The organism is Acidovorax sp. LjRoot66 (assembly GCF_964253305.1).
Lineage (GTDB): Bacteria > Pseudomonadota > Gammaproteobacteria > Burkholderiales > Burkholderiaceae_C > Acidovorax.
This window is the reverse complement of the sequence record NZ_CAXUQU020000001.1, coordinates 496,853-551,314: the sequence shown is the minus strand read 5'-3', so window position 1 is coordinate 551,314 and position 54,462 is coordinate 496,853. Positions and strand designations below refer to the sequence as shown.

Sequence of the window (54,462 nt, the reverse complement as noted above, 5' to 3'; positions counted from 1 at the left end):
GCATGCTCGCGCCCATCGTCGGCCACGTGGGCGACGGCAACTTCCATGTGCAGATGCTGGTGGATGCAGACAACCATGCCGAGGTGGAGCAGGCCGAGGCGCTCAATGCGCGCCTGGTGCGGCGCGCGCTCGCCATGGATGGCACCTGCACCGGCGAGCACGGCGTGGGCCTGCACAAGCAGGGCTTCCTTCTCGACGAATTGGGCGCAGCCCCGGTGGAGCTGATGCGCCAGATCAAGCACGCCATGGACCCGCACAACCTCATGAACCCCGGCAAGATCTTCGCGTTCTGACGCGGCCTGTCCACCCTTTCCCCCCACTTTCCATGAAGCAACTCATCCACTGGTATTTCAAGGCGCTGGAGGGGGTCGTCGTGCTGTGCCTGGCCGCCATGTGCGTCATGGTGTTCGGCAACGTGGTGCTGCGCCACCTGTTCGACTCGGGCATCAACATCTCCGAAGAGCTGTCGCGCTTCATGTTCATCTGGCTGATCTTCCTGGGCGCGATCCTCGCCATGCGCGAGGGCGGCCACCTGGGCATGGACATGCTGGTGCACCGCCTCTCGGGCAAGGCGCTGTTCGCGGCCGTGCTGCTGGCGCAGTGCACCACGCTGGCCTGCTGCGCGGTGCTGCTGTGGGGCCTGCTGCGCCAGCACGCACTCAACATGGCCAACACCGGCCTGGTGACCGGCATTTCGCTGGGCGTGGTGTATTCGGTGGCCTACCTGTGTGCGGCGTCCATCGGGGTGATGACGGTGGTCAACATCGCGCGGCTGCTGAGCGGGCGGGTGAGCCCCGCGTCGCTGGTCGCCGTCAGCGAAGAAGGGGCCTGACACCATGGTCGTCGCCGTCTTCGTGCTCTCGCTGCTGGCCGCCATGGCCCTGGGCGTGCCCATCGCCTTCTCGCTCATGGCCTGCGGCATGGCCATGATGTTCTACATGGACATGTTCGACGCGCAGATCATCGCGCAGAACATGCTCTCCGGGGCCGACAGCTTTCCGCTGATGGCGATTCCCTTCTTCGTGCTCGCGGGCGAGCTCATGAATGCCGGCGGCATCTCGCGGCGCATCGTCGACGTGGCCGGTGCCTGGGTGGGGCACTTCAAGGGCGGCCTGGGCTACGTGGCCATCTTCGCCTGTGTGGTCATGGCCTCGCTGTCGGGCTCGGCCATCGCCGACACGGCCGCTGTCGCCGCACTGCTGATCCCGATGATGCGCAAGGCTGGCTACGACATTCCGCGCGCCTCGGGGCTGATCGCCTCGGGCGGCATCATCGCGCCGGTGATACCGCCCTCCATCGGCTTCGTGATGCTGGGCGTGGTGGGCAACATCTCCATCACCCAGCTGTTCATCGCCGGCATCGTGCCGGGCCTGATGATGGCGCTGGCACTGGTGGTCACCTGGATCTACCAGTCCCACCGCGACGACATGCCGCGTGGCGAGCGCATGCCCCTGCGCCAGCGAATCTCGGCCACCGTGGCGGGCTTCTGGGCACTGCTGCTGCCGCTGCTCATCGTGGGCGGGCTCAAGGCGGGCTACTTCACCCCCACCGAGGCGGCCGTGGTGGCGGTTTTCTACGCGCTGTTCGTGGGCTTCGTGGTGTACCGCGAGCTGCGCTGGTCGCAGCTCTACGGGCTGCTGCTGGCCAGCGCCAAGACCTCTGCCGTGGTGATGTTCCTGGTGGCGGCGGCGCAGGTCTCGGCCTGGCTCATCGCGGCCGCCAACATTCCGATGGTGGTGGCCGACATGCTGCAGCCCCTGGCGGGCAGCCCGGTGCTGCTGATGCTGGTGATCATGGCGCTGATCTTCGCGGTGGGCACGGCGCTCGATTTCGCGCCCACCATCCTGATCCTGGTACCCGTGCTGATGCCGGTGGTGCGCATGGCCGGCATCGATCCGGTGTACTTCGGCGTGCTGTTCATCATGAACAACGCCATCGGCCTGATCACGCCACCAGTGGGCACAGTGCTCAATGTCGTCTGCGGGGTGGCCCGCGAGCGCATGGAGCCGGTGATCCGCGCCGTCATCCCCTACCTGCTGGCGCAGACGGCGGTGCTTCTGCTGCTCACGCTGTTCCCGCAACTGGTGATGGTGCCGCTGCGCTTCTTCACGCGCTGAGGGCGCTTGCTGGCGGGCAATGGCGTGCATGAAAAGGCAGCGCCGCCATCCCACAAAGGGCCCCCGGCGCGCCACAATGGCGGCCATGCTGACCCTCCAAGACATCCACGCCGCCGCTGCCCGCGTCCAGGGCCATGTGCTCGACACGCCCTGTGTCGAATCCAAGACCCTCTCGCAGATCGTGGGGGCGCAGGTGTTTCTCAAGTTCGAGAACCTGCAGTTCACCGCCTCGTTCAAGGAGCGCGGCGCCTGCAACAAGCTGGTGCAGCTGAGCGCGCAGGAGCAGGCCAGCGGCGTGGTCGCCATGAGCGCCGGCAACCATGCCCAGGGCGTGGCCTACCATGCGCAGCGCCTGGGCCTGCACGCGGTGATCGTGATGCCGCGCTTCACCCCGGGCGTGAAGGTGCAGCGCACGCGCGGCTTCGGTGCCGAGGTGGTGCTGCACGGCGACACCCTTGAAGAGGCGCGGTCCCATGCCTACCAGTTGGCCGAGCAGCGCGGGCTGACTTTCGTACACCCCTACGACGACGAGGCCGTGGCCGCCGGTCAGGGAACGCTGGCCCTGGAGATGCTGGCCGCCGTGCCCGACCTCGACACCCTGGTGGTCGCCGTGGGTGGCGGGGGCATGATTGCAGGCGTGGCCACGGCGGCCAAGGCGATCCGCCCGGACATCGAGATCGTGGGCGTGCAGACCATGCGCTTTCCGGCCATGGTCAATGCCATCCAGGGCACACAGCACCCGCAAGGCACATCGACCATCGCCGAAGGCATTGCCGTGGGCACGCCCGGCAAGATCACGCAGGAGATCATCCAGCGCCTGGTGGACGATCTGGTGCTGGTGGACGAGGGCGACATCGAGCAGGCGGTGCTGATGCTGCTGGAGATCGAAAAGACCCTGGTGGAGGGCGCCGGCGCCGCCGGCCTGGCGGCACTGGTGCGCTACCCCGAGCGCTTCAAGGGCAAGAAGGTGGGACTGGTGCTGTGCGGAGGCAATATCGACCCGCTGCTGCTGGCGGCCATCATCGAGCGCGGCATGGTGCGCTCGGGCCGGCTGGCACGCGTCAAGGTCAGTGCGCGCGACATCCCGGGGGTGCTGGCACGCATCACGGCCATGGTGGCCGACACGGGCGCCAACATCGAGGAGGTGCACCACCAGCGCGCCTTCACCATGCTGGCCGCACAGAATGTGGAGATCGAACTGGTGCTGCAGACGCGGGGCAAGGCCCATATCGAAGAGGTGCTGCAACACCTGCACGATGGGGGCATGGAAGCCGTGCTGATCTGATACGGATTTGCCTTCAACCGTATAACGTCGTTGGTTCGCCTTGCCGTGCTACAGCACTGTCTGCGGCTCCCGCCTAGTTGTACGATCAAATGCAAATCCGTATGAGGGAGTTGGTCCTGCCTCCCACTCCGGCTAGAATTGCGCAAGTTTTAAGCATCTGGAGCCCCGCATGTCCGACCACAATACCCCCCACGCCCCTGAAGAGCATCCGGCCGACGCCGTGGAAAACGTGGTGCCGCTGATGCCCATCGTGCTGCCCGTGGTGGGCGGCATCATGATGTTTTTGCTGGCGTTCATCGCCGTGAACATGGCCTGATCGCCACGGAGCGCCCCACACGCTTCCATGGTAGCCCCGCGCAGCGGGGCTTTTTTTCGTCCTTTTTTCTTCAACCCCCAGGAGCCGCCCCATGAGACCCGGAAGCGCATTGGTTCTTTTCTCCGGTGGACAGGATTCCACCACCTGCCTGGCCTGGGCGCTCACGCACTTCGCCCATGTCGAGACCGTCGGCTTCGACTATGGCCAGCGCCACCACATCGAGCTCACGGCCCGCCAGACCGTCCTCGCGGCCGTGCGCGAGCGCTTTCCGCAATGGGCTGGCCGGCTCGGCGAGGACCACATGCTCGACCTCGCCGTGCTGGGCCGCATCAGCGACACAGCACTGACCAGCGAGACCGAGATCCAGATGACCGCCGCCGGCCTGCCCAACACCTTCGTGCCCGGGCGCAACCTGCTGTTCTTCAACCTGGCGGCCGCCGTGGGCTACCGGCGCGGGCTGCACACCCTGGTGGGCGGCATGTGCGAGACGGACTTCTCAGGCTACCCGGACTGCCGCGACGACACGCTGAAGGCGCTGCAGGTGGCCGTGTCGCTGGGCATGGGCCAGCGCTTCACCTTCGAGACCCCGCTGATGTGGCTGGACAAGGCCGACAGCTGGCAACTGGCGAAGGACCTGGGCGGCCAGGCGCTGGTGGACGTGGTCCTGGAGGAGTCCCACACCTGCTACCACGGTGTGCGCGGTGAGCGCCATGCCTGGGGCTATGGCTGCGGCACCTGCCCCGCCTGCGCCCTGCGCAAGGCCGGCTACGAGCGTTGGGTCGGCTCGGCACCTGCCTGAGGCACACCTCCCCAGCACATAACCCCATGCATCTTTTGCATGGATTTAGACCCTGTCTGACAGACAAGCGGGCGGTAGATTCATAAAATCGACATCCCAGCCGACCCGCGGAATCCGTGGAAGCCGTCCTCCACCCCGTGGGGATGACCCGCGCCCCGCCCGCCGACTGAGCCAGAAAGCCGTTTTTTCAAAGGCAGCGCTCAGCATCCGCACCTGCGCCAGGCCCCTCGCCCCGCCACGGGTCGCTTCCTTTGAAAAGACTGTTTTTCAACTTAGGAAGCTCCCGATGAACGCACCCACCATGCAGGGCCTGAATCTCAACGCCCCCTCGCACGTCAAGAATGCCCGGCTGATTGCCTGGGTGGCCGACATGGCCGCCCTGTGCAAGCCCGACAGCATCTACTGGTGCGACGGCAACCAGGAAGAGTACGACCGCCTGTGCCAGCAGCTGGTGGACGCCGGCACCTTCAAGAAGCTCAACCCCGCCAAGCGCCCCGGCAGCTACCTGGCCTGGTCCGACCCGTCGGACGTGGCGCGCGTGGAAGACCGCACCTACATCTGCTCGGCCGCCAAGGAAGATGCCGGCCCTACCAACAACTGGATGGCCCCGGCCGAGATGCGCACCACGCTGCAGCCCCTGTTCGACGGCTGCATGAAGGGCCGCACCATGTACGTGGTGCCCTTCAGCATGGGCCCGCTGGGCTCGCCCATCGCCCACATCGGCATCGAGCTGTCCGACAGCCCCTACGTGGCCGTGAACATGAAGATCATGACCCGCATGGGCAAGGCGGTGTACGACGTGCTCGGCGTGGACGGCGAGTTCGTGCCCTGCGTGCACACCGTGGGTGCGCCCCTGGCCGCCGGCCAGGCCGACGTGAAGTGGCCCTGCAACAAGACCAAGTACATCGTGCACTACCCCGAGACGCGCGAGATCTGGAGCTACGGCTCGGGCTACGGCGGCAATGCGCTGCTGGGCAAGAAGTGCTTCGCTCTGCGCATCGCCTCCACCATGGGCCGTGACCAGGGTTGGCTGGCCGAGCACATGCTGATCCTGGGCGTGAGCAACCCCGAAGGCCAGAAGTACCACGTGGCCGCCGCCTTCCCCAGCGCCTGCGGCAAGACCAATTTCTCGATGCTGGTGCCGCCGGATGCCTTCGACGGCTGGAAGGTCACCACCATCGGCGACGACATCGCCTGGATCAAGCCCCAGGCCGATGGCAGCCTGCGTGCCATCAACCCCGAGGCTGGCTACTTCGGCGTGGCTCCCGGCACCAACACACTGACCAACCCCAACTGCATGGCCAGCCTGGACAAGGACGTGATCTTCACCAACGTCGCCCTGACCGATGACGGCGACGTCTGGTGGGAAGGCATGGAAAAGGACACCGGCGGCCTGCCCGCCCACCTGATCGACTGGCAAGGCAACGACTGGACACCCGAGATCGCCAAACAGACCGGCGCCAAGGCCGCCCACCCCAACGCCCGCTTCACCGTGGCCGCCACCAACAACCCCGCGCTCGACCCCGCCTGGGACGACCCCAAGGGCGTGAAGATCGACGCCTTCATCTTCGGTGGCCGCCGTTCGACCACGGTGCCGCTGGTGACCGAGGCACGCAACTGGACCGAAGGCGTCTACATGGCCGCCACCATGGGCTCCGAAACCACGGCTGCCGCCGCCGGCCAGCAGGGCGTGGTGCGCCGCGACCCGTTCGCGATGCTGCCCTTCATGGGCTACAACATGAGCGACTACTTCCAGCACTGGCTGACGCTGGGCGAGAAGCTGGCCGCGTCGGGCGCCACCCTGCCCCGCATCTACACCACCAACTGGTTCCGCAAGGACGAGGCCGGCAAGTTCGTCTGGCCCGGCTACGGCGAAAACATGCGCGTGCTCAAGTGGATGATCGACCGCCTGGAAGGCAAGGCCACGGGCGAGCAGACCATGTTCGGCGTGGCCCCGGCCTACGCCGAGATCAACTGGACCGGCCTGGATTTCAGCGCCGCCCAGTTCAACACCGTGACCAGCATCGACAAGGCCGCCTGGGCCGAAGAGCTCAAGCTCCACACGACGCACTTCGAGCAGTTGGCCTACCACCTGCCACAGGCCCTGCTGGACACCAAGGCTGCCATCGAAAAGCGCCTGGCTGCCTGATGGCATTTCTGGTGCCTGGCTTGCCGGCACCATAAAAAAGCCGCCCCGACTGCAAGGTCCGGGCGGCTTTTTCACGGCAGGCGCTTTGGCGAAGTGTTGGCACGGTGGTTGGTGAGAAGCCCAGAAGCAACAAAAAAGCCGTGGCACAGGCCACGGCTTGAATGTATTGCGAGGGTAGCCAGACCGGTCGCGCGCGGCGACCGGCGGGCTGACCGCTCAGTTGTACCCGCGGATGTCGTTCAACGTGGGCACACCCATGGCATGGTTCAGCTCGGCCATGATGCGCGGGTCGCGGATGGCGACTTGCCAGGTGCGCTGGTCTTCGGCCGCCCGGCGATTGCTTTCGACCCAGCGGGCGAAGCCGGCACGCAGCGAAGCGGCGGCACGGCGGGCAGGTACGGACAGCAGGGCCAGCGCGGCGAATGCCACCAGCCACAGCACCATCCAGGCGGCCAGCAAGTGGCCTTCGCTCCAGGTGTCGATCACCTGGTTGGCGACCACCAGCAGGGCGGAGACGACGGCTGCCAGCAGCAGGGAGGACGCGCCACGGGCGCTGTCGAAGCTGGCTGCGATGCCCTTGATGGCAGCGGCAGCGTTTTGGGCGCGGATCACGCCAGAGTGTTCGGTAGGATAGTCAACGTGTGCAAAATTGGTCATTTCGGTTCCCTTTATCAGCGCTTTTGGCGACATTGCCGGGCGAGTGAGTGAATCTTAGGGTTTACCCCATGTGTTATCAAGTTTATATCTTGAATCACTGCCATTCACGGCAGTGATGTACTGTAGGTGCAGCCCCGCCAGCAACAAAAAAGCCGTGGCATGCCACGGCTTTGCAGCGCAAAAGCTAACCGACTCAGTAGTACTTGCGGATGTCGCTCATCCCATAGTTCAGTTCGGCCATGATGCGCGGATCGCGCAGAGCGACCTGCCAAGTGCGGCTGTCTTCGGCGGCGTGGCGGCGGCTTTCGGCCCAGCTGGAAGCAGCGGCGCGCAGGGCCAGACCGGCACGGCGGGCCGGTGCGGACAGCAGGGCGAGGGCAGCGAACGCCACCAGCCAGAGCACGACCCAGGCCGACAGCAGGTGGCCGTCGGTCCAGCGATCGACCACCTGGTTGGCCAGCACCAGCAAGGCGGAGACCACGGCGGCCAGCACCAGGGAGGCAGCGCCACGGGCACTGTCGAAGCCTGCGGCGATGCCCTTGAGGGCAGCCGCAGCCTTTTCGGCGCGGATCACGCCAGGGTGTTCGGTTGGATAGTCCACGTGTACAAAATTGGTCATTTCGGTTCCCCTATCGAGCGCTTTTGGCGACATTGCCGGGCGATGTCGCAATACTAGGGTTTACCCTTTAGTCTTTCAAATTTATATGTTGAATCATTGGTATTCACATTGGTGATGATTTGAAACCATGTCCAGCCGCCTGAACTTCCGCTCCCTCGACCTGAACCTGCTCAGGGTCTTTGACGAGGTCATGGCCGAGCGCAGCCTGACCAAGGCGGCGCACAAGCTGTCGCTGACCCAGCCAGCCGTGAGCAACGCCATGCGCCGCCTGCGCGAGGTGCTCGGCGACGACTTGGTGGTGCGCAGCGGCCAGGGGGTGGAGCCCACGCCCCGGGCACTGGCCCTGTGGCCCCCCATTCGCGATGCGCTCACGCAGTTGCAGGAATCGCTGGCACCCGGCCGCTTCGACCCGGCCACGGCCGAATCCACCTTCGTGCTGGCCATGGCCGATGCCACGGGTGCGACCCTGGTGCCCGGCCTGGTGGAGATTCTGGAGAGCGAGGCGCCCGGTGTCGCGGTGCGGGTGGTGCCCTTGACGACGCGCGACCCGCGCCGGCTGCTGGAGGAAGAGGCAGCCGACATGGCCGTGGGCTACTTCCCCGCCGTGCTGGCCGACCTCACTGCACGCGAGCAGTCGGGCGGCATGGTGTCGTTCGAGAGCCGGCGGCTGTACGACAGCGAATACATGTGCGTGATGCGCCAGGGCCACCCGCTGGCCGATGCGCCCCTCACGCTGGATGCCTACTGCGAGGCACGCCACATGCTGGTGAGCTTTTCGGGCCGGCCCTTCGGCTTCATCGACGAGGCGCTGGCATCGCTCGGGCGGCGCCGGCGGGTGGTGCTCACGGTGAACCAGTTCTTCACAGCGGGCCGCGTGGTCTCGGGTTCGGACATGCTGACCGTTCTGCCGCGCCACTTCGTACCGGTGACCGGTATCGCGGATGCCCTGGTGCAGCGCAACCTGCCCTTCGACGTGCCGCCCGTGCACGTGGACGCACTGTGGCGCCGCAACAGCACGCAGGAGGCGGCCATGGGCTGGCTGCTGTCGGCATTGGCGCGCGCGGCACGGCGCGCCTTTCCCCAAGGGGAGCCCGGCCATTCGGCCGGCGCGACCCCTTAGACTGCACAGCCCATGAAAATCCAGATCCTGTCCGACCTGCACCTCGAAGCCAACCCCGATTTCCTGCCCGAGCCCGCACCGGGCGCCGACCTGCTGGTTCTGGCGGGCGACATCGGCTCCTACCAGGAGGGGGGGCGCATGCAGGACGAGGACTTCGGCCTGGCGCGTTTTTCGCCGCTGCCGCAGTTCGCCGGCTGGCCTACGCCGGTGCTGTTCGTCCCGGGCAACCATGAGTACGACGCGCTCGACTTCGATACCGCCCACGCGCGCCTGCGCGCCACCTGTGAGCGCCTGGGCATCCGCATGCTGGAGCGCGAGACGCTGGTGATGGACAGCGTGCGCTTCGTGGCCACCACCCTGTGGGCCGACTACGACGCGCTGGCGGACGATGCGCAAGTGACCGACCTCGCCCGGCGCCTGAAGCTGCGCGAGAAGGCCTTCCGCGCGGCCAACCACTACCTGCGCAAGACCGGCGGCACCAAGGACGGGGAGCCCTTCCTGGCCGAGCCCATGCGCGAGCTGGCGCTGCTGTGCACAGAGTGGCTGCGCGAAGCACTGGCCACGCCCTTCGACGGCACCACGGTGGCCATCACCCACTTTGCGCCGAGCCTGCGCAGCGCCGACCCGCGCTACGGCGTGGTGCCGGGTACGGCCGGCTTTTGCAATGTGCTCGATGAGCTGCTGCCCCATGCGCAGGTATGGATCCACGGTCACCTGCATGCGCCGAGCGACTACACGGTGCAGGGCACGCGGGCCGATGGCAGCCCCTTTGCATGCCGGGTGGTGGCCAACCCGCTGGGTTATGCCCGCAATGGAGAACAGGAAACCTTCCGGCCCCGTTACTGTGTAACCGTATGATGGCCTGCACGGGCCACCCACCCGTGCAGCGCAGGAAGAAAACCTGACACAGGTCAAGACAACAATCGCCGGCGCCCCTTACCCTGGCCACTCTGGTCTTGCCATTCCAACAAGGAGAACTTGCATGAACATCCTGCTCGCTGTCGACGGCAGCGCCTTTACCAAGAAAATGCTCGCCTACCTGGCTGCGCACGAGGAACTGCTGGGCCCCAAGCACAACTACACGGTGCTCACCGTGCAGGCGCCCCTGCCCGCCCGCGCCCGTTCGGCCCTGGGCAAGGAAGCCGTGGACACCTACCACGCCGAGGAAGCCGACAAGATCCTGGCCCCGGTGCTCAAGTTCATCTCCCGCCAGGGCGTGCAGGCCAAGACCATCGTCAAGGTCGGTCAGGTCGGTGAAACCATTGCCAAGGTGGCGGACTCCGGCCGATACGACCTGTTGGTGATGGGCTCGCACGGCCATGGTGCGCTCGCCACCCTGGTCATGGGCTCCGTCACGACGCAGGTGCTGGCGCACTGCAAGGTGCCGGTGTTGCTGGTGCGCTGAGTTGGCGGCGGCATGCGCCGCCCCCTCATGCAAAACGCCCGGAATGCCGGGCGTTTTCGCGTGCGGTCACCATCAATTCACCTCGATACCAGCCCATCGAAGCAGGTGCGCAGCACCAGGTCCACGATCTCGGCGTCGGAGTACTGGCCGCCTTCCTTGAGGAAGGTCACCACTGGATCGCAGGCGCGTGCGTACAGGGTGTACAGCACCACCAGCGGGGGCAGCGTGGGGTTGATCACGCCCTGTGCCTGGGCTTGCACGATCCACTCGCCAATCTGGTCGCTCACGGTGACCAGGCCGTCGAGGTAATCCTTGTCGGCCATGAGCACGGCGCGCAGCGAGGAGTTGCGGCTGGGCAGCAGCGGCATTTCGTTGGTCAGCAGGCGCTCCAGCGACCAGCGCACCAGGGCGCGCAGTTTCTCGTGCGCCGGCAGCTCGGCCGGAAGCGCGCTCAAGTAGGTACGCACCCGCGCGAGGATCTGCACCATGGCGGCACTGCACAGCTCTTCCTTGCTGCAGAAGTGCTTGTACAGGCTGGCCTTGGCGATGCCCACCGCATTGGCGACATCGTCCATGGTCATGGCGTCGAAGGCCTTTTCACCCAGCAGGCGACAGGCCGACTGGAGGATCGCGCCCTCCCGAGCCTGGTGCATCTGCTCCTTGAAGGACACTTTGGGTTGTAGCGTGGTGGTGGACATGGACCCCATCTTATACATTGCAGTAAAAAAATAAATGACAAAGTTGCAATACAACTACGCCGTTCACGTTTTAGTCTGCAGGAATCGTGCCGCCCCACTGCGGGGAGTGCCATTTCGTGCGGGTTACCCCCTGTTGACTGCTTTTACAGCCCCGGGCTTGTAGTTCACGGCTGGGTCAGCGTTTTTGCAGCCGTGGCCGTGAGCGCGGCGGTCAGGGCATCGAGCACCACCGACTCCAGGTTCCAGCAGTGCCAGTACAGCTGGATGGGCAGGGCATGGCCGGGAGCGAGGTCGACCATGCTGCCGTCGGCGATGGGCCCGCGCGCCAGCAGCTCGGGCACCACACCCACGGCCCAGCCAGCGGCGACGGCGCGCATCTGGCCTTCTGTGCTGGGCACGAACAGGTGATTGAGCGCCACGCGCTTGAGCCCGAAAGTGCGCGCCACGAACTCGGCCGCCATGTCGTCCTTGCGGTTGAACGACAGAAAGGACACCTCACGGAAGTTGTGCGGCGTAAGCCCATGGGGCAGGTGCTTCTCGGCAAACGCGGCGGACGCCACGGCCACGTAGCGCATGGCACCCAGCGGCACCATCTTGCAGCCGCGCAGCGCCTGCTTGAGGGTGGTGACGCAGCCCAGCACCTGGCCCGAGCGCAGCCACTCCTGCGTGAAGTCCTGGTCGTCGACGATGATTTCCAGCGGCAGGCGCTGGCCCACCAGCTCGTGCAGCGCGCCCATGGCCCAGGTGGCAATGCTGTCGGCATTGATGGCGATCGAGATGCGCTCGTCCTCGCGCGTGGCGCCGGGGGCGCTGGGGGCTAGCTCCTGCAGGTCGCGCTCCAGGTCGGCGCGCAAGAGGCGCATCTGCTTGGTGTGCTTGAGCAGCAACTGCCCCGCCGAGGTCGGCCGCAGCGGCCGGCTGCGCACGATGAGCACCGAGCCCACCTGGGCCTCCAGCGCACGCAGGCGCTGGGAGACAGCCGACTGCGTGACGTTCAGGCGCTGGGCGGCGCGCTCGAAGCCGCCTTCTTCGACGATGGCGGCAAGACATTCCAGGGCGGCGGGGTCGTAGGTGCTCATGGCGAGGATCTCGGCAAACGGGTGCAAGGGTGGCCTTGTGGGCACTGCTTGCATTAGACAGACTGATGCGTTTGGATTGAGTTTAATTTTGCTTTTAGTAGAACGCAATGTGGATCACACTGCCATCCATGAAAACCATCATCCTGGGCGCCGGCATCATCGGCATCAGCACCGCGTGGCACCTATTGGAGCGCGGCCACGAGGTCGTCGTGGTCGACCGCCAGCCCGATGCCGCGCTGGAAACGAGTTTTGCCAATGCCGCGCAGATCTCGGTGAGCTACTGCGAGCCCTGGGCCAACCGGGAGGCGCCGCTCAAGGCGCTCAAGTGGATGTTCGACAAGGAGGCGCCGCTGCTGTTCCGCCCCCAGCTCGACTGGGAGCAATGGCGCTGGAGCCTGAAGTTCCTGGCCCAGTGCAATGACAGGGCCTTCGAGCGCAATGTGCAGCAGATCGTGGCCCTGGGCGCCTACAGCCATGCCGCGCTCAAGGACCTGGTGGCCACCACCGGCATCGACTACAACCGGCTCGAACGCGGCATTGCCCACTTCTACACCGACCAGAAATCCTTCGACGATGCCGGCCACGCGGTGGAGCTGATGCGCAAGCATGGCGTGCAGCGTCGCCTGGTAAGCAAGGAAGAGCTGCTGCAGATCGAGCCGGCCTTCAAGGCCTATGGCGATCACATCACCGGCGGAACCTACACCAGCACCGATGAGAGCGGCGACGCCCGCGTGTTCACCCAGGCCCTGGCGCGCCGCTGCGCGGAGCGTGGCGTGCAATTCCTGTACGGCCACGACGTGCTGCGCCTGAACAAGATCGGCGACACCATCGATTCGGTGGCCGTCATGGCGCGCAGTGGCGCCAACGGCCTCAAGAAGGATTTCCTGCTCCAGGCCGATGCGGTCGTGGTGGCCTGCGGCTCCTACAGTGCGCCGCTGCTGCGCACGGTGGGCGTGGACCTGCCGATCTACCCCGGCAAGGGCTACAGCGCGACCTTCCCGCTGCTGCGCCCCGAGGCGGCGCCCTCGGTTTCCACCATCGACGACGGCCGCAAGATCGCCATGAGCCGCCTGGGCAATGTGCTGCGCGTGGCCGGCACCATCGAGCTGGGCGGCTACGACCTGTCGCTCGACTCGCCGGTCGCCAAGGCACGCTGCCACATGCTGTCGCGCCGCATCGAGGAAATCTTGCCCGGCGTGTGCGACACGCGCACGCCCGAGCAGGGCGGCAACCCGCAGTACTGGACGGGCCTGCGCCCCGCCACCCCGACCAACATCCCCTTCATCGGCCGCACCCGCGTGGGCAAGCTCTGGGTCAACGCCGGCCACGGCACCCTGGGCTGGACGCATGGCGCGGGCTCGGGCAAGGCGCTGGCCGAGCTGATCAGCGGCGAGCAGCCGGCAATGCACTTCGGCTTCCTGGGCGAGCGGGCCGCACGGCCCCGCAGAGCGACCCTCGCCACCTCCTGAACGCAGCGGGACCGGCCGCAGCAGCAGCGGCCGGCTTACTCACGGTCTGGGCTCGGGAGCCTGGGCCTCAGTCCAGTGCTCGCCCATCCAGCGCAGCAGGTCCTGCCACATGGAGCGCACTTCGGCATCCGCCGGCATGTTCAACGCATGCGGCAGCTCGATGGTGACCACCGGCATGCCCCGGTGCACGCCGCCGTAGTTGCCCAGCGAGCCCGGGAAGATGCCCACCTGGTCCAGCCACAGGCGGCCCAGCCGCTCGGGCGGCGACAGCGGGCCGTCGAAATCGAGCACGCCATAGGGCGCATGGATGCTCACGATCAGCTGCGGCCGGAAGGCCGCCATCTGCGCGTGCAGAAACTGCGACTCGGGTTCGGACAGCGGTGACTTGCCGGGGAAGCGCCGAGGGTCGCGCTTGGTGCGCTTGTCCCAGTAGAGGGGCGCATCCTTCTCCCAGCCGGGGGTGGGGAAGTTGCGGTTCAGGTCCACGCCACGGCCATTGGTGCGCGTGGCCGGCTTGGCCAGCAGGCCATCGGGGTTGAGTACCGGGATGAAGCGCCAGTGCACAGGCCGCTCGCTCTGCTCGGCCAGGGCGATCCAGCGCAGGGCCAGCGCCGCAGCCGTGAGTTCATCGCCATGGATGGCGCCGGCAATCAGCACGCGCAGCGGTGCATCGGCAGCACCCCGCACCACCGGCGCAGGCACGTCGCGCCAGAACAGGGGCACGCCATGGGCCGACACGGAGCCGCTGGGCGTGAGCCGTGCCTCCTCGCACTGCGTGCGCGATACCGAAGGCAGGCGCTGCAGGAACAGCGCGCAGGCCCCGGGTCCACTGGGTTCTGCCACGGGGGCAGCCGCCACCACGGGCGCTGGCACCAAGGCATCTGCCGCCGGCAGGCTGGCGGCATTCAGTGCTGCGGTGACCAGGGTCGTCTGTGCGGGCGTGGGCCGCTGGGCGCTCGCGCCACGCTCCACCCCGCTGCGTGGCGCCATCCACAGACCCCCCGCAGCCAGGGCCACCAGCAAGGTGCCCGCCAGCGCCGGGCCCCACCAGCCCGGTGCCTGCGACGCAACGGAAGAACCCGAACGGCCTTGTGTCAATGCAGAACCCGCGAGGAAGCCAGGAAATCCGCCAGCGCGCCATCAAAACCGTCGGGGTCTTCGAGTTGCGGCCAGTGGCCCGCATGCGGCAGGCTCAGGTGGCGCGCATCGGGCAGCACATGGGCCAGGGCCTGCAGGGCAGCGGGCGGCGTGCAGCGGTCCTGCGCGCCGCCGATGATCAGCGCCGGCATGTGCAGCCGGCCCAGCACGCCGGCACTGCGGTCGAAGGTGGAGAGCGCCTGCAGCGCGCGCCGGTAGGAACCTCTGTACACCTGTGACAGGGCATGGGTGGCCAGGCGCACGCCTTCGGGCAGCGCGCCGCTGCCGATGAACTGTGGAACCACGGCCTGGGCCAGCGATTCCATGCTGTCCTGTGCGGCATCGAGGGCCTTCAGCCGGGGCTCCACCCAGTCCGCCATCGCCTGCGCATCCAGCGCGGGGCCACCGGCGCACAGCACCATGCGGCGCACCAGGGCGCTCTGGCGCACGGCCACCTCCAGCGCCACCATGGCGCCCATGCCGTGGCCGACCAAGGTGACGGGGCCGCACTGCAACGCATCGATCAGCGCCATGCAGGCTTCGGCCAGACCCTTGAAGCCATAGGGTTCGATGGGGGCGCTGTTGCCATAGCCGGGCATGTCCCAGGCCACGGCCCGGTAGCCCAGGCTGGCCAGGGCTTCGACCTGGGGCGCAAAGGTCAGGTGGCCACCATCGGCGTCGTGCAGCATGAGCACGGTATGCCCGCTGCCCAGGGTGGAGAAATGGGGGAGAAGTGCCATGGGTATCCTGCGCAATCCCTGCCATGGCAAGGGTCGGTTCATGATAGCCGAGGTGTTTTTAACCCCGGACGGCGGTCAGGACATCCACGCCCCAGGCCCCGCATGCGCGACACCTGCAGCGCCCCCGGCCGCAACAGGGCCGTGGCATGCAGCCCATAATGGCCCCCTGCCCTTTTTCGGCCCCTGCGCCTGCCCTTTGTGAACCGCCCCCTGCCCCGCCCTGCCCTTGCCCGGCCCCCGAGCTTCTCCGCCCGCGAGTTCCGCGATGCGCTGGGCATGTTTGCCACCGGCGTCACCATCGTCACGGCGCGCAACGAGGACGGCACGCTGGTGGGGCTCACGGCCAGCTCGTTCAACTCTGTCTCGCTGGACCCGCCGCTGGTGCTGTGGAGCCTGTCGCGCGGCGCCAGCACCATGCCCACCTTTGCCAACGGCGCGCACTACGCGATCAACGTGCTGGCCGCAGACCAGAAGTCGCTGGCCGAGCGCTTTGCCACACGCGGCATCGACCGCTGGGCGGGCGTGGAACACCATGCCGGCATCAACGGCGCCCCGGTGCTCGATGGCGCGGCCGCCAGCTTCGAGTGCTTCAACCGCAGCCGCTATGAAGAGGGCGACCACCTGATCTTCGTGGGCGAGGTCGAGCGCTGCAGCCACCGTGCCGGTGTGCCCCCGCTGCTGTACCACGGCGGGCGCTTTTACACCGAGCATCCGCTGTAGACCGCTGGTGTGCCACAAGCCCACGCATCCCGCTGCGGCATGCGCCGGGGTTTTGACATGCACGGCGAAGCTGGAAGAATGGCCGGATCGCTTCCGGCCGCACCAGGCACCAACCCATGCCTGAGGGCGCTGCCGGGCCCGCCCTGCCTGCACTGGAGCCCCATGTCACTGCCCCGTCGCCTTCTCGCCTCCTGTCTCATCGGCCTGGTCCTGGCCACATCCGCCCAGGCGGCTCCACCGCGCAACATGGTCAGCGTGGCCAAGCCCGAGATCAACCTGCGCGCTGGTGCCGGGACCCGGCATCCAGCGTTGTTCACGCTGGGACGGGGCTTTCCACTGGAAGTCATCGGGCGCAGCGGCAACTGGCTGAAGGTGCGCGATTTCGAAAGAGACACCGGCTGGGTCCACCGCCCTCTGGTGGGCAAGACGCCCCACCACATCGTCAAGAGCCCCCGTGCCAACATCCGCAGTGCCCCGAGCACGCGCAGCCGGGTGCTGGGGACGGCGGAGAACGGCGAGGTGCTGCGCACCCTGGAGCGGCGCAGCGAGTGGGTCAAGGTCCAGCAGGACGGCGGCCCCAGGGGTTGGGTGGCCGGCCGCCTACTGTGGGGCTGGTGAGCGCCGAATGCAGGTGCGCAGCATCAACACGGGCAGTGCCCGGCGCCTGAAGGTGGGAGAGCGCAGCGTGCTCACCGCCATCGGCAAGCACCCGGTCGAGGGCCCCGTGGCCGTGCACCGCCTGGGCCTTGAGGGCGACGAGCAGGCCGACCCGAGCGTGCATGGCGGCCTGGACAAGGCCGTGTATGCCTACCCCGCCGCACACTACGCGTTCTGGCAGGCGCAGCGCCGCGAGCATGGTGTGAGCCTGTTCGATGAAGTGTTGCCTGCGGGCTTCGCGGGCGAGAACCTGACCGTGGACGGGCCGCTGGAGCACGAGATCTTCGTGGGCGACACCCTGCACTTCCCCGATTGCGTGCTGCGCGTGACCGCACCGCGCGAGCCCTGCTTCAAGTTCAACGCGGTGATGGGCTTTGCCCAGGCCAGCCGCGCGATGGCGCTGGCGGGCTGCTGCGGCTACTACCTGGCGGTGGACGAACCCGGCAGCATCGCCGCCGGCCAGCGCGCCACACTGGTGCCCGGCCGGCGCTCGCTGGGCATTGCGCAGGCCTTCGCGGCCAAGTTCGCAAAGCATTCGCGCTGACGCTGCAAGGCGCTTGCACGCTACACGGCCCGGCCGTGCGGCGGCTCCACCAGTTGCCGCGCCTGCTCCTGCAATTGCGGGAAGACCTTGCCCACCAGCGCCAGCTGAGCGGCCATGAGGCTGCGGGCCGGAGCGTGGGGCGGCGCGCTGCCGGTGGGGCCGAACTCCTGCAGCACCTGTGCCACGGCCGGCGCTGCAGGCGCTTTGCCGGTTCGCGCACCACTGGCCTGCTGGGCCTGCTCCAGCTTTTCAGCCAGGTGCTGCAGCGACAGCAGCAGGGCGCTGGCCATCTCCTCGTCTGCCGCGTCCATATCCGCCCCGGCCCCCCCGCGCTGCGCACCCAGGGCCGAGAGGTAATTGAGCTGGGTGTGCGACAGGCGCAGGAAGTTGGCCACCACCTCCACGTTGCCGCGCACGCTGCGCGGCTCCTTGAGCATGGCGCTGTAGGAGTTGGACAGCGCGGCATCGGCATTGTGCGCATTGCGCCGCGCCAGGCGGTATTCCAGGTGGTCGCGCTTGCCGCTGTGGTACTGCGCCAGGATGGCGCGCAGATACAGGGCCTGGGTCTGCAGCACCTGGGCCGCCAGCCGCGGCCACTGGCGCGACTGCCAGTGCGGCAGCACCAGCCAGGAGGCAGCGGCCGCGATCAGGCAGCCGGCGGCGGTGTCCAGCAGGCGCGCCAGGATCACGCCCTGGGCCATGCCCATCTGGTGAAAACCGAGCAGCAGCAAGGTGGTGACCGCAGCCGTGGCCAGCACGTAGCGGGTGTGCCGCGCGCCGAAGAACACCGCACCGGCGAACACCAGCAGCGCGGCCTGCACCAGCGCCCCCGGAAACAGCTGGATCGCCGCCCAGCCCATGGCCAGGCCGATGGCTGTGCCCTTGGCGCGCTGCAGGAGCCGCGTCTGCGTGGCCGCGTACTGCGGCTGGCTCACGAAGACGATGGTCAGCAGGATCCAGTAGCCGTGCGGGTCGCTGGTGGCCTGCATGAGGGCAAAGCCCGCCAGCAGCGACAGGGCCAGGCGCACGCTGTGGCGCAGCCAGGGCGACTGCGCGTGCAGCTGCGCACGCACGCGGCCCCAGGCATCGCGCAGGCTGCGCGGTTCACGGTCGAGCAGGGCATGGTCGGCGGCGCCCTGGGCGGCGGCATCGCCTGCCAGGGCACCCGCAAACACCCCGGCCATGGCCGCCAGGTTGTGGCCCAGGGCATGCAGTGAGCGCAGGGGCCGGGCCATGGAGGCCGCCCCCTGCGTGCCAACGAGGTCAGCGGCAATGCCATCCTGGTGCGCGATGGCGGCCTGCAGGTCCTCGATGGCGCGGGAGGTCATGCCCCCGTGCTGCGGGAGCGATTGCTGCTGGATGGCCAGCGACAGCTTGAGCGATTGCTCACCCAGCAGCGTGAGCACGCGCTGGCAGCGGTACAGCACGTCGCTGTGGAAGAACGCCGTGGCCAGCAGGTCGTAGTGCTCGTGCGAGGAGCTCACGCGCTCGTGCACGTCCTGCGCGGCCAGGTACTGGTGCATGGCGGTCTGCAGCCAGGCGGGTGGCTGGCCCCGACCCATGCGGCTCATGAGGCTTTCCTTGGCGGCGTTGAGGGCATCCACCACGCGCCCGTTGTGCAGGGCCAGCGCCATGCGCCGGCGCTCCAGGTCCACGTCGCGCACGGGCTCCAGCAGCAGGGCCTTCAGGCGCAGGTACTCCCCCAGCACCGCATACAGCCGGGCCAGGCGAAAGCGCACCGGCGCGCGCGGCATGGCCCCGGCCCAGGCCACCGACACCAGGCCATACCAGGCGGCACCGGCCAGCATCAGCGGCGTCGCCTGCGCTGCCCCGGCGCGGCTGGTGTGGGCGGCCAGGGCCGCATAGATGAACAGCACCAGCGAGCCGAAGGCAATGGCGCGGTAGCGCTCGCCAAGCGCCCCCAGCACGGTGAACGCCAGGGCCGACAGCGCCAGCACCCCCATCAGCGCCCAGGGCCAGGCCACCGTGGCCCACACCGCCAGCGCCATCAGGCCAAAGCAGCCCAGCGCCAGCAGCTGCGCGCGCAGGCGGCCACGCCAGCTGTCGTCGGTTTCGGTCAGGGCGCTGGCGATCACGCCCAGCAGCACCGGCATCAGCTCGGCCTGCCAGCCGGCCCACCAGCCCCAGGCCAGCACGGCGGCCAGCGCGCAGAAGGCCCGCGCCCCGCGCGTGACACCTTCATGGTTGCGTGCGCGCTGCCAGCTGGATTTCCAGGATTCGTCCACGGGACTGCCTCACATTAGGGATTACCCTAATATTAAGCAATAAACCGGCCAGGAGGCTGTTCAGGCCGCACCGTGGCAGCACACGCACAGCTTGTTGCCATCCGGGTCGCGGAAATACGCCCCGTAGTAGTTCGCGTGGTACTGCGGCCGCAGGCCAGGCAAGCCTTCGCAGCTGCCGCCATGGCGCAGGGCCAGGGCATGGACTTCGTCCACGGTGGTGCGGTCATCCGCCAGCAACGCGTTCATGGCGCCATTGCCGGGGCTGGCGGCCTGCCCGTCGAACGGGCGGCCGATGAGGACCAGCGGGCGCGCCACGCCGGGCACCTGCCAGCCGGCCCAGGGCACCTGCGCTTCGCAAAAGCGCTGTACCAGGCCAAGACGCTCCAGCACCGGGCCATAGAAGGCCAGGGCGCGCTCGAAATCGTTCACGCCGATATGGACATGGGACAGCATGCGCCGATCTCCTCCTCAAGAATGCTCGCCGCACGACAGCGGCGCGAGACCTCAGCGCACGGTGTCGGGCAGCTCGATCTTGACCTCGAGCACTTCCAGGTTGTCCTGGCGTTCCAGGTGCACCTTGAGGTCTTCGGGGTTGATCTTCACGTACTTGGAGATCACGGCCACCAGTTCGCGCTGCAGCGCGGGCAGGTAGTCGGGCTCGGAGGCGTTGCGGCCGTTGCGTTCGTGCGCCAGGATGATCTGCAGACGCTCCTTGGCAACGCTGGCCGTCTTCTTCTTTTCACCAAGAAGAAAGGAAAGGAAGGATGCCATGGCTTACTTGCTCCCGAACAGGCGTTTGAAGAAGCCGGGCTTCTCCGCGTCGATGAAGCGCAGGGGCTTGTCGGTCTGGCCGAGGAAACGATCGATCACGTCCTTGTAGGCTTCCGAGACGTCGCTGCCCTGCGAATGGATGGCGGGCGTGCCCTGGTTGGACGACTGCAGCACCACCTCGGATTCGGGGATCACGCCGATGAGCTTGATGCGCAGGATGTCCTGGATGTCTTCGAGCGAGAGCATCTGCCCGTCTTCGACGCGGCTCGGGTTGTAGCGCGTAATGAGCAGATGCTCCTTGATCGGCTCGCCGCCCTCGATGGCGCGTTTGGTCTTGCTGCCCAGCATGCCCAGGATGCGGTCGGAATCGCGCACCGAAGAGACTTCGGGGTTGGTGACCAGCAAGGCCTCGTCGGCGAAGTGCATGGCCATGAGGGCGCCGCTTTCGATGCCGGCAGGCGAATCGCAGACGATGTACTCGAAGCCCATTTCGGCGAGGTCCTTGAGGATCTTTTCCACGCCGTCCTGCTTGAGGGCGTCCTTGTCGCGCGTCTGGCTGGCGGCCAGCACGAACAGGTTATCGCACTGCTTGTCCTTGATGAGGGCCTGGTTCAGGTTGGCCTCGCCCTGGATCACGTTGATGAGGTCGTACACCACGCGGCGCTCGCAGCCCATGATCAGGTCCAGGTTGCGCAGGCCGACGTCAAAGTCGATCACGGCAGTCTTGTGCCCGCGCATGGCGAGGCCGGAGGCAAAGCTGGCGCTGGTGGTGGTCTTGCCCACACCACCCTTGCCGGAGGTCACGACGACGATTTTGGCCATGGGTTTATTGAATCTCTCTGGGGTTGATACGAACGGGATTGCGCAGCGGCTCGATGAAGAGCTTTTCGCCTTCCAGGCGCACCTGGGCCGGCCTGCCCGCGACGTCGTCGGGCAGTGCGGTCTCCGTCGTGCGGTAGATGCCTGCGATGGAGACCAGTTGCGGCTCCATGCAGGTGGAAAAGATGCGTGCTTCGGTGTTGCCGCGCGCGCCAGCGATGGCGCGCCCGCGCAGCGGGGCGTAGACGTGGATGTTGCCATCGGCGATCACCTCGGCGCCAAAGCTGACCATGGCCAGCACCACCAGGTCGGCGCCGCGCGCATAGACCTGCTGGCCCGAGCGCAGCGGCTTGTCGATGACCATGGTGCCGGGGCCGGCCACCGGCACTTCGCGTACCACCTCGATCTCGTGCACCACCTCGCGGATGACTTCCTGCACCTGGACCGGCGCCTCGGGCTCCGGTTCGGGGGCTGCGGCCGCCTCGGCACGGGCCGGGGGCGCATCGGGTACGGCCGCCAGGCCCACGGCGCGCGCGGCGTCCATCTGGGCGGCGCTGCCACCGCGCACGGCCACGGGCAGGGTGCGGTGTTCGCGCAGCACGGCGACGATGGCGGCGAAATCGATGGTTTCCTCGGACTCGCGCACCAGGGCCAGGTCGATCAGCACCGGATCGTTGTCGAAAAAGCCCGGGGCGTCGGCCACGCGCTCGACCAGATCGGCAGCGAACTGCGTGGCATCGGTGGTCTTGAGCAGCACGGCCACGACGGACAGCGATGCGCTCTTGAGGTCGAAGCGGGTGCGGGCCTGGGCCGCCGTGGAAAAGGCCATGAAATGGGAGGTTGGTAGAAGAAGCGCGCAAAAACCGGTAAAGAAGCCGCAAAGTGTACCGTGGGCACGCAAACACCCTGTCTCGGGGCGTATCAGGCCCGTGCCGGGCAATGGCCGTCAGCGCTGGGCACCCCTTCCATAATCGACCGATGTCCATTGCCCGCAAAACCCACCTCGACTCCCTGGCCATCGGCCTGTTGCTCGCCTGCTGCATGTTCTGGGGCTTCCAGCAGGTGCTGGTCAAGGCCACGGTGGCCGAGGTGGCCCCGGTGTTCCAGGCCTTCGTGCGCTTCGTGCTGGCCGCCTTGGCCGTGGCTGCGTGGTGCCTGTGGCGCGGCGTGCCCCTGTCCAGCCGCAGTGAACCCGCAGGTGCCCTGCGCGCCGGGCTGCTGGCCGGGGCCCTGTTCGCGGGCGAGTTCGCCTGCATCTATGTGGGCCTGCAGTACACCAGCGCCTCGCGGCTCACGGTGTTCCTGTACGGCGCACCGTTCTGGGTGGCGCTGCTGCTGCCGCACTTCATTCCCGGCGAGCGGCTGCGCGGCTGGCAATGGCTGGGCCTGGCCGCGGCCTTCGTGGGCGTGGGGCTGGCCCTGGGCGACGGCATGGTCGGATCGGCGAATGCTGCCATGCCCCAGGCTTGGCTCGGCGACCTGCTGGGCGTGGCCGCCGGCCTGATGTGGGCGCTGACCACGGTGGTCATCCGCACCACGCCGCTGGCGCGCGTGGCCCCGGCCAAGCAGCTCTTCTACCAGGTAGGCGTAAGCGCCGCCGTGCTGCCCCTGCTGTCCCTGGCTCTGGGCGAGACCTGGACCTGGCGCTTCAGCGCCTTCGCCTGGGGTTCGCTGCTGGTGCAGGCCCTGGTGGGCGCGTTCGTGAGCTACCTGGCCTGGATGTGGATGCTGGCCCACTACCCGGCCACGCGCATCTCGGTGTTCGTGTTCCTGACCCCGGTCTTCGCGCTGCTGTTCGGCGCCTGGTGGCTGGGCGAGCCGGTGACCACGGGGCTCGTGGTGGCCCTGGGGCTGGTGGCCGCGGGCATCGTGCTGGTCAATCGCAAGCCCGCAGTACCCTGAAAGTTTTATGCGGCGATCCCGGGCGGCCTTACGGGGCGCGGCATCGGCAATCGCGCTACCCAAGCCAGGGCAGCCGCGCAAGGGCCGCCCCGCTGCGGATGCGGCGCTTCGCTTGCGTGCGCCGGCTGCGTCCCCCTTCCCGAATGGCGCAGCCATTCGAGAGAAGGGGTGAAGGCGCGAAGCGACTCAGGGGGTTGTTCAGAATTTCGGAATGCGGATACGGCTGATCATCAAGGAGCCGGAAACCGCAAACAGCAGCACCAGCGGATGCAACGTGAAGCCGCCGACCAGCACCTTGCCGAACCACAGGTTCTCGCCGAGCGCACCCATATAGCCGGCCAGGGCCAGCAGGGCCACGAGGACGATGGAGGTGGGGATGGGCGTGCCCTCGAAGTACCGGACCTTGCCGTCGTCGCCCGAGAGCGTTTCGGCCGTGACGTTGTAGCGCGCCAGGCGAGAGACGCCGCATGCCACGAAGTAGGCCAGCACCACGCGGTCGTACAGGCCCTGCATGCCGCAGCCATAGGCCATGATGGCGGGCGCCACGCCGAACGAGATCACGTCGGCCAGCGAATCGAGCTCGCGCCCCATGGCCGAACTCTTCTGGCGCCAGCGCGCGATGCGGCCGTCCAGCACGTCGAAGATCAGTGCCGCCAGCACCAGGGCGGCGGCAAAGTAGACATGCAGCACTTCCCCGGTCGCCAGGTAGGTCATGGCCGAGAACAGCGCACCGACGCCGCAGACAGCATTGCCCAGCGTGAACCAGTCGGCCAGGTGGAACTCGCGGATCATCGAAAAGCGCTTGGGATGGGGTTGGGGAGTGGTCATGTCGGGAGCGCTCCGGTCGCGCAAGGGGAAGTAGTGACGCCACATTATGGGCGGCTGCGCGCGCCGTTTCCTGTAGGCACATGACCCGCGCGGGCTGAGATGCAGTGTGCACCGCCGCGCCCACCTGCCAGCGCACCCTCGCAAGGGGGCGCAGCCCATCCCTTCTGACTGTCAAATTTTTTTGAACAGAGTGTCCATGCATTTAGAGGATTGTCAAAAAATCGGCGCGCACCAACAATGGCCTCTCCACCTGTTTTTCAGGATGGACCCGATTTGCCAGGAGACAACACCATGCACACTGCCGGGAGCGCACAGTCGCCCTGCCCCACCCTTGTCGCCACGGGCTGGGGGGCCTGCGCATGACGACCGCCATCGGGACCACGCACGCGCGCCCGCCCTTGTCGGCCCCCTTCGCCCCGGCGTTCCCCGTGCGCAGCCTGCAGGACGTGGAGCGCCTGGAGACGTTGCCGCTGGCCCAGGCGCTACCGGTGCAGAGCACCTACGAAATTTTCTGCAATTCGGCCCATGCCTTTGGCGACAAGACGGCGCTGAGCTTTCTGCCAACGGCCGACCCGGCGGACCAGCCCGTGCGCTGGTCGTACGCGCAGTTGCTGGCCGGCATCCACCAGACGGCCAACCTGCTGCACGACCTGGGCGTGGGCCCTCAAGATGCCGTGGCCGTGCTGCTGCCCGGCTGCCTCGAATACCACCTGGCCCTGTGGGGCGGCGAGGCAGCCGGCATCGTGCAGCCGCTCAACCCGCTGCTCACGCCCGAAAAGCTAGCGTCCATGATGACCCTGGCCCGCGCCAAGGTGCTGATCGCCTATGGCGAAGACGGCGACTCGGGCTTCTGGACCAAGGCCATGGGCCTGCTCGGCCAGGTGCCTACGCTGCGTACTGTGCTGCGCGTGGCACCCCACGGCGAAGCGCCGGCCGCGGCTGGGCCCCTGCCCGAGGGGGTGATCGACTTTGCCAGCCGCAGCGCCCAGCCCGACGACCGGCTGGTGAGCGGGCGGCGCATCGTGGCCGGCGACATCGCGGCCTACTTCCACACCGGCGGCACCACGGGCGCGCCCAAGCTCGCGCGGCACAGCCACGGGGCGCAGGTGTTCACGGCCTGGGCCTGCGTGCAAATGCAGGGCATGCGGCCCGAGGACGCAGGCATCAACGGCTACCCGCTGTTCCACGTGGCCGGTGTGTTGCCGGGCTCCCTGGCCGCGCTCTCGGCCGGGGTGGAGACCATCATCCCCACCACCGGGCTGTTCCGCAACCGCCAGGTGATCGCCAACTACTGGCGCCTGGCCGAGCGCTACCGCTGCACCTACCTGTCGGCCGTGCCCACGGTGCTGGCCGCGCTGGCCAATGTGCCACTGGACGGCGCCGACATTTCGGCACTGCGTTACTGCCGCACGGGTGCGGCGGTGCTGGCGCCCGAGCTGGCGGCACGCTTCGAACGCCTGTTCGGCCTGCATGTGCACGAGAGCCTGGGCATGACGGAGATGGCGGGCATCTCCACCATCACGCCGCCCGGCGTCAACGCGCCTGCGGGCTGCGTGGGCTGGCGCCTGCCGTACGTGCGGCTGCGCATCGTGGCGCTCGATGCGCACGGCAATGCCTCGGACCAGGAGATGCCGCCCGGCCAGCCGGGCATGGTGCTGTTTAACTCGCCCAACCTGTTCTCGGGGTTTCTCGATGCGGCCGACACGGCCCGGGCCTTCACGCCCGAGGGCTGGCTGGCCACGGGCGACTTGGGCTTCGTCGATGCCGAGGGCCGGCTGCACCTGAGCGGGCGCTCCAAGGACCTCATCATCCGCAGCGGCCACAACATCGACCCGAAGGTCATCGAAGATGCCCTGGGCGCCCACCCTGCCGTGCAGCTGTGCGCTGCCGTGGGTGCGCCCGATGCCTATGCGGGCGAGCTGCCCGTGGTGTTCGCCACGCTGGTGCCGGGCCAGCAGGCCAGCGAGGCCGAGCTGCTCGACTTCGCCAGCGCAGGCGTGGATGAGGCCGTGGCCCGGCCGCGCCGCATCACTGTGCTGGACACCATGCCCGTGACCAACGTGGGCAAGATCTACAAGCCCGCCCTGCGCCTGCAGGCCGCCTGCCAGACCGTGCAGGCGCTGGTGGACGGTGTGTGCAACGAGCTCGGGGTGGCCGGGCGCCCCACCGTGCAGGCCGAGGGCGAGAGCGCCGTGCGTGTCACCGTCGATGCCGCCGCCGCAGGCTCGCAGGCATTGCTGGAGCGCCTGCGCCAGGTGCTGGAGCCCCTGCCCGTCAAGGTGCAGGTGGCGCTGTCGCCCCCCGCAGCCTGACCGATCCCTTCACACCGCATCGCCAACAACTACACCAGGAGACAAAACCATGCCAACCTTTCCAACCCTTCAACGACGCACCTGGCTCGGAGCAGCCGCTCTTGCCATCGGCACCCTCACCGGCACGGTCGCGCTGGCCCAGCAGCCGGCCTACCCCACCAAGCCGATCAAGGTGGTGGTGCCGTTTGCCCCAGGCGGCGCCACCGACGTGCTGGCCCGCGTGCTCGCCGAGAAGATGGCGGCCGGCCTGGGCCAGCCGCTGGTCATCGACAACAAGCCGGGCGCGGCCGGCATCATCGGCACCGATGCGGTGGCCAAGGCCGCGCCCGATGGCTACACCATCGTGCTGGGCCTGAGCAATTCGCTGCTGACCAACCAGTTCCTCTACGAAAAGCTGCCCTATGACCCGCAGCGTGACCTGGCGCTGGTCTACCAGATCGCCATCGCCCCGCTGGTGCTGGTGGCCCACCCCAGCGTGCCCGTGGCCACAGGGCCCGAGCTGCTCAAGTACGCCGCCGCCAACAAGGGCAAGGTGGCCTACGGTTCCTACGGTACGGGCGCCTACCCGCACCTGGCGGGCGCCTACATGAGCCTCACGCAGAACGCCGATATGAGCCATGTGGCCTACCGGGGCGAAGCCCCCATGGTGCAGGACCTGATCGGCGGCCAGATCCAGATGGCCTACGCCAGCGCGCTGGTGGCCAAGCCGCACATCGACGCCGGCAAGCTCAAGGCGCTGGGCGTGACGGGCGAGCGGCGCATGGGCATTCTGCCCAACGTGCCCACGCTGGCCGAGCAGGGCATGACCGACGAGGCCTACCGCGTGGCAGGCTGGCTGGCCTTTGCCGCGCCGGCGGGCACGCCACCGGCCATTCTGGAGCGCTTGGCGGCCGAAGTGCGCAAGGCCGTGCAACTGCCCGACGTGGCACAGCGCATCGCGGGCATGGGTTTCGAGGCCAAGGCCAGCTCGCCAGCAGAGTTCAAGGCCGCGTACATGAAGGAGCGGCCGGTGTGGGAGCGTTTGATCAAGCAGTCGGGCGCAAAGCTTGACTGACCCCCTGAGCCGCTTCGCGTCACGGTGCGTCCGCCAGAGGCGGCCGCTCTTCGTTGCCGTCCAAGCCTGCGCAGGCAGGCTTGGAGCCGCGGCACTCAGCCCCCTCTCCCGCATTGCTGCGCAATACGGGCCCGGGGGACACCCCCAGCGCGGGGGGGCGGCCCTTGCGCGGGGGTGCTGGCCCAGGTCGCGCCAGTTTCACGCCCCCTTGGCGGCCCTCTGGTTCGCAAACGCCACGTACCAGTCCAGGCAGCCTGGATTGGCCATGGCGTCCTTGTTGACGACCTTCTCGATGGGCTGGCCCAGCAGCAGCTTCTTGATGGGCAGCTCCTGTTTCTTGCCGCTCAGGGTGCGCGGGATCTCGGGCACCTGGAAGATGTCGTCGGGCACGAAGCGTGGGCTCAGCGCGGTGCGCACGGCGTTGTTCAGGCGCTGGCGCATGGCCTCGTCAAGCACCACGCCCTCGCGCAGCACCACGAACAGCGGCATATAGCTTTCGCGGCCCAGGTATTCGAGGTCGACCACCATGCTGTCGAGCACCTCGGGCAGGGCCTCCACCGCGCTGTAGATCTCGCTCGTGCCCATGCGCAGGCCATGGCGGTTGATGGTGGCGTCGGATCGACCGTAGATGATGCAGCCGCCCGTGCGGCCATCGATCTTGAGCCAGTCGCCGTGGCGCCAGACGGCGCCGGCCTCGGGCCCGGCGTCGCCGCCCCCGGGCCGGCGGCCATGGCCGGCGGGGTACATGTCGAAGTAGCTGGAGAGGTAGCGTTCGCCTTTCGGGTCGTTCAGCAGGTACAGCGGCATGGAAGGGATGGGCTGCACGCAGACCAGCTCACCCACCTCGTCCTTCACCGGCTCGCCCTGGGCATTCCACGATTCCACGGCGGCGCCCAGCATGCGGCACTGCATCTCTCCGGGCACCTGGGGCATCTCGCGGTGGCCGCCGATGAAGGCCCCGCAGAAGTCCGTGCCGCCCGAGATGTTGTTCCACCAGATCTCTGGCGTGCCAATGCGCTCGAACTGTGCCGTGCCCCAGGCCTGCACCTCGGGCGAGAGCGGCGACCCTGTGGTGCCCAGGGCGCGCACGCGCGAGAGGTCGCCGCTGTCGGCCAGCGCGAGCCCCGACTTCATGCAGTTGGCGAAGAAGGCCGCGCCCGCGCCGAAGAAGGTCACCCCCGTCTCGGCCGCAAAGCGCCAGAGCGTGCCCCAGTCGGGTTGGTCCTTGCTGCCGCCAGGATTGCCGTCGTAGATGACGCAGGTAGTGCCCGAGAGCAGGCCGCTGGCCTGGGCGTTCCACATCACCCAGCCGGTGGAGCTGTACCAGTGGTAGCGCTCGCCGAAGCTGTTGGCCTCGTAGCTGCAGCCGATGTCGTTGTGCAGCACCTTGAGCTGCAGCGCCACCAGCACCATGCCGCCGTGGCCGTGCACGATGGGCTTGGGCAGGCCCGTGGTGCCGCTGGAGTAGACGATCCACAGCGGGTGGTCGAACGGCATCCATTCGGGCTCGAAGGCATCGACCGCCGCGCCGCTGGCGGCCACATCAGCCGCCCAGTCGGACCAGCCGGGCAGCGTGGCACCGGCGTCGAGGTTGGGCACCAGGACGGCGTGCTGCACGCTGGGCAGGGCCGCGCGCAGCTCGGTGAGCACGCCGGTGCGGTCGTGGTCGCGGGCGCCATAGGTGATGCCGTCCACGCCGATCAGCACCTTGGGCTCGATCTGGCGGAAGCGGTCGAGCACGGCGTTGGTGCCCATGTCGGGCGCACAGATGCTCCAGACGGCACCGATGCTCACCGTGGCCAGCAGGGCCACCATGGCCTCGGGGATGTTGGGCAGGTAGGCGGCAATGCGGTCGCCCGGCTGCACGCCCTGGGCCTTGAGGTGTAGCGCCAGCGCGGCCACCTGGCGGCGCAGCTCGGGCCAGGCCAGCTCGCGGTGCTGGCCTTTCTCGTTGCGGCTGACGATGGCCGGCAGGCCGGCGGCATGGGCCGCCTGCACATGGCGCAGCGCCTGGCGTGCGTAGTTGAGTCGCACGCCCGGGAACCATTCGGCCCCCGGCATGGTGTTGCGCGCCAACGCCACGGTGGGCGGCGTAGGCGATTCGATCTCGAAGTAGTCCCAGACGCTGCGCCAAAAGGCATCGAGCTCGGTGGTGGACCAGCGCCACAGCGCGTCGTAGCTGTCGAAGGCCAGCCCGCGCTGGTCGCGCAGCCAGTCCTGGTACAGGCGGATCTGCGGAATGAAAGGGGGGGTGTTTTTTGTCTCCATGGCGACGCAGCGTACCAGCGCTGGCCCCTGTGTGCCACGGGGCATCGTCTCCGGATTGACACCCGCTCCAGGTCACGCCCCAGAAGGGCCGTGCGCTGCTGCGGCCGGCCTGCCAGCCCTGCATGGTCAGCCAGCTGCGCAAGAGCCGATATCAGTCGCCTTCCGGCTCGTGCAGGCCTGTGATGGCGTAGCCCTTTTCCTTGAGCTGCGTGCCGGGCTTGACGATGCCGTAGTGATCCCAGCGCTCGGCATCTTCGTCCAGGTCCTGCCCTTTCACCTCCGTGTCCCAGTCGGTGTTGGTCGCTTCCTCCGGGATGCGCCTTCCTTCCGGCACGGCAAGGTGGGTGAAACGGCCCTCGGCTTCGGCCCGACGATAGATGTCCACGCGCATGGTTGGTCCTTTGGCGGTTACAAAGACCCCACTCTACTGCCCATGGCTGCCCGGCGCCGTAGGAAAAACTCTCGCTGCCATCAGGGCCATGGCGCAACCGATGAAATCGTTGCTTAATTTTTCGCACAACTGTGCTAAATTTGCGCCATGGACGCCAAGACCCAGAAAGCCGAGCTCACGCGCGCCGCCATCATCGGCGCCGCGCTGGATGTGGCTGCGGCCGACGGGCTCGAATCCATCACCCTGCAGGCCGTGGCCGACCGGGTGGGCCTGTCCAAGAGCGGCGTGTTTTCGCGCGCCGGCTCGCGCGAGGCGCTGCAGAAGGCTGTGATCGAAGAATACGGCCGCAGCTTCCTGGCCCAGGTGTTCGTGCCCGCCATGCAGCAGCCCAAGGGCCTGCCGCGCCTGAACGAGATCGTGCGCCGCTGGATCGCCCGCACCCGCGATGTGGAGGCCTTCACGGGCTGCATCTACATCGCCGGCGCCTTTGAGCTCGACGACCGCACCGGCGAGCTGCGCGACCTGCTGCACACCGAGATCACGCGCTGGCGCGCCGCGCTGCGCCGCACCGTGCTGCAGGCCATCGATGCCGGGCACCTGCCTGCCTGCACCCCGGCCGACCAGCTGGTCGCGGAGATCTACTCCATGCTGATGGGCCTGTTGCACGACGTCCGCTTCCTGCGCGATCCGCAGGCAGTGCACCGCACCGAGGCGTCCTGGGCGCGCCTCGTCAAGAGTTACCAGACCGCCTGACACCCCGGTGCATGCCATGGAAACCCTTGCTATCTGTTCGCCCAAATTTCGCACAACCGTGCGAAGAAAGGAAATCTCCATGCTGATCCTTTGTGGCATTGCGGCAATCGCCGCCATCGCGGGCGCCATCCATGCGCTGCGCAGGGCACTTGACGGCCTGCCGCGCAGCAACCGCGACTGGGTCTTCTACTGACCCGGCGCCGCCCGCCCACCCCTTCCACTTGTCCCGGAGCCCCACCATGAGCCAGTCCACCGCCCTGCAGGCTACCTCGAACTTCTACGGCGCGCATGCCGGCATGCGCCTGGTGCGCCTGGCACTGGGCACGGCGCAGCGCCTGTGGCCCCGGCTTGCCGTGCGCAGCGCCTACCGCCTCTTCGGCACGCCTCTGCCCTTGCGCAGAAGCGGCCACCGAGCCCTTCCTGCCGCAGGCTGGCAAGCGGAGCGCTGGCCTTTCGAGGATGCGGAGATCACGCTCTACACCCGCAGCGACCTGCCCACCGATGGCCCCGTGGTGCTGCTGTCCCATGGATGGGGCGGGCATGCGCGGCACATGCTGGCCCTGGCCGAGGCCCTGGTTGCGCGCGGCATGCGCCCCGTGCTGGTGGACCTGCCCGCCCACGGCGGCAGCCGGGGGCGGGTGAGCAACTTGCCGCAGTTTGCCCGCGCCATCGAGTACGCCACGGCGCGCCTGCAGGCCCGGGGCGACACGCTGGACGCCGTGGTGGCCCATTCGCTGGCGGCGAATGCGGCGGCCCATGCCGCCAGCCGGGGCCTGCCGGCCGCCCGCCTGGTGCTGCTGGCACCGCCCGCATCGCCGCGCGAATACACCCGGCTGTTCGCGCAGGTGTTCGGCCTGACCGAGACCACGCGCGCTGCCATGGAGCGGCACATCGAAGCACGCGAGGGCATCCTCATGCCCCAGTTCGAACCCCAGGCCGTGGGGCCGCGCATCGCCCAGCCCACGCTGGTCGTGCACGACCGGGGCGACCGCATCAACCGCTTTGCCGATGGCGAGGCCTACCGCGACCACATCGCGGGCGCGCAGCTGCTGGCCACCGACGGGCTGGGCCACCGCAAGCTGCTGCAGGACGAGGCCGTGCTGCGCGCCGTGGCGGATTTCATACGGAAGACCCCCTGAGTCGCTTCGCGCCTTCCCCCTGGAAGGGGGACGCCCCCAGCGCGGCGGGGCGGCCCTTGCGCGGGGGCACTGGCCTTGGCCACGCCAGTACCGTGCGTTGCGGGTTACACGACGCACCATGAAAAACCGATAGGACCCGGCCTGCAGGCCTATGATCGGCAGCCTGTTCCTGCCGACCCGAATTCCCGATGCCCCTGCTCATGTCTGCCTGGCCCATCCTGGTCTGGGTGTTGCTCGCCCTGGTCGTGCTGTCCGCCCTCTTCTTCCTGGCCAAGGGCGACCGACGGGCCTTTGCGCAACTGCTGGCCCTGGTGGCCTGTTTCCTGATCGGCGCGCTGCTCATGGAGTTCATGCTCTTCATGGCCGCGCGCATGTCGCGCACGGGCGGTATGCAGGGCACGCCGGTGCTGGGCGACGGCACGCGCCGGCTGCTGCAGACCATCGCCAACCCGCGCTCCATCACGGCGCCGCCGCTGTCCATGGCTGCCGTGGCGGCGTATTCCGTGCCGCTGTCCTACCTATGGCTGGCGGTGACCTGGGTGCTGCACCTGCACGGCGGTGGCAAATCGGGTGCTGGCAAGAAGAAAAAGCCGGCCAAGGCATCCGGCAAGTCGCGCAAGGCTTGACCTACGGCAAAGCCCCTGCTGGCACGGGGGCAGCACAATGGGCACGCACCCACAGCGGGTGCGCCCATACCCTCTTGCCATGGCTTCTTCCCGAAGTGACGTTCTCATCGTGGGCGGCGGCCCCGCCGGGCTTTCGCTCGCCATTGCCCTGGCGCAGGCCGGCTTCAGCACCACGGTGGTGGAGCAGCAGCCCGAGGCGGCGCTGGCCGACCCAGCACTCGATGGCCGCGAGATCGCGCTCACCCACCCCAGCGTGGCCACCCTGCAGCGCCTGGGCACCTGGGCCGGCCTGCAGGCGCATGAGCGCGGGGAGATCCGCGAGGCCCAGGTGCACGATGGCCCCCTGGGTAGCCACGGCCCCCTGCGGCTGCACACCGGCAGCACGCAGGCACTGGGTGCCATCGTCTCCAACCACGCGCTGCGGCGCACGGCCCATGCGGTGGCGGCGCGCACGGCGGGCGTGCGCATCCTCAGCGGCGCGCAGGTGCACCGGGTCGCCACCGATGCCGACCATGCCGAACTCGACTGCACGCTGGCCCCGGCCGAGGGCACCGGCGCCTCGCAAACGCTGCAGCTGCGCGCACCCCTGCTGGTGGCGGCCGACAGCCGCTTTTCGGCCACGCGCCGCCTGCTGGGCATCGGCGCGGACATCACCGACTTCGGCCGCACGGTCATCGTCTGCCGCATGCGCCATGCCCTGCCCCATGGCGGCACGGCCCACGAATGCTTTGGCTACGAGCGCACGCTGGCCATCCTGCCCCTGCCCGACGCCCCGGATGGCCAGCCCGTGTGCTCGGTGGTGGTCACGGCCGGGGCCGCCGATGCAGCGGCCCTGATGGCCTTGTCGCCCGAGTCCTTTGCCGTGCAGGTGCAGGCCCAGTTCAACCAACGGCTGGGACCGATGGCACTGGAGGGCCAGCGCCATGCCTACCCGCTGGTCGGCGTGTATGCCCGGCGCTTTGCCGGGCCGCGCTGCGCGCTGCTGGGCGATGCGGCCGTGGGCATGCACCCGGTGACGGCCCATGGCTTCAACCTCGGGCTTGCGGGCGTGGAGCGTCTGGTCGGCGCTCTGGTCGCAGGCCGCCACCTGGGCCACGACCCGGGCCACGGGGCTGCCCTGGCCCGCTATGCCAGCGCCCACCACCGCCATGCCTGGCCGATGTACCAGGGCACGAATGCCATCGTGCGGCTGTACACCGACGCCCGGCCCTTGCCCCGCCTGCTGCGCCAGGGCGTGCTGCAGCTGGCTCGGCGCCTGCCGCCGCTGCAGGCGGCCATCGTGGGGCAGCTCACCGGGCGCATGGGCGCGCTCGCTCCCGCGCCGCACCGGACCGCGCTGCGGCCCTGGGACTGAAAAGGCTGGCCTAAGAGCGGCCAACAAAACTCAGCGAAGCGGTTCTGGCTAGGCGCTGCGTCGCAGGCAGTACGAGCAGTACGACAAGACGCAGCAACGACGCCAGAAGAGTTTTGTTAGCCGCTCTAAGAACTCAGCATGCCCCAGACGAGGGCCACCCCGGCGACGAGCAGATCGCCAGTGACACTCGCGTCGGACGCATCGCCGCTGGTGAAGCGCTCTTTCTGCCGCTCGCGCTCGGCGCGCGTGCGGTCACGCTCCAGCGACACCAGTGCGTCGGCCAGGTCGGTGCGCTGGGGCGGGTGCAGTTGGGCGGCGCGCTGACCGGCCTGGGCATAGCTCTCCAGCGCGCGTTGCACGGCCTCGGGGTCGATCAGCGAGAACGCAGCGCGGCAGTAGGGGCAGGCGTGGTCCTTGCGAATGTCCACCGGCGAGCCGCAGCCCGTGCAGTAGATGGCACCCACGCGCTTGGCGAGGTCGGCCACTTCGGGCTTGGTCATGTGGCGCACGAAGCCCTTCTCCACCATGAAGGACGAAAAGGTGCTGAAGCGGCCATGCTGGCTGGCGCAGCGGTAGAGCACATAGCGGCCGCTGCGCACCAGGTCGAAACCGTGCGCCAGCGGGCGCACGCAGCGCGGGCAGGCCATGCTGTTCTGCAACGGGCGCCGCTCGTCCGTGCGGTGCTCGTGCAGCAGTCTGAACAGCTCCACTACCGCCGCAGGCGCGAGCTTGAGGTTCTCGTGGCGGTCGAACCAGATGCCCTGGCAGGCAAAGCACAGGTCGAGCGTCTGCATGCCCCCCTGGTTCGTGGCGAACTGGTGCGCTTCCATGGGCTGGCGGCAGGAGGGGCAAGAGGGCAGGTGCTGCATGGGGCGGGTGGAAAGCCGGCGGGTATACAGCCATGGTAGCGCGCTGGCGGGCGGACCCGCAGGCGACGCAACCCGCGGCCCAGGTCGCCGAACCGAAGCACAATGGCGTGTTGCCAACCCGACAGGCGCCTGACGGCGCCCTCTGCGAGAGAAGAGATCAACGATGCCTGCCATCTGGAAGAAACCCATCACCGTCGAATCGCTCACCCACCACAGCCTGCGCACGGCTGTGCCGCACCTGGGCATCGAGTTCCTGGAAGTCGGCGACGACTTCGTGCGCGGCCGCGTGCCCGTGGACGAGCGCACCCACCAGCCCTACGGCCTGCTGCACGGCGGCGTGAGCGTGGTGCTGGCCGAAACCCTGGGCTCGGTGGGCGCCGCCCACTCCTGCCCCGAGGGCTACCGCGCCGTGGGCCTCGATATCAACGCCAACCACCTGCGCTCCACCCAGAGCGGCTGGGTGACGGGCACGGCGCGCCCGGTGCACATCGGCCGCACCACGCATGTGTGGCAAATCGACATGGTCAACGACGCCGGCGAGATGACCTGCGTGTCGCGCATCACCATGGCGATCCTGGCGCCGCGCTGAGGCAATACGGCCTAAACGGCCGCACAGACCCCGTCGGCGCGCGGATCGGTCGCGCCCTCGATGCGCCCGTCGGGGTGGAACGCCACCGCCCCGGCATGGCCCATCATGTCCTCGAAGGCACCCACCACCTGCACGTCGTGGCCGGCGGCGCGCAACTGGTCCACCAGGGCCGGGTCCGCGCGCGATTCGAGCTTGAGGTTGGTGGAGTGGTCGCCCCAGGTGCGGCCCAGCAGCCAGCGCGGCGCGGTCACCGCGGCCTGCATGTCCTGGCCGAAGAGCACGTGGCGCGTGAACACCGCCGCCTGCGTCTGCGGCTGGCCCTCGCCGCCCATGGTGCCGTAGGCCAGCACGCGCCCGTCTTTCAGATGCGCCAGCGCCGGGTTGAGGGTGTGGAACGGCAGGCGCCCGGGCGCCAGCTGGTTGGGCCCGGCGCCCAGCGTGAACGAGGCACCCCGGTTCTGCCAGTGCAGGCCTGTCTCGGGCAGCACGATGCCGCTGCCGAACTCCCAGTAGATGCTCTGGATGTAGCTGACGACATTGCCCTGCGCATCGGCGGCGCCCATCCATACCGTGTCGCCGGGCTCCGTGGGTTCAGGCCAGGGCGCTGCGCGCGCCTTGTCGATGCGTGCGGCCTCGGCGTCGAGCGCGGCGGCCTGCAGGAAGGCCGCCGGATCGGCGCGCATGTACGCCGGGTCGCCCACGTGCTTGTTGCGCCAGGCGAAGGCCCGCTTGGTGGATTCGACCAGGCCATGCACATGGTCGAAGCCCTCGGCCTGGCCCACGCCCAGGCGGTCGAACAGGCCCAGGATGGCCAGCGACGAGACGCCCTGCGTGGGCGGCGGCTGGTTGAACACACTGCCGGCCGACAGCTGCACCGACAGCGGTGCCACCCGTTGGGCCTGCCAGCCCTCCAGGTCGGCCAGCGCCAGCGGGCTGCCCAGGGCCTGCAGGTCGCGCGCTATGCTGCGCGCCAGGTCGCCGCGGTAGAAGTCGTGCAGCCCGGCCTCGGCCAGGCGCTGCAAGGTGGCGGCGATGCGCGGCTGGCGCAAGGTGTCGCCGCGGCGCGGCTGGCCCTCGGGCGCGAAGGCGGCGGCAAAGCCTGGCACATGTTCGAGCTCGGCCCACTTGGTGCGGGTCAGCTCGACCTGGGAGGTGGTGATGGGCATGCCCTCGCGCGCATGGCGGATCGCGTCTTCGAGCAGGCGGGCCAGCGGCAGGGGCTTGCCGCCCCAGGCGCGCGCCACTTCCAGGGCCTCGGCCCAGCCGCCGATGGCACCGGCCACGGTGAGCGCCGCGCGCGGCCCGCGCGTGGGGATGGCCGCGTCGCCGTGCGCCTGGTAGAAGGCGGCGTCCGCCGCCTGCGCCGCACCGCCACAGGCGCGCACTGCGACCGGGGCCGCTGCGCCGGGCGTGTGGATGAGCCAGAAGCCATCACCGCCCAGGCTGTTCATGTGCGGGTAGACCACGGCGATGGCGGCGGCTGTCGCGACCATGGCCTCCACCGCGTTGCCACCCTCGCGCAGCACGGCGGCGCCGGCCTGTGCGGCCAGGTGGTGGGGGGCGGTGACCATGCCACCGCGGCTTTGCAGGCTGTGCAACATCGGAAATGTCTCCTGGGGTTGGTTCTTCTTGGAGCGAATGCTAGTCCATCAATGACACGTGGGCCGCCACCACGCACCAGCCCTGGTCGGGCATGCGCACCCAGGTCTGCTGCTGGCGGCCGGTGCGCGCGCTGCCTTCGCGCGTGAACTCGGTGCTGGCCGTGGCGAAGTCGCGCCCGTAGGTCGTGATGACAGTGTTGCTCAGCGTTCGCGCCAGGCCGGCCGCCGAACGGCCGCTGCGGAAGGCGCGGATCGCGTCGATGCCATACAGGCATTCCGTGGCGCCATAGCGCACGGTGTGCGGGCTGTGGAAGAACAGCGCATCGAGCACGTCCACCTCGTTGTGGACCAGGGCATGCTCGTAGCGCGCGAAGGCGGCCGTGACCTCGGCGAGGACATCGGGCAGGTTGATGGTGATTCCGCTCATGGTGTTCAGTGCCCCCCGCCGAGGTAAGCCCGGGTCAACGCGTCATTGGCGGCGATTTCCGCCGCCGTGCCCTGGGCCACCACGCGCCCGCCTTCGAGCACGTAGGCCCGGTCGGCCAGAGACAGCGCCAGCGCCGCCATCTGGTCCACCAGCACCAGGGTCATGGATTCGTCGCGCAGGCGCGCCAGCGAGGCGAACAGCTCTTCGATGACCTTGGGCGCCAGGCCCAGCGAGGGCTCGTCGAGCAGCAGCACGTGCGGGCGGCTCATCAGGGCGCGGGCGATGGCCAGCATCTGCTGCTCGCCGCCCGAGAGCAGGCCGGCGCGCTGGTGCAGCCGCTCGCGCAGGCGCGGAAAGCGCTGCAGCATCTCTTCCACCCGGGCCTCGCGGCCCTCGGGGTGGAGGAAGGCGCCCAGGCGGATGTTGTCGAGCACCGAGAGTTCGGGGAACACCTGGCGCCCCTCGGGCACCAGCACCAGGCCGCGCGCCACGATCTGCTCGGCGCGCAGCGGGCCGAGCTCCACCCCGTCCATGTGGATGCCGCCTGACAGCGGCCGGTGCAGGCCTGCCAGGGTGCGCATCAGCGTGGACTTGCCCGCGCCGTTGGCGCCCAGCAGGGCCACCGTCTCGCCCTGGCGCACGCGCAGGTCCACGGCGTGCAGCACGGGCTCGGCGCCATAGCCGGTGGTGAGCCGGCCCACGCCCAGCACTTCGGGGGCATCGGCCAGCAGGGCACGCGCTGCGGCGGCATGCACCGCCACCGCACCGCATGCGCCATCACCCAGGTAGGCCTTGCGCACGGCGGGGTGGGCCTGCACCTCGGCCGGCGTGCCCTCGGCCAGGTGGCGGCCCGATTCGAGCACCACCACGTGGTCCGAAAGGCCCATCACCAGCGCCATGTCGTGTTCCACCAGCAGCACGCCCACGCCCTGGTCGGCAATGCGGCGCAGCAGGGCAGACAGTTGGTCCTTGTCCTCCGTCGACAGGCCGGCAGCCGGTTCGTCGAGCAGCAGCACCTCGGGCCGCATGGCCAGTGCGCGGGCAATCTCCACCAGGCGCCGGTCCACATGGGCCAGGTCGGCGGCCGGCACCTGCACTGCGCCCCGGTAGCCGCACCAGGCCAGCAGGGCGCGTGCTTCGTCCCGCGCACCGGGTGAGCATACGCGGCCATCGCCCAGCAACGGGCCCAGGCCACCGCGTGCCAACGCCAGGGCCACGTTGTCGAGGACGCTCAGCGAGCCGAAGAGCTGCGAGGTCTGGTAGCTGCGCGCCACACCGGCCCGGGCGATGCGCCAGGCGCCCCGACCCTGCAAGGGCTCATCGCCCAATAGCGCGCCGCCACTGGTGGGCGTGTAGAAACCGCTGAGCATGTTGAGCACCGTGCTCTTGCCTGCGCCGTTGGGGCCGATCAGGCTGGTGACGGCACCCGGACGCACAGCAAAGGACAGCTCACTCACCGCGCGCACCCCGCCGAACACCATGGACAGGCCCTGTGCGCTCAGCGCACGGCCGCCCTCAGGCTTCAGGACCGGCAGAGAGCCGCCTGGCGCGGCGCCAGCTTCGGCACTGGCGGGCATGCTGCGGCGCAGGCGCGCGAACAGGCCTACCAGGCCCTGCGGCGCCACCCACAGCACCACCAGCAACAGCGCGCCAAAGAACAGCAGCCGGTATTCCTCCAGGCTGGACAGCAGCTCGGGCAGCAGGCCAACGATGACCGCGCCCACCAGCGGCCCGGCGATGCTGCCGGCGCCGCCGATCATCACCACCAGCACGAACAGGATGGACTGCAGGAAAGAGAAGCTGTGTGGCGTGACGAAGCCCGACAGCGGCGCATACAGCCCGCCCGCCAACCCCGCGAGCAAGGCCGACACCGCAAACGCCACGGTCTTCACGACCAGCGGGTTCAGGCCGATGGACTCGGCCGCCGTCTCGGAGTCGCGCAGCGCGCGCAGCGCGGCGCCCCAGGCGCCACGCGAGAGCCGCATATAGGCCAGCAGCGCCACCGCCACGGCCACAATGGCCAGCACGGCGATGGCGCGCTCGCCACGCAGCGCATCGATGCCCAGCGCCGGCGCGGCAATGCCCATGATGCCGTTCTGCCCGCCGGTGAGGTCGCGCATCTCCACCGCGCTGTGCTCCACGATCAGGCCGAAGGCAATCGTCACCATGGCCAGGTACGGTCCCTTGACGCGCAGAGCCGGCAAGGCGAGCAGCGCGCCCATGGCGCCGGCCAGCACGGCAGCGATCGGCCAGGCGGCCCAGAAGCTCCAGCCGGCCTTGGTGGTGAGGATCGCCACCGCATAGGCGCCGATGGCATAGAAGCCCACGTGCCCGAAGGACACCTGGCCCGACAGGCCGAGCAGCACGTTCAGGCCGATGCCGACCAGCGCCAGCAGCGCCACGTTGGCCAGCACAAAAACGTAGTAGCCATTGACCTGCGTGGCCAGCGCCAGGCCCGCGGCCACGCCCAGCGCCGTGAGCACGAGCAGGGTGGGCATGGCCAGCCCGCGCGCGGACGAAGGAAGGAAAGGTGCGTTCTGCATGGAGGAGAAAATCGTCTTCATACCTTGCGCACCAGGGCACGCCCGAAGAGCCCGTTGGGCCGCACGGCCAGCGCCACGATGACGAGCGAGAAAGTGAGGATCTGCGTGTAGCCAGAGCCCAGCGTGGAGGTGATCAGCGCCTCGGCCACACCGAACAGCAGGCCCGCAGCCATGACGCCCCAGGCGCTGCCGATACCGCCCAGGATGGCGACCGCAAAGGCCTTGAGGCCGAACAGCGTGCCCATGTCGGACTGCACGTTCACTAGCGGCGCGATGAGCACGCCCGCCACGCCGGCGAACACGGCCGACAGCGCGAACGCCGCCGACACCACCCGCCCGATGGGGATGCCCATGAGCCGGGCCGCATCGCGGTTCTGCACCACGGCCAGCATGGCCGTGCCCCAGCGCGTGCGCCGCGCCACGAAATGCAGCACGGCGGCCAGCACCAGGCCGATGGTCGGGATGATGAGCTGCAGCGGGTACACACCCAGGCCGATGTCGCCCAGCGTCATCGGTGCCTGGGCCAGCGGCGACGGCAGGCTGCGCGGCTCCTTGCCGAAGGTGAACATGGCCAGGTTGTCGACCACGATGCCCAGCGCCACCGTGGCCATGAGCCAGGCGTCGGAGCCCCGGCGCGCGAAGGGGCGCACGGCGAAGAATTCCACGGCCAGGCCGTAGAGCGCGCACAGCAGCAGCGCCAGCAATACCGCCAGCGCCATGGGCCAGCCCAGCACCATGGCAAAGCCGTAGGTGAGCACGGCGCCCAGCATCATGGAACTGCCCTGGGCGAAGTTCACGGTGCCGGAAACGACGAAGGTGACGTGAAAGCCCAGGGCCATCAGCCCGTACATGCTGCCCAGGCCGATGCCGCTGATGAGGGCGGAGAGAAAAAGCATCGTGGTGATCGAAGTAGTGAAAGTGCAGGGAAGCCCCGCACCCCTGCGGGCGCGGGACTGCATGGCGTGGCTTGCTTACTTTTCGAGGCCCACCGGCAGGATGCGGTTGCCTATGAACTGCGCCCAGACATAGTCGTTTTCGCTCAGCGCGTCATGGTTGCCTTCGCTGAAGGGCTTGTCGTAGCCCTTGATCAGTCCGTCGTATTTGCCGATCTTGTAGAAGCCCTGGCGCACGGCGTCGCCCTCGGTGCTGCCGGCCTGGGTGATGGCCAGCGCCGCCAGCTGCATGGCGTCGTAGGCGTTGGCCACGCCCACGGCGGGGGTGATGTTGTCGGGGCCCTTGATCTCGGGGTACTTGGCCTTGAGGGCCGCCAGCACCTTCTCGCCCACCGGGCCCTGCTTGCCGAAGAAGCTGTAGGTCTGCACGAAATGCACGTTCTTGGCATTCGCACCGGCCAGTTCGGTGAAGCGGCCACCCGCAGGACCCCAGTGCGAGACGATGGGCACCTGCCAGCCCATGCGGTCCAGCGACTTGACCACCTGGGCCGAAGGGCCCACGTTGCCGACCAGGAACAGCGCGTCGGCGCCCGCCGCCTTCAGGCGCGTGAGTTGGGGCACCACGTCCACGTCGCTGTCCCCGAACTTCTCGATGCCGGCGGCTTTCATGCCCTTGGCGGTGAGCGCTGCGGTCAGGCCCTTCTCGTTGGACTCGCCCCAGGGGTTGTTCACCAGGATCATGCCGGGGTTCTTGGCATTGAAGGTCTTTTGCGCATAGGCCAGCATGCCGCGGTCGACGATCTCGTCCACGGCCGAGACGCGGAACGCGAAGTTGGGCTTGGCGCCGTTCTTGGTGACCGGCGTGCCTGCGGCCCAGGGGCCCATGAAAGGCACCTTCTCCTGGTTGGCCAGTTGCACGATGGCGATGGAGACCGGCGTGTCCAGCCCACCGAAGAGCACGGCCACCTTTTCCTTGTAGATCAGTTCGCGCGCAGCCGTCACGCCCTTGGAGGGGTTGGCCTCGTCGTCGCGGCGCACCAGTTCGAGCTTGCGGCCGCCGAGCAGGCCGCCCTTGGCGTTGATCTCCTCGATGGCAATGGTCAGGCCGCGCGTGATCGCATCGCCCGCCAGCGCCGACTGACCCGAGAGCGCAGTGACCAGGCCGACCTTGATGGGCTCGGCGGCATGGGCAGCGCTCAGGGCGCCCATGGCGGCCCAGGCAGCGGTGGCGAGCGTGGCGACGGCAAAGCGGCGGCGGGTGGTGAAAGGCATGGCGGTTCTCCTGCAGTGGCGGGTGGACGGGGATGAACGGATCGGTGGGCGGGTGTCGGTCCGCCTCGGGAGGCTCCACCAGCAAGCAACGTGCCAATGTCAACAAACACCAATATTTATTGGTAACTTTATTGATATGTCATTGTCGACAATCTGGCACACGCTTTGCTGACAATAAAAACCAAAGGCAGTTCACCGCGTTCCGCCCCATTCCGAAGCAGCCCCCGCAATATTTCGCACTCCGGTGGTGCGATCAGGAGCACCAACATGCAGCAGCAAGCACACACCCCACCCACCCAGGATGCAGGCGCCATCGTCGAAGAGTTCCTGCGCCTGGTGATGATTCCAGACCCCGCCGCCGCCAGCCGCTTCGTCGCGCCGGGCCTGGCCATCCGCTTCACGGGTGGGCGACCCATGCGCCAGCCGGCCGAGTGCAGCGCCTTCAACGCCACGCGCTACGCCTGGGTGAAAAAGAAGTTCGAGAGCACCGACGTCGTGGCCGGTGCCACGCACGAAGAGGCCGTGGTCTACAACACCGGCACGCTCTACGGTGCCTGGCCCGATGGCACGCCGTTCGAGGGCAACCGCTATGTGGACCGCTATGTGCTGCGCCATGGCTTGATCGTGCAGATGGACGTGTGGAACGACAGCGCCGAATGGCTGCTGGTGCGGGCCGGCCTGGCCGCGCCCTGGCCGACTGAAGGTGCCGGCGCATGATCACCAGCATCTATGGCGACGGCCCCCTGCCAGGCCACGGACGCTTCGGCTACAGCCCCATCACCCGCCGGCCTGACTACACCTGGCCGAACGGCGCGCGCTTGGCTGTCTATCTGGGCTTCAACCTGGAGCACTTCGCCTTCGGCGGGGGCCTGGGCGCACGCATCGGCCCGGCATCGCCCGAGCCCGATGTACTCAACTACAGCTGGCGCGAGTACGGCAACCGCGTGGGGGCCTGGCGCTGCCTGGAGCTGTTTGACCAGCTGGCCCTGCCGGCCGGCTGCATTTTGAACACCGCGCTGTACGAGCACTGCCCGGAGCTGCTGGCCGCCTGCGCGGCGCGCGGCGATGAGCTGATCGGCCACGGCCACACCAATTCCGAGCGCCAGGGCGATTTCGCCGAGGCCGAGGAAGCCGCGCTGCTGGCCGCCTGCCGCGAACGCATCGCGCAGGCCAGCGGCGGCGCGCCCGCGGGCTGGCTCTCGCCCTGGATCTCGGAGAGCCCCACCACGCCCGACCTGCTGGCCGAGGCCGGCTACCGCTACACCCTGAACTGGGCGCACGACGACCAGCCCGTGCCGATGCACACGCGCAGCGGCCAGCGGCTGTGGTCGATTCCCTACCCGCAGGAGCTCAACGACATCCCGATGATCATTGCGCGCCAGCTCGACGGCAAGGACTTCGCACAGATGGTTGTCGACAATTTCGACGAGATGCTGCAGCAATCGGCCGCGCAGCCGCTGGTCATGGGCATCGCCCTGCATCCCTACCTCGTGGGCCAGCCCTACCGCTTGCGCCACCTGCGCCGCGCGCTGGAGCATGTGGCCCGCGCGCGCGATGCCGGCGCCGTCTGGTTCACCACGCCCGGCGCCATCTGCGCGCATGTGGATGCCCTGTTCCCCTCTGCCTGAGCCCCGCCCCATGCACCGCCCCATCGCTTACCCCGGCCTGCCCTTCACCGACACCGTCCATGCCTGGGTGCCCCATGGCCACTTCGTGATCGAAGGGGCGCCCCACGGCCCCCTGACCGGCCTGCGTTTTGCCGCCAAGGACGTGTTCGACGTGGCCGGCCAGCCCACAGGCGCGGGCAACCCCGCCTGGCTGGCCAGCCACCCGGTGCCCACGCGCCACAGCGCGCTGGTGCAGCAGGTGCTGGGCGCCGGTGCCACACTGTGCGGCAAGCTCGTCACCGACGAGCTGGCCTACAGCATCCACGGCCACAACCTGCACTACGGCATGCCGCTCAACAGCGCCGCACCCGAGCGCATCCCGGGCGGCTCGTCGAGCGGCTCGGTGGCGGCCGTGGCCGCGCGCCTGGTGGACTTTGCGCTGGGCACCGACACGGGTGGATCCACCCGCGTGCCAGCCAGCTACTGCGGCGTGTGGGGGCTGCGCACCACGCATGGCCTGGTCTCGCGCGAGGGGCTGGTGCCGCTGCACGACAGCTTCGACACCGCGACCTGGTTCGCACACGACGCAGGCACCTTCGAGCGCGTGGCCAGAGCGTTGCTGCCGGCCACCCCCTTCGCGGCGGTGCGCGCCGTCGTGCTGCAGGACGCGGCTGCCGAGGCCGACGCCGAGGTGGCCGCACTGCTGCCCCGCGTGGGGGAAGTGCTCGCCAGAATCCTGCCCCAGGGGGCGGGCGCGGCAACGGCAGCCCAGGGCAGTTCGCTGGAGGACTGGCGCCGCCACTATGTGGCCTGGGGCGCCCATGAGGCCTGGCAGGCCCATGGCGCATGGATCGCGGCCAACGCGTCCGGCTTCGAAGACGCCATTGCCGGCCGCTGGCAGGCCGCGTCAGAGGTCACGGCCGAGGCCGCCGGGGCGGCGCGGGCCGCAGGCCAGGCCGCCCGCGCCCAGGTGCGTGCGCTCGTCGGCAATGGCACGGTGCTGATCGTTCCCTCGGCCGCCAGCGTGGCGCCGCTGCGCAGCGCCGGCGGCACCGAGATCGACGCCATCCGCGCACGCACCCTGCGCATCTGCTGCATTGCCGGGCTGGCCGGACTGCCGCAGGTGAGCCTGCCGCTGGCCACGGCCGGTGGCCTGCCCGCAGGGGTGTCGCTGATCGGCCCGGCGGGCAGCGACCTGGCCCTGGTGCATCTGGCGGTGCAGGTCTGGCGGGCGCTGCAGGACGGCGCACGCTGAAGGCGCGACAATGGGGGCAACAACATCCGCCGGACTGCGCGACGACAACCCACAGGCGCTCCGGGCGAACACCATGGCCACCAAGACAACTCCCCGCGCCAGCGCCAAGCCACCGCGGGCCACCACCTCGACCCAATCCCCTGCGGCAGTGCCGCTCAAGGCGGCCGCGCAACTGCAGGAAAGCGACCTGCCCGGCCTGCCGGGCCTGCGCACGGGCGACGACGTGGAAACACGCATCTACAACACGGTGTACGAGAGCGTGATGACCCAGCGCCTGACACCCGGCACCAAGCTGCCCGAGGCCTCGCTGTGCGAGCTGTTCGACGTGCGCCGCGCCACCGTGCGCAAGGTGCTGCAGGCGCTGGCGCACGACCACATCGTGGACCTGCGCCCCAACCGCGGCGCCATCGTGGCCGAGCCCACGCCCGAGGAGACACGCCAGGTGTTCGAGGCGCGCCGCGCGCTCGAAGGCTCCATCGTGCGCCTGGCCACGCGCCATGCGACGCGCGAGGACATCGCCTCGCTGCGCCGGCAGCTTGCGCAGGAACACGACGCCATGCACCGCTTCACGCAGCCCGCCTGGGCACGGCTGGCCAGTGCCTTCCACCTGCGACTGGCCGAGCTGGCACGCAACCCGGTGCTGCAGCGCTACCTGATGGAGCTGGTCTCGCGCTGCTCGCTGATCGTGGCGCTGTACGAGCCACCCGGCAAGGCCTCGTGCGAGCACGAAGAGCACGAGCGCGTGGTGGATCTCATCGCCCAGGGCGACGCCGACGGTGCGGCGCGCGAGATGGAAGCGCATCTGCTGGCGCTGGAGCACAGCATCACGCTACAGCAGGAGCGCAGCGACAACAACCTGGCGCGCATGCTCGGGATGGCCTGAGGTCTGCGCAACAGAGCCGTGGCGATCAGTTGTCTGCGGCCTGCGATCGCGCAAGCCGCTCGCTTTGCCAGTACACGTCGTCGCCGCCATCCATGCGGTTGAGCACGCGGGCCAGCACGAACATCAGGTCCGACAGGCGGTTGAGGTACTGGCGCGGCGCGTCGTTCAAGGTTTCTTCGCTGCCCAGGCCCACCACCACACGCTCGGCGCGCCGGGCCACGGTGCGGCAGACATGGGCCTGTGACGCGGCTCGGGTGCCTGCGGGCAAGATGAACTCCTGCAAACGTGGCAGTGATGCGTTGTAGTGCGCCAGCGCTTCGTCCAGCTGCAGCACGGCCTCGGGCTTGAGCAGTTCGTAGCCGGGGATGGACAGCTCGCCGCCCAGGTTGAACAGCTGGTGCTGCACCTGCACGAGCAGGCTGCGCACATCATCCGGCAAGGGTTCGCACAGCAGCAGGCCGATGTGGGAGTTGAGCTCGTCCACATCGCCCATGGCATGGATACGGGTGCTGTTCTTGGAGACGCGCTGGTCGTTGCCCAGCCCGGTGGTGCCGGCATCGCCCGTGCGAGTGGCGATGGCGGTGAGTCGATTGCCCATGGAGGCCTCCTGTGCGCAGCGTCTGCAGAAGTCCGGCAACGCTGTTTCGTTGAATGGGGATTGCCATCGCAGGTGCAGGACACCCTTCTCGACAGCCATGCGCCGCATTGTCATTCATCGCCGCACATTGGCGCCTGAACCCATGGGAAAAGGCAGAAGCGGAAACGGCAAATGCAGTTCATGCCCACCATGCCCCTGAAAGGCAGGTGTCACGTCACTGCATGGAGAAAGAAGGTGCGGGTAGTGCGCCACCCGCCGGACGGGGCCGGTGGGCGGCACCCGCACCAGGGCGAGTGCCAGCCGCACCGGATTCATCTGCCGCGATGGCGGCGATCACTGGACCGTGGCGCGGCGGTTGGCAGCGTCGATCTCGGCAGTGGAGACCAGGCCGTTCTTGGCGCTGGACTGCATGCCGGCCCATGCGTCAGCATGGTAGCGATCCCACTCGGCGCGCGAGACCATGCCGTCGCCGTTGGCGTCCATCAGGCGGGCGTTGGTCTTCTTCTCAGCGTTGGCTGCTGCCTTGCCGCCGGCAGCGGTAGCATCGATTTCAGGGGCGGGAGCACCCTTGCCCATGCCAGCAGCGGGGTTGGCTACGGCGGCCGACGAGTTGGCCTTCTTGTTGTCGACCTTGTTCTGTGCAGAGGTGGCGGCTGCGCCACCCGATGCGGACGGGCTCACTTCGGCAGGGGTCTTGCCCACGCCAGCGGGGGCCTGTGCCAGCGCGGCACTGCAGGCGAGAACGGCCAGGGAAGCGATGAGGGTGTGCTTGGTAGTCATTGGAGAGTCCTTGTCAGAAGAAGAGCGTTGAGTGCTCTGGGTCCATTGTTCAAGCGATCCGTGATCCGGCCTGTAGGACTTGCGCAGGGACTGGCGTGGGACTTCAAGCGCCCGCGCGGCGCTAGGTCGCAGCGCATTCGGCCGGGCGTCCTACACCAAGAGTTACACCGGGCAGGCAAATGTAGGCCCAGGCAACAGCCGGCAAAATGGCTGGCTGCCCACAGCCATCTGCGGTGCAATGGTGGCCTGTTCAACTTCGGAGCTCAGCACCCATGAAGACCCCAACGACCGTGAACACCCCATCGCGCAAAGCGGCCCACCCCTTCGATGCCAGCAGCGCCCTGCTGTTTGCCGTGCTTTCCATCGGTTCTTTCACTGCGGCGTCCACAGCCCATGCGCAGAACACCACCAACAACCCACCGCTGACCGCGCCGGCCAACAGCACCCGGCCTGCGACACCGAGCCTGGGGGTGACCCCGCCCATCCCGCACAGCGCCACGACCCCATCGCCCGCCCTGGCACCCCAACTCGGCGGCACGGCCAACTCCACCCAACAGGTGCAGAACTCGCAGGCCGGCGTTGCCTTCTCGCGTGCAGACGCCAACCGCGATGGCCAGCTGAGCCCGCAAGAGGCCGTGATGCTGCCGGCCATCAGCCAGAAGTTCGAGGCCCTGGACCGCAACAAGGACAAGTTCCTGTCGCTCGAAGAGTTTGCCCTGGCCGCCAAGTCCTGATCGACCCCACCTCCCCATTCATCCCAAAAGCACGCTGCGGCGTGCTTCTTTTTTGCCCGCCAATCAGTCGTGCAGCGACGAGAGGAACTGCTGCAGCTCGGGCGTCTTCGGGCTGCCGAAGAGTTCGGCCGGTGTGCCGGTCTCGTGCACGCGGCCCTGGTGCATGAAGACCACGCGGTCGCCCACCTTGCGCGCGAACGCCATCTCGTGCGTGACCATCATCAGCGTCATGCCTTCGAGCGCAAGCGACTCCACCACGCGCAGCACCTCGCCCACCAGCTCCGGGTCCAGCGCCGAGGTGATCTCGTCGCACAGCAGCACCTGCGGCTCCATCGCCAGCGCACGGGCGATGGCCACGCGCTGCTGCTGGCCGCCCGAGAGCTGGTCGGGCATGGCGTCGAACTTCTCGGCCAGGCCCACGCGGGTGAGCAGCTGGCGCGCCTGCTCGGCGGCGGCCTTGGCGTCGCGCGCCTTGACCAGCGTGGGCGCCAGCATGATGTTGCGGCCCACGGAGAGGTGCGGGAACAGGTTGAAGTTCTGGAAGATCATGCCCACCTGCTGGCGCAGCGAGCGCATGGCGCTGGGGCTTTCGTGCATGAGCTTCTGGCCGTTGACGCTGAGCGCACCTTCCTGGAACACCTCCAGGCCATTGATGCAGCGCAGCAGCGTGCTCTTGCCCGAGCCGCTCTTGCCGATGATGGCGATCACCTCGCCGCGCTGCACCTTCAGATCGATGCCCTTGAGCACCTCGTTCGTGCCGTAGGACTTGCGCAGCGCCGTGATGTCCACGATGGGGCGACCGGGCAGCACATCGGCAGGGGCTGCGGTGGCAGGCGTGGTGGTGTCAGTGCCGGTTGCCATGGAGTTTCCTTTCGAGGGACTGCGCCACCAGGCTCACCGGGAAGCACAGCGCAAAGTACATGAGGGCCACGCAGGCGTAGACCAGGAAGGGCTTGTAGGTGGCGTTGGAGATCATGCTGCCGGCCTTGGTCAGCTCCACGAAGCCGATCACGGAAGCCAGCGCCGTGCCCTTGATCACCTGCACCAGAAAGCCCACCGTGGGCGGCACCGCGATGCGCAGCGCCTGCGGCAGCACCACATGGCGCAGCTGCTCGCGGAAGTTGAGCGCCAGGCTTTGCGCGGCCTCCCACTGCCCCTTGGGGATGGACTCCACGCAGCCGCGCCAGATCTCGGTGAGATAGGCGCTGGTGTAGAGCGTGAGTGCAAAGGCCGCCGCTGTCCACGGCGAGGTCTTGATGCCGAACAGCGCGATGCCGAAGTAGGCCAGGAACAGCTGCATCAGCAACGGCGTGCCCTGGAAGACCTGAACATAGGCGCTGATGGCCCGCTGCGCACCGCGCAGCTTGGACAGGCGCAGCACCAGCAGCGCCATGCCGACGAGGCCGCCACCAATGAAGGCGATCAGCGAGAGGCTCACCGTCCAGCGCGCGGCGCCCAGCAGGTTGCGCAGGATGTCCCAGATCGAAAACTCAACCATGGCGGATTACCTCCCCACGAGGAAACGCGCGCCCACCCATACCAGCAGGCGCCGGGTGAGCATGGACAGCGCCAGGTACACGATGGTGGCCACGATGAAGGCCTCGAACGCGCGGAAGGTGTTGCTGGAGATCAGATTGGCGGCGTAGCTCAGCTCCGGCGTGGAGATCTGCCCGCACACAGCCGAGCCCAGCATGACGATGATGATCTGGCTCACCATCGAGGGCCACACCTTCTGCAGTGCGGGCGGCAGCACCACCCGGCGGAAGGTCTGGCCGGGGGTGAGCGCCAGGCTGGCGGCGGCCTCCACCTGGCCGCGCGGCGTGGCCTCGATGCCGGCGCGGATGATCTCGGACGAGTAGGCGCCGAGGTTGATCACCATGGCCAGCACCGACGCGAGCTCGGGAGAGAGCTTGAGCCCCAGCGCCGGCAGCCCGAAGAACAGGAAGAACAGCTGCACGATGAACGGCGTGTTGCGCACCAGCTCCACGTACGCGGCCACCACCCAGCGCAGCGCCGCCGGGCGCGGACCCAGGTTGCGCGAGCGCGCCCAGGCGCAGGCCGTGCCCAGCAGCAAGCCCAGCACCGTGCCCACCACGGTGAGCCCTATCGTCCAGGCCACGCCGCGCAGCAGTAGAGGCCACTGCGAGAAAACGGCAGAGAAATCCAGTTGGATGAGCATGGTGCGGTTGCCCCGCCGCGCTCGTCACGCGGCGGGCCTGTGCAAGATGGGTGAAGTGCGCGCGGGCTCAGGCAGCGTGTGGGCTTACTGCGGCAGGTCGCCGGCGGGGCGGCCCAGCCACTTGCTCGACAGCTTGTCGATGTCGCCGGACTTCCTGGCCTCGGCGATGATCTCGTTCACGCGCAGGCGCAGCTTGTCTTCGCCCTTGGCCACGCCGATGAAGTTGGGGCTGTCCTTGAGCAGCAGCTTGTACTCGGTGGCCAGGTTGGGGTTCTTGACCATGATGGTGCCGGCCGTCGATGCGCTGGTGGCAATCGCCTGCGTCTGGCCCGATACGAAGGCCGAGATGCTGGCGGCATGGTCCTCGAAGCGCTTGACGTCCACGCCGGCGGGCGCGACCTTGGCCAGCTCCTGGTCTTCCATGGCGCCGCGCGTCACGGCCACCGACTTGCCGGTCAGGTCGGCAAAGCTCTTGATCGACAGGCTCTTGCTCGCGAACACGGCCTGGAAGAACGGCGCGTAGGCGACGGTGAAGTCGATCACCTTCTCGCGCTCGGGGTTCTTGCCCAGGGTGGAGATGACGAGGTCGGCCTTCTGCGTCTGCAGGTAGGGGATGCGGTTGGCACTGGTCACCGGGATCAGCTCGACCTTCACGCCCATCTTGGCGGCAATGTAGTTGGCCATCTCCACGTCCAGGCCCTGGGGCTTGAGGTCGGTGCCAACGAAGCCGTAGGGCGGGTAGTCGGTGGGGATGGCGATCTTGATTTCCTTGGCCTTCTGGATGTTGTCCAGCGCGTTCTGCGCATGCGCGGCGGGCGCCAGCAGCGCGGCCGACAGGCCGGCGGCGGCCAGCAGGCCCAGGGTGGAACGGCGGGTGGTGGCACGGGCACGGATGGTCATAGCAGGGCTCCTAGGTAGGTGGATGCGTCGTCGGACGGTGGGGGAACAGATTTCTTGGCGGCCGCCTTGCGCGGGGCGCGGCCTTTGACATTCACGGCAGCCTCGGGCGCGGCAGCACTCTTGCGCACGGGCGCCAGCGCATCGCGCAGCTCGGCCAGCGGGTCGTGGGCCGCCTGCAGGCGCAGGGCGTCCTGCACAGTGCCGATGTGTTCTGACATGAGGGCCTCGGCGCGGGCGATGTCGCCGGCCTCCAGCGCCTCGACGATGCGCACGTGGTCGGCGCACGATTGAGCCGCGTCGTGCGAGGACTGGTAGAGCATGGCGATCAGCGTGGTGCGCGCCGTGAAGTCGCGCAGCGTGTCGGCCAGCAGGCTGTTGCCCAGGCACTCGGCCAGGCAGACGTGAAAGTCCCCCAGCAGAAAGCTGCGTGCCCCCACGTCGCTGCCGGCCAGGGCCGCCTTCTCGCGCTGCAGGTGGTTCTTGAGCTGGCGCACGGCCGCCTTGTCCACCGACTTGAGCTGGTGCAGCAACCCGAGCTCGATCACGCGGCGCGCCTCGAAGGCCTCGCGCGCCTCGTCCTCGGACGGTTCGATCACGTACCAGCCGCGGCGCGCGCTGACGGTGACGATGCCGCGCGTGGACAGCCGCGTGAGCGCCTCGCGCACGATGGTGCGGCTGCAGTCGAACAGCATGGCCAGCTGCTGCTCGCCCAGGCGCGAGCCCGGGGCCAGCTTCTGGGCCATCACGGCTTCGATGATGCGGTTGCTGATGTCGGTGGCAGAGGTCATTGCACCTCCTTACGCAGCTTCCGTGCCAACTGGTATACAAGCACAATGCACCAGCTTGGCGCACCACCGGATTGTCCGAGGCGTGGCCTGCCCCGTCGGAGTGCTAGAGAATGCCCTCCCAGACGCACCAGTGAGCGGCTGCTGGATCTGGCACGCACCGGGATGGCACATTGAAGTGCATGGCCCATGGCGCCGCTTGCGCATGGGCCGGCCAGCCCGGATCGCCACTGGTTGCAAAGCGCACCCAGGCACCGTGCATGGCGTCCGACAGTGCCTGCGGTGCGCAAGCGCCCGTGAATTCCAGCCCCTGCGCGGAGTGCAGGTTGCCAAACACAAAGGGCAGCTCCACCGCATGGGCCGCGCCCAGCCGCCCACGCCACTGGGGCGACCTCCAGCCGAATTGGTACAGATACGCCTTCACGCCCAGGGCGCCGGCCATGGAGGCGATGCGGTGCGCGGGAACGCGGTAGTAATAGTCCGACTGCACAGCGCACAGCAGCTCGCCCGGGGTGGTGGCGCCCTGCCCTGCAGCCGCCGCATAGGCCTGCAGCCCATTGGCCGGCAAGCCCACGGCATCGGCAAAGGACTGCAGCTGCGCGCCCGTCACGCGGTCCACCGCGCCACCGGGCACGTGGTACAGGCGCATCTCATCGGCATTGCTGCCCACCATTACCTGCAGGCTGGGCAGTGCACATGCCCAGGCATGCTGCATGGCCTGCAAGGGCGGCGCAGGCAGCACCGTGCCATCCACCACAGGCCGCAGCGGAAAGAAGTTGCGCCCGTCAATGCCATGCTGCAGCCGCAGGGCCGGCTCCGCAGCCAGGCGGTGCACGGCGTGCAGCACCGCAGGCAGCGGCGCTGCCGCCAACGCATCGCGCGTGGGTGCCACCCCCACCAGCGCTGCGATGGCCATGCGTACCGCAGCCGCGTCTGCCAGGTCCTGGCAGGCGATGCTCGGGCTTTGCAGGATGGCGCGCTGGAACAGCCCCTGCGCCACCGACATGCCCAGCAGGCAGGCCAGGGCACCGGCACCTGCGGACTGGCCGAACACCGTCACCCGCGCCGGGTCACCGCCAACGGCGTGGATGTGGTCCTGCACCCATTTCAGGGCAGCCACCTGGTCGAGCAGGCCGCGGTTGGCTGTCACGTCCTGCACATGCAGAAAACCATCCACCCCCAGGCGGTATTGCAGCGACACGAACACGATGCCCTGGCGCGCAAATGCTGCACCGTCGTACAAGGGATCGCTGGCGCTGCCGCGAAAGAACCCGCCGCCATGCACCCACACCATCACCGGCAGGTGCTCGCCGGCCCCTGCCTCAGGCGCCCAGATATTCAGTGCCAGGCAGTCTTCCCCGCCCTGCACTGGCGCACCGGCCAAGGCGGCCCGGGCCAACTGCGGCGCCATGGGCGCAAAGGCCACGGCATCGCGCACGCCGCTCCAGGCCGGCACGGCCACAGGCGGCAGAAAGCGGCGCGCTCCGTACGGCGCCAGTGCATAGCGCACCCCCCGGAACACGCGAAGACCGGACTCCCAGACCCCGCGCAAGCGGCCACCGTGCGCAAGCACGGCCTCGGGCGCCGCGGGCCGGATCGGTGCGTGCAGCGTCATTCCGTGGCCAGGCCCAGCTTGTCGATCAGAGGGCGCCACACGGCAGCATCGCGGGTAGCCCAGGCGAGCGCATCGCCGGGGGTGGATCCCGTGAGTGTCACGTTCATGGTCTCAAGGCGGGTCTTGTACTGGGCATCGCTGCGGCATTTGTCCGTCACCGCATTGAGCTTGTTGAGCAAGTCCGGCGGTGTCCCTGCCCGGGCCACCACCGCAATCCACGAGGGCCGCGCCAGGTCGCCGGCTGCGGGCAGGGCTTCGGCGATGGTGGGCACGTCAGGTAGCTGCGGTGTGCGCTGGGCGGCAAACAGGGCCAGCGGCACCAGCTTGCCGGCCTTGACCTGCGCGGTGGCCGTGCCGATCACCAGGGTCATCGCATGGATCTGCTGGCCCATCAGCGCCGTGAGGCCCGCACCCTCGCCGACAAAGGGGACATGGGTGGCTGGCACACCCATGCGGTCCATGAGGGCGGTGGTGAGCAGGTGCGCAGGGCTGCCCTTGCCCGGTGAGCCGAAGTTGAGCCCGCCCGGAGTGGCACGCGCCAGCTTCTCCAGGTCGGCCAGGCGGGTGATACCCTGCCCTGACGGCACGGCGAGCACGAGCGGTGAGGTGCCCAGGACGGAAACGCCATCAAAGTCGCGCAAAGGGTCGTAGGGCTGCTGCCTGTACACATACGGCGTGATGGACATCTGCGACATGCCGATGCTCATCAGGCTGTAGCCATCGGCTGGCTGGGCCTTGAGGTAGTTGACCGCCAGGATGCCATTGGCCCCGGGCTTGTTCTGCACCACCACGGCCTGGCCCAGCTCGCGGGCGGCGCAGTCAGCCCATACGCGGGTCATGGCGTCCGAGCCACTGCCGGGAGGCTGTTGGGCAATGATCTGGATGGGCTTGGAGGGGTAGGCACCCGGTTGCGCACCGGCAGCCGTGGCCACTGCCAGGCACGCAGCGGCCATCAGCA

The 54,462-nt window shown here is 68.5% G+C and carries 56 protein-coding genes (2 of these 56 only partly in view); 27 read left to right on the top strand and 29 right to left on the bottom strand.

Annotated elements, in window-relative coordinates; translation table 11 throughout:
• The 7 genes from ACSQ3Y_RS02615 to ACSQ3Y_RS02585 all read left to right on the top strand — a co-directional run.
• Positions 1–293: the 3' portion of an FAD-binding oxidoreductase gene (locus ACSQ3Y_RS02615; protein ID WP_436180073.1), read on the top strand. It extends 1,096 nt beyond the left edge of the window; the window shows 293 of its 1,389 coding nt (coding positions 1,097–1,389); the start codon falls outside the window, past its left edge; its stop codon occupies positions 291–293.
• Positions 294–325: 32 nt separating this feature from the next.
• Positions 326–832 (top strand): TRAP transporter small permease, encoded by a 507-nt coding sequence (locus ACSQ3Y_RS02610; RefSeq protein ID WP_436176344.1) that lies wholly within the window; start codon positions 326–328, stop codon positions 830–832.
• Positions 833–836: 4 nt separating this feature from the next.
• Positions 837–2,117, top strand: coding sequence for a TRAP transporter large permease subunit (locus ACSQ3Y_RS02605; RefSeq protein ID WP_436176343.1), 1,281 nt, complete (start codon positions 837–839; stop codon positions 2,115–2,117).
• A gap of 85 nt (positions 2,118–2,202) precedes the next feature.
• On the top strand, positions 2,203–3,402 hold the full coding sequence (locus ACSQ3Y_RS02600; protein WP_436176342.1) for a threonine ammonia-lyase: 1,200 nt from the start codon (positions 2,203–2,205) through the stop codon (positions 3,400–3,402).
• A 169-nt stretch (positions 3,403–3,571) separates the two neighbouring features.
• Positions 3,572–3,718 (top strand): hypothetical protein, encoded by a 147-nt coding sequence (locus ACSQ3Y_RS02595; RefSeq protein WP_007860492.1) that lies wholly within the window; start codon positions 3,572–3,574, stop codon positions 3,716–3,718.
• 91 nt (positions 3,719–3,809) lie between these two features.
• A complete protein-coding gene (gene queC, locus ACSQ3Y_RS02590) occupies positions 3,810–4,517 on the top strand; it encodes a 7-cyano-7-deazaguanine synthase QueC (RefSeq protein WP_436176341.1) in 708 nt (235 codons plus the stop codon).
• 286 nt (positions 4,518–4,803) lie between these two features.
• The gene (locus ACSQ3Y_RS02585; RefSeq protein WP_436176340.1) at positions 4,804–6,666 is read left to right on the top strand and encodes a phosphoenolpyruvate carboxykinase (GTP); all 1,863 of its coding nucleotides are present in this window, start codon (positions 4,804–4,806) and stop codon (positions 6,664–6,666) included.
• Positions 6,667–6,882: 216 nt separating this feature from the next.
• Here the strand turns inward: ACSQ3Y_RS02585 and ACSQ3Y_RS02580 are convergent, their stop codons facing one another.
• Complete coding sequence (locus tag ACSQ3Y_RS02580; RefSeq protein WP_057200304.1) at positions 6,883–7,323, bottom strand: hypothetical protein; 441 nt, start codon at positions 7,321–7,323, stop codon at positions 6,883–6,885.
• A gap of 193 nt (positions 7,324–7,516) precedes the next feature.
• Entirely contained in the window at positions 7,517–7,942 is a 426-nt protein-coding gene (locus tag ACSQ3Y_RS02575; protein WP_428002867.1) for a hypothetical protein, read from the bottom strand.
• Positions 7,943–8,069: 127 nt separating this feature from the next.
• Between ACSQ3Y_RS02575 and ACSQ3Y_RS02570 the strand changes: the two genes are divergently transcribed.
• The 3 genes from ACSQ3Y_RS02570 to ACSQ3Y_RS02560 all read left to right on the top strand — a co-directional run bounded on the left by ACSQ3Y_RS02570 (position 8,070) and on the right by ACSQ3Y_RS02560 (position 10,467).
• Positions 8,070–9,062, top strand: coding sequence for a LysR family transcriptional regulator (locus ACSQ3Y_RS02570; RefSeq protein WP_436176339.1), 993 nt, complete (start codon positions 8,070–8,072; stop codon positions 9,060–9,062).
• Between the two features lie 12 nt (positions 9,063–9,074).
• The gene (locus ACSQ3Y_RS02565) at positions 9,075–9,920 is read left to right on the top strand and encodes a metallophosphoesterase (protein WP_436176338.1); all 846 of its coding nucleotides are present in this window, start codon (positions 9,075–9,077) and stop codon (positions 9,918–9,920) included.
• Positions 9,921–10,044: 124 nt separating this feature from the next.
• Positions 10,045–10,467, top strand: a complete 423-nt coding sequence (locus ACSQ3Y_RS02560; RefSeq protein WP_057200308.1) for a universal stress protein — start codon at positions 10,045–10,047, stop codon at positions 10,465–10,467.
• Positions 10,468–10,544: 77 nt separating this feature from the next.
• Here ACSQ3Y_RS02560 and ACSQ3Y_RS02555 read toward each other — a convergent pair whose 3' ends face one another.
• Both ACSQ3Y_RS02555 and ACSQ3Y_RS02550 read right to left on the bottom strand, forming a co-directional pair.
• On the bottom strand, positions 10,545–11,165 hold the full coding sequence (locus ACSQ3Y_RS02555) for a TetR/AcrR family transcriptional regulator (protein WP_436176337.1): 621 nt from the start codon (positions 11,163–11,165) through the stop codon (positions 10,545–10,547).
• Positions 11,166–11,329: 164 nt separating this feature from the next.
• Positions 11,330–12,244 (bottom strand): LysR family transcriptional regulator ArgP, encoded by a 915-nt coding sequence (locus ACSQ3Y_RS02550; protein WP_057200783.1) that lies wholly within the window; start codon positions 12,242–12,244, stop codon positions 11,330–11,332.
• A 128-nt stretch (positions 12,245–12,372) separates the two neighbouring features.
• Here ACSQ3Y_RS02550 and ACSQ3Y_RS02545 point away from each other — a divergent pair, with 128 nt between their 5' ends.
• The gene (locus ACSQ3Y_RS02545) at positions 12,373–13,713 is read left to right on the top strand and encodes a D-amino acid dehydrogenase (RefSeq protein WP_436176336.1); all 1,341 of its coding nucleotides are present in this window, start codon (positions 12,373–12,375) and stop codon (positions 13,711–13,713) included.
• A gap of 39 nt (positions 13,714–13,752) precedes the next feature.
• Here ACSQ3Y_RS02545 and ACSQ3Y_RS02540 read toward each other — a convergent pair whose 3' ends face one another.
• Positions 13,753–14,811, bottom strand: coding sequence for a M14 family zinc carboxypeptidase (locus tag ACSQ3Y_RS02540; RefSeq protein ID WP_436176335.1), 1,059 nt, complete (start codon positions 14,809–14,811; stop codon positions 13,753–13,755).
• Positions 14,808–15,590, bottom strand: coding sequence for an alpha/beta fold hydrolase (locus tag ACSQ3Y_RS02535; protein WP_057200311.1), 783 nt, complete (start codon positions 15,588–15,590; stop codon positions 14,808–14,810). Before ACSQ3Y_RS02535 ends, ACSQ3Y_RS02540 begins: the two co-directional genes overlap by 4 nt.
• Before the next feature lie 198 nt (positions 15,591–15,788).
• Here ACSQ3Y_RS02535 and ACSQ3Y_RS02530 point away from each other — a divergent pair, with 198 nt between their 5' ends.
• The 3 genes from ACSQ3Y_RS02530 to ACSQ3Y_RS02520 all read left to right on the top strand — a co-directional run bounded on the left by ACSQ3Y_RS02530 (position 15,789) and on the right by ACSQ3Y_RS02520 (position 17,511).
• A complete protein-coding gene (locus ACSQ3Y_RS02530) occupies positions 15,789–16,310 on the top strand; it encodes a flavin reductase family protein (protein WP_057200312.1) in 522 nt (173 codons plus the stop codon).
• Positions 16,311–16,472: 162 nt separating this feature from the next.
• Entirely contained in the window at positions 16,473–16,928 is a 456-nt protein-coding gene (locus ACSQ3Y_RS02525) for an SH3 domain-containing protein (RefSeq protein ID WP_057200313.1), read from the top strand.
• 7 nt (positions 16,929–16,935) lie between these two features.
• Positions 16,936–17,511, top strand: coding sequence for an MOSC domain-containing protein (locus tag ACSQ3Y_RS02520; protein ID WP_057266771.1), 576 nt, complete (start codon positions 16,936–16,938; stop codon positions 17,509–17,511).
• A gap of 20 nt (positions 17,512–17,531) precedes the next feature.
• Here the strand turns inward: ACSQ3Y_RS02520 and yccS are convergent, their stop codons facing one another.
• From yccS to minC, 5 genes are read right to left on the bottom strand one after another with little or no spacing between them, the layout of a single operon-like run.
• A complete protein-coding gene (yccS, locus tag ACSQ3Y_RS02515; protein WP_436176334.1) occupies positions 17,532–19,757 on the bottom strand; it encodes a YccS family putative transporter in 2,226 nt (741 codons plus the stop codon).
• 60 nt (positions 19,758–19,817) lie between these two features.
• Positions 19,818–20,210: a VOC family protein gene (locus ACSQ3Y_RS02510; RefSeq protein WP_436176333.1), complete on the bottom strand. Its 393-nt coding sequence runs from the start codon at positions 20,208–20,210 to the stop codon at positions 19,818–19,820.
• Between the two features lie 51 nt (positions 20,211–20,261).
• On the bottom strand, positions 20,262–20,528 hold the full coding sequence (minE, locus tag ACSQ3Y_RS02505) for a cell division topological specificity factor MinE (RefSeq protein ID WP_056163087.1): 267 nt from the start codon (positions 20,526–20,528) through the stop codon (positions 20,262–20,264).
• 3 nt (positions 20,529–20,531) lie between these two features.
• Positions 20,532–21,350, bottom strand: coding sequence for a septum site-determining protein MinD (minD, locus tag ACSQ3Y_RS02500; RefSeq protein ID WP_057200317.1), 819 nt, complete (start codon positions 21,348–21,350; stop codon positions 20,532–20,534).
• 4 nt (positions 21,351–21,354) lie between these two features.
• Positions 21,355–22,176 carry a septum site-determining protein MinC gene (minC, locus tag ACSQ3Y_RS02495; protein ID WP_057200318.1) on the bottom strand — a complete coding sequence of 274 codons (822 nt, stop codon included), beginning with the start codon at positions 22,174–22,176 and terminating at the stop codon, positions 21,355–21,357.
• Positions 22,177–22,325: 149 nt separating this feature from the next.
• Here minC and ACSQ3Y_RS02490 point away from each other — a divergent pair, with 149 nt between their 5' ends.
• A complete protein-coding gene (locus tag ACSQ3Y_RS02490) occupies positions 22,326–23,249 on the top strand; it encodes a DMT family transporter (protein ID WP_436176332.1) in 924 nt (307 codons plus the stop codon).
• Between the two features lie 198 nt (positions 23,250–23,447).
• On the opposite strand, the gene pssA is transcribed toward ACSQ3Y_RS02490, so the two are convergent.
• Positions 23,448–24,077 carry a CDP-diacylglycerol--serine O-phosphatidyltransferase gene (gene pssA, locus ACSQ3Y_RS02485; protein ID WP_436176331.1) on the bottom strand — a complete coding sequence of 210 codons (630 nt, stop codon included), beginning with the start codon at positions 24,075–24,077 and terminating at the stop codon, positions 23,448–23,450.
• 428 nt (positions 24,078–24,505) lie between these two features.
• Here pssA and ACSQ3Y_RS02480 point away from each other — a divergent pair, with 428 nt between their 5' ends.
• Positions 24,506–26,389: an acyl-CoA synthetase gene (locus tag ACSQ3Y_RS02480; protein WP_436176330.1), complete on the top strand. Its 1,884-nt coding sequence runs from the start codon at positions 24,506–24,508 to the stop codon at positions 26,387–26,389.
• A gap of 49 nt (positions 26,390–26,438) precedes the next feature.
• Complete coding sequence (locus ACSQ3Y_RS02475) at positions 26,439–27,443, top strand: Bug family tripartite tricarboxylate transporter substrate binding protein (protein WP_436176329.1); 1,005 nt, start codon at positions 26,439–26,441, stop codon at positions 27,441–27,443.
• A 198-nt stretch (positions 27,444–27,641) separates the two neighbouring features.
• On the opposite strand, the gene ACSQ3Y_RS02470 is transcribed toward ACSQ3Y_RS02475, so the two are convergent.
• Together ACSQ3Y_RS02470 and ACSQ3Y_RS02465 are read right to left on the bottom strand one after the other, a co-directional pair.
• The gene (locus tag ACSQ3Y_RS02470; RefSeq protein WP_436176328.1) at positions 27,642–29,711 is read right to left on the bottom strand and encodes an acetoacetate--CoA ligase; all 2,070 of its coding nucleotides are present in this window, start codon (positions 29,709–29,711) and stop codon (positions 27,642–27,644) included.
• 151 nt (positions 29,712–29,862) lie between these two features.
• Positions 29,863–30,102, bottom strand: a complete 240-nt coding sequence (locus tag ACSQ3Y_RS02465; protein ID WP_436176327.1) for a DUF6139 family protein — start codon at positions 30,100–30,102, stop codon at positions 29,863–29,865.
• A gap of 147 nt (positions 30,103–30,249) precedes the next feature.
• Here ACSQ3Y_RS02465 and ACSQ3Y_RS02460 point away from each other — a divergent pair, with 147 nt between their 5' ends.
• The 4 genes from ACSQ3Y_RS02460 (at position 30,250) to ubiM (ending at position 33,974) form a co-directional block, all read left to right on the top strand.
• Complete coding sequence (locus ACSQ3Y_RS02460; protein WP_436176326.1) at positions 30,250–30,855, top strand: TetR/AcrR family transcriptional regulator; 606 nt, start codon at positions 30,250–30,252, stop codon at positions 30,853–30,855.
• Between the two features lie 239 nt (positions 30,856–31,094).
• A complete protein-coding gene (locus ACSQ3Y_RS02455) occupies positions 31,095–31,994 on the top strand; it encodes an alpha/beta fold hydrolase (RefSeq protein ID WP_436176325.1) in 900 nt (299 codons plus the stop codon).
• A 188-nt stretch (positions 31,995–32,182) separates the two neighbouring features.
• Positions 32,183–32,620 (top strand): hypothetical protein, encoded by a 438-nt coding sequence (locus ACSQ3Y_RS02450; RefSeq protein ID WP_436176324.1) that lies wholly within the window; start codon positions 32,183–32,185, stop codon positions 32,618–32,620.
• 79 nt (positions 32,621–32,699) lie between these two features.
• A complete protein-coding gene (ubiM, locus tag ACSQ3Y_RS02445) occupies positions 32,700–33,974 on the top strand; it encodes a 5-demethoxyubiquinol-8 5-hydroxylase UbiM (RefSeq protein WP_436176323.1) in 1,275 nt (424 codons plus the stop codon).
• A gap of 125 nt (positions 33,975–34,099) precedes the next feature.
• Here ubiM and ACSQ3Y_RS02440 read toward each other — a convergent pair whose 3' ends face one another.
• The gene (locus ACSQ3Y_RS02440; protein ID WP_436176322.1) at positions 34,100–34,843 is read right to left on the bottom strand and encodes a zf-TFIIB domain-containing protein; all 744 of its coding nucleotides are present in this window, start codon (positions 34,841–34,843) and stop codon (positions 34,100–34,102) included.
• 163 nt (positions 34,844–35,006) lie between these two features.
• Here ACSQ3Y_RS02440 and ACSQ3Y_RS02435 point away from each other — a divergent pair, with 163 nt between their 5' ends.
• Complete coding sequence (locus tag ACSQ3Y_RS02435; RefSeq protein ID WP_057200328.1) at positions 35,007–35,432, top strand: hotdog fold thioesterase; 426 nt, start codon at positions 35,007–35,009, stop codon at positions 35,430–35,432.
• 11 nt (positions 35,433–35,443) lie between these two features.
• Here the strand turns inward: ACSQ3Y_RS02435 and ACSQ3Y_RS02430 are convergent, their stop codons facing one another.
• The 5 genes from ACSQ3Y_RS02430 to ACSQ3Y_RS02410 all read right to left on the bottom strand — a co-directional run bounded on the left by ACSQ3Y_RS02430 (position 35,444) and on the right by ACSQ3Y_RS02410 (position 42,168).
• Positions 35,444–37,033 carry a gamma-glutamyltransferase family protein gene (locus ACSQ3Y_RS02430; protein ID WP_436176321.1) on the bottom strand — a complete coding sequence of 530 codons (1,590 nt, stop codon included), beginning with the start codon at positions 37,031–37,033 and terminating at the stop codon, positions 35,444–35,446.
• A 40-nt stretch (positions 37,034–37,073) separates the two neighbouring features.
• Entirely contained in the window at positions 37,074–37,460 is a 387-nt protein-coding gene (gene hpxZ, locus ACSQ3Y_RS02425; RefSeq protein WP_436176320.1) for an oxalurate catabolism protein HpxZ, read from the bottom strand.
• 5 nt (positions 37,461–37,465) lie between these two features.
• Positions 37,466–40,003: a branched-chain amino acid ABC transporter ATP-binding protein/permease gene (locus ACSQ3Y_RS02420; RefSeq protein WP_436176319.1), complete on the bottom strand. Its 2,538-nt coding sequence runs from the start codon at positions 40,001–40,003 to the stop codon at positions 37,466–37,468.
• A gap of 17 nt (positions 40,004–40,020) precedes the next feature.
• Positions 40,021–40,899, bottom strand: a complete 879-nt coding sequence (locus ACSQ3Y_RS02415) for a branched-chain amino acid ABC transporter permease (protein ID WP_057200331.1) — start codon at positions 40,897–40,899, stop codon at positions 40,021–40,023.
• A 75-nt stretch (positions 40,900–40,974) separates the two neighbouring features.
• Positions 40,975–42,168, bottom strand: a complete 1,194-nt coding sequence (locus ACSQ3Y_RS02410) for an ABC transporter substrate-binding protein (RefSeq protein ID WP_436176318.1) — start codon at positions 42,166–42,168, stop codon at positions 40,975–40,977.
• A gap of 267 nt (positions 42,169–42,435) precedes the next feature.
• Between ACSQ3Y_RS02410 and ACSQ3Y_RS02405 the strand changes: the two genes are divergently transcribed.
• From ACSQ3Y_RS02405 to ACSQ3Y_RS02390, 4 genes are all read left to right on the top strand, one after another.
• Positions 42,436–42,885 carry a hypothetical protein gene (locus ACSQ3Y_RS02405; protein WP_057266785.1) on the top strand — a complete coding sequence of 150 codons (450 nt, stop codon included), beginning with the start codon at positions 42,436–42,438 and terminating at the stop codon, positions 42,883–42,885.
• Complete coding sequence (locus ACSQ3Y_RS02400) at positions 42,882–43,796, top strand: polysaccharide deacetylase family protein (protein ID WP_436176317.1); 915 nt, start codon at positions 42,882–42,884, stop codon at positions 43,794–43,796. Before ACSQ3Y_RS02405 ends, ACSQ3Y_RS02400 begins: the two co-directional genes overlap by 4 nt.
• Positions 43,797–43,806: 10 nt before the next feature.
• The gene (locus ACSQ3Y_RS02395) at positions 43,807–45,030 is read left to right on the top strand and encodes an amidase (protein ID WP_436176316.1); all 1,224 of its coding nucleotides are present in this window, start codon (positions 43,807–43,809) and stop codon (positions 45,028–45,030) included.
• 73 nt (positions 45,031–45,103) lie between these two features.
• Entirely contained in the window at positions 45,104–45,913 is an 810-nt protein-coding gene (locus ACSQ3Y_RS02390) for a GntR family transcriptional regulator (RefSeq protein ID WP_436176315.1), read from the top strand.
• A gap of 25 nt (positions 45,914–45,938) precedes the next feature.
• Here ACSQ3Y_RS02390 and ACSQ3Y_RS02385 read toward each other — a convergent pair whose 3' ends face one another.
• Together ACSQ3Y_RS02385 and ACSQ3Y_RS02380 are read right to left on the bottom strand one after the other, a co-directional pair.
• The gene (locus tag ACSQ3Y_RS02385; RefSeq protein ID WP_057200336.1) at positions 45,939–46,511 is read right to left on the bottom strand and encodes a cob(I)yrinic acid a,c-diamide adenosyltransferase; all 573 of its coding nucleotides are present in this window, start codon (positions 46,509–46,511) and stop codon (positions 45,939–45,941) included.
• A 333-nt stretch (positions 46,512–46,844) separates the two neighbouring features.
• Positions 46,845–47,291: a hypothetical protein gene (locus tag ACSQ3Y_RS02380; protein WP_057200337.1), complete on the bottom strand. Its 447-nt coding sequence runs from the start codon at positions 47,289–47,291 to the stop codon at positions 46,845–46,847.
• Positions 47,292–47,563: 272 nt separating this feature from the next.
• Between ACSQ3Y_RS02380 and ACSQ3Y_RS02375 the strand changes: the two genes are divergently transcribed.
• The gene (locus ACSQ3Y_RS02375; RefSeq protein WP_436176314.1) at positions 47,564–48,025 is read left to right on the top strand and encodes a hypothetical protein; all 462 of its coding nucleotides are present in this window, start codon (positions 47,564–47,566) and stop codon (positions 48,023–48,025) included.
• A gap of 63 nt (positions 48,026–48,088) precedes the next feature.
• Here the strand turns inward: ACSQ3Y_RS02375 and ACSQ3Y_RS02370 are convergent, their stop codons facing one another.
• The 7 genes from ACSQ3Y_RS02370 to ACSQ3Y_RS02340 all read right to left on the bottom strand — a co-directional run.
• A complete protein-coding gene (locus ACSQ3Y_RS02370) occupies positions 48,089–48,886 on the bottom strand; it encodes an amino acid ABC transporter ATP-binding protein (protein ID WP_436176313.1) in 798 nt (265 codons plus the stop codon).
• Positions 48,870–49,523, bottom strand: a complete 654-nt coding sequence (locus ACSQ3Y_RS02365) for an amino acid ABC transporter permease (RefSeq protein WP_057200340.1) — start codon at positions 49,521–49,523, stop codon at positions 48,870–48,872. The genes ACSQ3Y_RS02370 and ACSQ3Y_RS02365 overlap by 17 nt, the downstream gene beginning before the upstream one ends.
• A gap of 6 nt (positions 49,524–49,529) precedes the next feature.
• Positions 49,530–50,204 carry an amino acid ABC transporter permease gene (locus ACSQ3Y_RS02360; protein ID WP_057266792.1) on the bottom strand — a complete coding sequence of 225 codons (675 nt, stop codon included), beginning with the start codon at positions 50,202–50,204 and terminating at the stop codon, positions 49,530–49,532.
• 84 nt (positions 50,205–50,288) lie between these two features.
• Positions 50,289–51,104, bottom strand: coding sequence for a transporter substrate-binding domain-containing protein (locus ACSQ3Y_RS02355; RefSeq protein WP_436176312.1), 816 nt, complete (start codon positions 51,102–51,104; stop codon positions 50,289–50,291).
• On the bottom strand, positions 51,101–51,892 hold the full coding sequence (locus tag ACSQ3Y_RS02350) for a GntR family transcriptional regulator (protein ID WP_057266794.1): 792 nt from the start codon (positions 51,890–51,892) through the stop codon (positions 51,101–51,103). Before ACSQ3Y_RS02350 ends, ACSQ3Y_RS02355 begins: the two co-directional genes overlap by 4 nt.
• A 103-nt stretch (positions 51,893–51,995) precedes the next feature.
• Entirely contained in the window at positions 51,996–53,504 is a 1,509-nt protein-coding gene (locus ACSQ3Y_RS02345) for a carboxylesterase/lipase family protein (RefSeq protein WP_436176311.1), read from the bottom strand.
• A protein-coding gene (locus tag ACSQ3Y_RS02340; protein WP_436176310.1) for a Bug family tripartite tricarboxylate transporter substrate binding protein crosses the window boundary here: on the bottom strand, positions 53,501–54,462 show its 3' portion. 40 nt of this gene lie beyond the right edge of the window; the window shows 962 of its 1,002 coding nt (coding positions 41–1,002); its start codon lies beyond the right edge, outside the window; its stop codon occupies positions 53,501–53,503. The genes ACSQ3Y_RS02345 and ACSQ3Y_RS02340 overlap by 4 nt, the downstream gene beginning before the upstream one ends.

Coding starts and splice junctions, on each gene's coding strand:
- ACSQ3Y_RS02535 (WP_057200311.1), bottom strand. CDS start 15,590: ATGGCACTTCTCCCCCATTTCTCCACCCTGGGCAGCGGGCATACCGTG.
- ACSQ3Y_RS02420 (WP_436176319.1), bottom strand. CDS start 40,003: ATGCAGAACGCACCTTTCCTTCCTTCGTCCGCGCGCGGGCTGGCCATG.
- pssA (WP_436176331.1), bottom strand. CDS start 24,077: ATGACCACTCCCCAACCCCATCCCAAGCGCTTTTCGATGATCCGCGAG.
- ACSQ3Y_RS02360 (WP_057266792.1), bottom strand. CDS start 50,204: ATGCTCATCCAACTGGATTTCTCTGCCGTTTTCTCGCAGTGGCCTCTA.
- ACSQ3Y_RS02375 (WP_436176314.1), top strand. CDS start 47,564: ATGAAGACCCCAACGACCGTGAACACCCCATCGCGCAAAGCGGCCCAC.
- ACSQ3Y_RS02580 (WP_057200304.1), bottom strand. CDS start 7,323: ATGACCAATTTTGCACACGTTGACTATCCTACCGAACACTCTGGCGTG.
- hpxZ (WP_436176320.1), bottom strand. CDS start 37,460: ATGAGCGGAATCACCATCAACCTGCCCGATGTCCTCGCCGAGGTCACG.
- minE (WP_056163087.1), bottom strand. CDS start 20,528: ATGGCATCCTTCCTTTCCTTTCTTCTTGGTGAAAAGAAGAAGACGGCC.
- ACSQ3Y_RS02575 (WP_428002867.1), bottom strand. CDS start 7,942: ATGACCAATTTTGTACACGTGGACTATCCAACCGAACACCCTGGCGTG.
- ACSQ3Y_RS02565 (WP_436176338.1), top strand. CDS start 9,075: ATGAAAATCCAGATCCTGTCCGACCTGCACCTCGAAGCCAACCCCGAT.
- ACSQ3Y_RS02435 (WP_057200328.1), top strand. CDS start 35,007: ATGCCTGCCATCTGGAAGAAACCCATCACCGTCGAATCGCTCACCCAC.
- ACSQ3Y_RS02415 (WP_057200331.1), bottom strand. CDS start 40,899: ATGCTTTTTCTCTCCGCCCTCATCAGCGGCATCGGCCTGGGCAGCATG.
- ACSQ3Y_RS02570 (WP_436176339.1), top strand. CDS start 8,070: ATGTCCAGCCGCCTGAACTTCCGCTCCCTCGACCTGAACCTGCTCAGG.
- ACSQ3Y_RS02465 (WP_436176327.1), bottom strand. CDS start 30,102: ATGCGCGTGGACATCTATCGTCGGGCCGAAGCCGAGGGCCGTTTCACC.
- minD (WP_057200317.1), bottom strand. CDS start 21,350: ATGGCCAAAATCGTCGTCGTGACCTCCGGCAAGGGTGGTGTGGGCAAG.
- ACSQ3Y_RS02400 (WP_436176317.1), top strand. CDS start 42,882: ATGATCACCAGCATCTATGGCGACGGCCCCCTGCCAGGCCACGGACGC.
- ubiM (WP_436176323.1), top strand. CDS start 32,700: ATGGCTTCTTCCCGAAGTGACGTTCTCATCGTGGGCGGCGGCCCCGCC.
- ACSQ3Y_RS02585 (WP_436176340.1), top strand. CDS start 4,804: ATGAACGCACCCACCATGCAGGGCCTGAATCTCAACGCCCCCTCGCAC.
- ACSQ3Y_RS02475 (WP_436176329.1), top strand. CDS start 26,439: ATGCCAACCTTTCCAACCCTTCAACGACGCACCTGGCTCGGAGCAGCC.
- ACSQ3Y_RS02345 (WP_436176311.1), bottom strand. CDS start 53,504: ATGACGCTGCACGCACCGATCCGGCCCGCGGCGCCCGAGGCCGTGCTT.
- ACSQ3Y_RS02470 (WP_436176328.1), bottom strand. CDS start 29,711: ATGGAGACAAAAAACACCCCCCCTTTCATTCCGCAGATCCGCCTGTAC.
- ACSQ3Y_RS02545 (WP_436176336.1), top strand. CDS start 12,373: ATGAAAACCATCATCCTGGGCGCCGGCATCATCGGCATCAGCACCGCG.
- ACSQ3Y_RS02490 (WP_436176332.1), top strand. CDS start 22,326: ATGTCCATTGCCCGCAAAACCCACCTCGACTCCCTGGCCATCGGCCTG.
- ACSQ3Y_RS02350 (WP_057266794.1), bottom strand. CDS start 51,892: ATGACCTCTGCCACCGACATCAGCAACCGCATCATCGAAGCCGTGATG.
- ACSQ3Y_RS02385 (WP_057200336.1), bottom strand. CDS start 46,511: ATGGGCAATCGACTCACCGCCATCGCCACTCGCACGGGCGATGCCGGC.
- ACSQ3Y_RS02520 (WP_057266771.1), top strand. CDS start 16,936: ATGCAGGTGCGCAGCATCAACACGGGCAGTGCCCGGCGCCTGAAGGTG.
- ACSQ3Y_RS02510 (WP_436176333.1), bottom strand. CDS start 20,210: ATGCTGTCCCATGTCCATATCGGCGTGAACGATTTCGAGCGCGCCCTG.
- ACSQ3Y_RS02460 (WP_436176326.1), top strand. CDS start 30,250: ATGGACGCCAAGACCCAGAAAGCCGAGCTCACGCGCGCCGCCATCATC.
- ACSQ3Y_RS02410 (WP_436176318.1), bottom strand. CDS start 42,168: ATGCCTTTCACCACCCGCCGCCGCTTTGCCGTCGCCACGCTCGCCACC.
- ACSQ3Y_RS02380 (WP_057200337.1), bottom strand. CDS start 47,291: ATGACTACCAAGCACACCCTCATCGCTTCCCTGGCCGTTCTCGCCTGC.
- ACSQ3Y_RS02600 (WP_436176342.1), top strand. CDS start 2,203: ATGCTGACCCTCCAAGACATCCACGCCGCCGCTGCCCGCGTCCAGGGC.
- ACSQ3Y_RS02390 (WP_436176315.1), top strand. CDS start 45,104: ATGGCCACCAAGACAACTCCCCGCGCCAGCGCCAAGCCACCGCGGGCC.
- ACSQ3Y_RS02560 (WP_057200308.1), top strand. CDS start 10,045: ATGAACATCCTGCTCGCTGTCGACGGCAGCGCCTTTACCAAGAAAATG.
- ACSQ3Y_RS02365 (WP_057200340.1), bottom strand. CDS start 49,523: ATGGTTGAGTTTTCGATCTGGGACATCCTGCGCAACCTGCTGGGCGCC.
- ACSQ3Y_RS02555 (WP_436176337.1), bottom strand. CDS start 11,165: ATGTCCACCACCACGCTACAACCCAAAGTGTCCTTCAAGGAGCAGATG.
- minC (WP_057200318.1), bottom strand. CDS start 22,176: ATGGCCTTTTCCACGGCGGCCCAGGCCCGCACCCGCTTCGACCTCAAG.
- queC (WP_436176341.1), top strand. CDS start 3,810: ATGAGACCCGGAAGCGCATTGGTTCTTTTCTCCGGTGGACAGGATTCC.
- ACSQ3Y_RS02405 (WP_057266785.1), top strand. CDS start 42,436: ATGCAGCAGCAAGCACACACCCCACCCACCCAGGATGCAGGCGCCATC.
- ACSQ3Y_RS02355 (WP_436176312.1), bottom strand. CDS start 51,104: ATGACCATCCGTGCCCGTGCCACCACCCGCCGTTCCACCCTGGGCCTG.
- ACSQ3Y_RS02395 (WP_436176316.1), top strand. CDS start 43,807: ATGCACCGCCCCATCGCTTACCCCGGCCTGCCCTTCACCGACACCGTC.
- ACSQ3Y_RS02455 (WP_436176325.1), top strand. CDS start 31,095: ATGAGCCAGTCCACCGCCCTGCAGGCTACCTCGAACTTCTACGGCGCG.
- ACSQ3Y_RS02595 (WP_007860492.1), top strand. CDS start 3,572: ATGTCCGACCACAATACCCCCCACGCCCCTGAAGAGCATCCGGCCGAC.
- ACSQ3Y_RS02550 (WP_057200783.1), bottom strand. CDS start 12,244: ATGAGCACCTACGACCCCGCCGCCCTGGAATGTCTTGCCGCCATCGTC.
- ACSQ3Y_RS02525 (WP_057200313.1), top strand. CDS start 16,473: ATGTCACTGCCCCGTCGCCTTCTCGCCTCCTGTCTCATCGGCCTGGTC.
- ACSQ3Y_RS02370 (WP_436176313.1), bottom strand. CDS start 48,886: ATGGCAACCGGCACTGACACCACCACGCCTGCCACCGCAGCCCCTGCC.
- ACSQ3Y_RS02440 (WP_436176322.1), bottom strand. CDS start 34,843: ATGCAGCACCTGCCCTCTTGCCCCTCCTGCCGCCAGCCCATGGAAGCG.
- ACSQ3Y_RS02605 (WP_436176343.1), top strand. CDS start 837: ATGGTCGTCGCCGTCTTCGTGCTCTCGCTGCTGGCCGCCATGGCCCTG.
- ACSQ3Y_RS02450 (WP_436176324.1), top strand. CDS start 32,183: ATGCCCCTGCTCATGTCTGCCTGGCCCATCCTGGTCTGGGTGTTGCTC.
- ACSQ3Y_RS02610 (WP_436176344.1), top strand. CDS start 326: ATGAAGCAACTCATCCACTGGTATTTCAAGGCGCTGGAGGGGGTCGTC.
- ACSQ3Y_RS02430 (WP_436176321.1), bottom strand. CDS start 37,033: ATGTTGCACAGCCTGCAAAGCCGCGGTGGCATGGTCACCGCCCCCCAC.